This is a genomic window from Bacillus sp. J33 (assembly GCF_000518885.1).
Taxonomy (GTDB): domain Bacteria; phylum Bacillota; class Bacilli; order Bacillales; family Cytobacillaceae; genus Cytobacillus.
Genome location: NZ_JAEL01000024.1, coordinates 1 through 57,034, shown reverse-complemented (window position 1 = coordinate 57,034; position 57,034 = coordinate 1). Strand labels below are relative to the sequence as shown.

The 57,034-nt window shown below is 42.0% G+C and carries 58 protein-coding genes, 1 other RNA gene and 1 pseudogene; 11 read left to right on the top strand and 49 right to left on the bottom strand.

The genetic code is table 11. The features are described 5' to 3' along the window. From L634_RS0109990 to L634_RS0109825, 33 genes and pseudogenes are all read right to left on the bottom strand, one after another. A pseudogene (locus L634_RS0109990) lies at positions 1–210 on the bottom strand (IS5/IS1182 family transposase); the annotation flags it as partial. A gap of 144 nt (positions 211–354) precedes the next feature. After that, positions 355–954 carry an adenylyl-sulfate kinase gene (gene cysC, locus L634_RS0109985; protein ID WP_026582327.1) on the bottom strand — a complete coding sequence of 200 codons (600 nt, stop codon included), beginning with the start codon at positions 952–954 and terminating at the stop codon, positions 355–357. A gap of 12 nt (positions 955–966) precedes the next feature. Next, a complete protein-coding gene (gene sat, locus L634_RS0109980; protein ID WP_026582326.1) occupies positions 967–2,112 on the bottom strand; it encodes a sulfate adenylyltransferase in 1,146 nt (381 codons plus the stop codon). A 26-nt stretch (positions 2,113–2,138) separates the two neighbouring features. Next, complete coding sequence (locus L634_RS0109975) at positions 2,139–3,203, bottom strand: inorganic phosphate transporter (RefSeq protein ID WP_026582325.1); 1,065 nt, start codon at positions 3,201–3,203, stop codon at positions 2,139–2,141. A 15-nt stretch (positions 3,204–3,218) separates the two neighbouring features. Further along, positions 3,219–3,935, bottom strand: coding sequence for a phosphoadenylyl-sulfate reductase (locus L634_RS0109970; protein ID WP_026582324.1), 717 nt, complete (start codon positions 3,933–3,935; stop codon positions 3,219–3,221). A gap of 107 nt (positions 3,936–4,042) precedes the next feature. Beyond that, positions 4,043–4,222 carry a YezD family protein gene (locus L634_RS30940; protein WP_034262426.1) on the bottom strand — a complete coding sequence of 60 codons (180 nt, stop codon included), beginning with the start codon at positions 4,220–4,222 and terminating at the stop codon, positions 4,043–4,045. 337 nt (positions 4,223–4,559) lie between these two features. Then, a complete protein-coding gene (locus L634_RS0109955; RefSeq protein ID WP_026582323.1) occupies positions 4,560–5,624 on the bottom strand; it encodes a M14 family zinc carboxypeptidase in 1,065 nt (354 codons plus the stop codon). Between the two features lie 570 nt (positions 5,625–6,194). Next, complete coding sequence (locus L634_RS0109950; RefSeq protein WP_026582322.1) at positions 6,195–7,181, bottom strand: Gfo/Idh/MocA family protein; 987 nt, start codon at positions 7,179–7,181, stop codon at positions 6,195–6,197. Between the two features lie 268 nt (positions 7,182–7,449). Further along, the gene (locus L634_RS34635; RefSeq protein ID WP_269521521.1) at positions 7,450–7,581 is read right to left on the bottom strand and encodes a hypothetical protein; all 132 of its coding nucleotides are present in this window, start codon (positions 7,579–7,581) and stop codon (positions 7,450–7,452) included. Positions 7,582–7,655: 74 nt separating this feature from the next. Beyond that, positions 7,656–8,297, bottom strand: a complete 642-nt coding sequence (locus L634_RS0109945; protein ID WP_026582321.1) for a HoxN/HupN/NixA family nickel/cobalt transporter — start codon at positions 8,295–8,297, stop codon at positions 7,656–7,658. Between the two features lie 158 nt (positions 8,298–8,455). Then, positions 8,456–9,730: a nickel-dependent lactate racemase gene (gene larA / locus L634_RS0109935; protein WP_198029746.1), complete on the bottom strand. Its 1,275-nt coding sequence runs from the start codon at positions 9,728–9,730 to the stop codon at positions 8,456–8,458. 24 nt (positions 9,731–9,754) lie between these two features. Continuing rightward, positions 9,755–10,585: an ABC transporter ATP-binding protein gene (locus tag L634_RS0109930; RefSeq protein ID WP_026582319.1), complete on the bottom strand. Its 831-nt coding sequence runs from the start codon at positions 10,583–10,585 to the stop codon at positions 9,755–9,757. Positions 10,586–10,794: 209 nt separating this feature from the next. Continuing rightward, positions 10,795–10,968, bottom strand: a complete 174-nt coding sequence (locus tag L634_RS33360) for a hypothetical protein (RefSeq protein WP_157452384.1) — start codon at positions 10,966–10,968, stop codon at positions 10,795–10,797. A gap of 185 nt (positions 10,969–11,153) precedes the next feature. Continuing rightward, positions 11,154–11,345: an IDEAL domain-containing protein gene (locus L634_RS0109920; protein ID WP_026582318.1), complete on the bottom strand. Its 192-nt coding sequence runs from the start codon at positions 11,343–11,345 to the stop codon at positions 11,154–11,156. A 207-nt stretch (positions 11,346–11,552) separates the two neighbouring features. Next, positions 11,553–12,509, bottom strand: a complete 957-nt coding sequence (gene mdh / locus L634_RS0109915; protein WP_026582317.1) for a malate dehydrogenase — start codon at positions 12,507–12,509, stop codon at positions 11,553–11,555. Positions 12,510–12,550: 41 nt separating this feature from the next. Further along, positions 12,551–12,937, bottom strand: coding sequence for a BMC domain-containing protein (locus tag L634_RS0109910; RefSeq protein ID WP_026582316.1), 387 nt, complete (start codon positions 12,935–12,937; stop codon positions 12,551–12,553). Position 12,938: 1 nt separating this feature from the next. Further along, positions 12,939–13,220, bottom strand: a complete 282-nt coding sequence (locus tag L634_RS0109905; RefSeq protein ID WP_026582315.1) for a EutN/CcmL family microcompartment protein — start codon at positions 13,218–13,220, stop codon at positions 12,939–12,941. After that, complete coding sequence (locus L634_RS0109900) at positions 13,202–13,876, bottom strand: hypothetical protein (RefSeq protein ID WP_026582314.1); 675 nt, start codon at positions 13,874–13,876, stop codon at positions 13,202–13,204. The genes L634_RS0109905 and L634_RS0109900 overlap by 19 nt, the downstream gene beginning before the upstream one ends. Continuing rightward, the gene (gene pduL, locus L634_RS0109895) at positions 13,873–14,526 is read right to left on the bottom strand and encodes a phosphate propanoyltransferase (RefSeq protein WP_026582313.1); all 654 of its coding nucleotides are present in this window, start codon (positions 14,524–14,526) and stop codon (positions 13,873–13,875) included. Before pduL ends, L634_RS0109900 begins: the two co-directional genes overlap by 4 nt. A 30-nt stretch (positions 14,527–14,556) precedes the next feature. Beyond that, a complete protein-coding gene (locus L634_RS0109890; protein ID WP_026582312.1) occupies positions 14,557–14,850 on the bottom strand; it encodes a BMC domain-containing protein in 294 nt (97 codons plus the stop codon). A 16-nt stretch (positions 14,851–14,866) separates the two neighbouring features. Beyond that, positions 14,867–16,396: an acetaldehyde dehydrogenase (acetylating) gene (locus tag L634_RS30935; RefSeq protein ID WP_051428302.1), complete on the bottom strand. Its 1,530-nt coding sequence runs from the start codon at positions 16,394–16,396 to the stop codon at positions 14,867–14,869. A gap of 282 nt (positions 16,397–16,678) precedes the next feature. Continuing rightward, on the bottom strand, positions 16,679–17,332 hold the full coding sequence (eutL, locus tag L634_RS0109880) for an ethanolamine utilization microcompartment protein EutL (RefSeq protein ID WP_026582311.1): 654 nt from the start codon (positions 17,330–17,332) through the stop codon (positions 16,679–16,681). A 12-nt stretch (positions 17,333–17,344) separates the two neighbouring features. Then, positions 17,345–18,370 carry an ethanolamine ammonia-lyase subunit EutC gene (eutC, locus tag L634_RS0109875; RefSeq protein ID WP_026582310.1) on the bottom strand — a complete coding sequence of 342 codons (1,026 nt, stop codon included), beginning with the start codon at positions 18,368–18,370 and terminating at the stop codon, positions 17,345–17,347. Between the two features lie 12 nt (positions 18,371–18,382). Then, on the bottom strand, positions 18,383–19,747 hold the full coding sequence (locus tag L634_RS0109870; protein ID WP_026582309.1) for an ethanolamine ammonia-lyase subunit EutB: 1,365 nt from the start codon (positions 19,745–19,747) through the stop codon (positions 18,383–18,385). 17 nt (positions 19,748–19,764) lie between these two features. Then, positions 19,765–21,213 carry an ethanolamine ammonia-lyase reactivating factor EutA gene (locus L634_RS0109865; protein ID WP_034262420.1) on the bottom strand — a complete coding sequence of 483 codons (1,449 nt, stop codon included), beginning with the start codon at positions 21,211–21,213 and terminating at the stop codon, positions 19,765–19,767. A 163-nt stretch (positions 21,214–21,376) separates the two neighbouring features. Beyond that, positions 21,377–21,877: a EutP/PduV family microcompartment system protein gene (locus L634_RS0109860; protein ID WP_026582307.1), complete on the bottom strand. Its 501-nt coding sequence runs from the start codon at positions 21,875–21,877 to the stop codon at positions 21,377–21,379. Between the two features lie 13 nt (positions 21,878–21,890). Continuing rightward, on the bottom strand, positions 21,891–22,232 hold the full coding sequence (eutS, locus tag L634_RS0109855) for an ethanolamine utilization microcompartment protein EutS (protein WP_026582306.1): 342 nt from the start codon (positions 22,230–22,232) through the stop codon (positions 21,891–21,893). Between the two features lie 27 nt (positions 22,233–22,259). Next, positions 22,260–23,519, bottom strand: a complete 1,260-nt coding sequence (gene eutH, locus L634_RS0109850) for an ethanolamine utilization protein EutH (protein ID WP_026582305.1) — start codon at positions 23,517–23,519, stop codon at positions 22,260–22,262. 169 nt (positions 23,520–23,688) lie between these two features. Beyond that, entirely contained in the window at positions 23,689–24,261 is a 573-nt protein-coding gene (locus tag L634_RS0109845) for an ANTAR domain-containing response regulator (protein WP_026582304.1), read from the bottom strand. A gap of 2 nt (positions 24,262–24,263) precedes the next feature. Beyond that, positions 24,264–25,688: a sensor histidine kinase gene (locus tag L634_RS0109840; RefSeq protein WP_026582303.1), complete on the bottom strand. Its 1,425-nt coding sequence runs from the start codon at positions 25,686–25,688 to the stop codon at positions 24,264–24,266. Between the two features lie 186 nt (positions 25,689–25,874). Beyond that, positions 25,875–26,744, bottom strand: coding sequence for an ethanolamine ammonia-lyase subunit EutC (gene eutC, locus L634_RS0109835; protein ID WP_026582302.1), 870 nt, complete (start codon positions 26,742–26,744; stop codon positions 25,875–25,877). Between the two features lie 16 nt (positions 26,745–26,760). Continuing rightward, the gene (locus tag L634_RS0109830) at positions 26,761–28,119 is read right to left on the bottom strand and encodes an ethanolamine ammonia-lyase subunit EutB (protein WP_026582301.1); all 1,359 of its coding nucleotides are present in this window, start codon (positions 28,117–28,119) and stop codon (positions 26,761–26,763) included. Between the two features lie 246 nt (positions 28,120–28,365). Then, the gene (locus L634_RS0109825) at positions 28,366–29,409 is read right to left on the bottom strand and encodes a DmpA family aminopeptidase (RefSeq protein ID WP_026582300.1); all 1,044 of its coding nucleotides are present in this window, start codon (positions 29,407–29,409) and stop codon (positions 28,366–28,368) included. A gap of 148 nt (positions 29,410–29,557) precedes the next feature. Between L634_RS0109825 and L634_RS0109820 the strand changes: the two genes are divergently transcribed. Next, on the top strand, positions 29,558–30,742 hold the full coding sequence (locus tag L634_RS0109820; RefSeq protein ID WP_026582299.1) for an MFS transporter: 1,185 nt from the start codon (positions 29,558–29,560) through the stop codon (positions 30,740–30,742). A gap of 442 nt (positions 30,743–31,184) precedes the next feature. Here L634_RS0109820 and L634_RS0109815 read toward each other — a convergent pair whose 3' ends face one another. From L634_RS0109815 to ssrS, 11 genes are all read right to left on the bottom strand, one after another. Next, positions 31,185–31,970, bottom strand: coding sequence for an SDR family oxidoreductase (locus L634_RS0109815; RefSeq protein WP_026582298.1), 786 nt, complete (start codon positions 31,968–31,970; stop codon positions 31,185–31,187). A gap of 12 nt (positions 31,971–31,982) precedes the next feature. Then, positions 31,983–32,756, bottom strand: coding sequence for a class I SAM-dependent methyltransferase (locus L634_RS0109810; RefSeq protein ID WP_026582297.1), 774 nt, complete (start codon positions 32,754–32,756; stop codon positions 31,983–31,985). Positions 32,757–32,876: 120 nt separating this feature from the next. Further along, a complete protein-coding gene (locus tag L634_RS0109805) occupies positions 32,877–33,854 on the bottom strand; it encodes a quinone oxidoreductase family protein (protein WP_026582296.1) in 978 nt (325 codons plus the stop codon). A 196-nt stretch (positions 33,855–34,050) separates the two neighbouring features. Next, positions 34,051–34,452, bottom strand: coding sequence for an acyl-CoA thioesterase (locus tag L634_RS0109795; protein ID WP_026582295.1), 402 nt, complete (start codon positions 34,450–34,452; stop codon positions 34,051–34,053). Between the two features lie 168 nt (positions 34,453–34,620). After that, positions 34,621–35,184, bottom strand: coding sequence for a TetR/AcrR family transcriptional regulator (locus tag L634_RS0109790; RefSeq protein ID WP_026582294.1), 564 nt, complete (start codon positions 35,182–35,184; stop codon positions 34,621–34,623). A 51-nt stretch (positions 35,185–35,235) separates the two neighbouring features. After that, positions 35,236–36,849, bottom strand: coding sequence for a long-chain-fatty-acid--CoA ligase (locus L634_RS0109785; RefSeq protein ID WP_026582293.1), 1,614 nt, complete (start codon positions 36,847–36,849; stop codon positions 35,236–35,238). A gap of 478 nt (positions 36,850–37,327) precedes the next feature. Next, on the bottom strand, positions 37,328–37,810 hold the full coding sequence (locus tag L634_RS0109780; protein WP_026582292.1) for an SRPBCC family protein: 483 nt from the start codon (positions 37,808–37,810) through the stop codon (positions 37,328–37,330). 54 nt (positions 37,811–37,864) lie between these two features. Then, a complete protein-coding gene (locus L634_RS0109775; RefSeq protein WP_026582291.1) occupies positions 37,865–39,124 on the bottom strand; it encodes an MFS transporter in 1,260 nt (419 codons plus the stop codon). A 117-nt stretch (positions 39,125–39,241) separates the two neighbouring features. Next, a complete protein-coding gene (locus L634_RS0109770) occupies positions 39,242–40,219 on the bottom strand; it encodes a ring-cleaving dioxygenase (RefSeq protein WP_026582290.1) in 978 nt (325 codons plus the stop codon). Positions 40,220–40,341: 122 nt separating this feature from the next. Beyond that, complete coding sequence (locus L634_RS33820) at positions 40,342–40,482, bottom strand: hypothetical protein (protein ID WP_198029744.1); 141 nt, start codon at positions 40,480–40,482, stop codon at positions 40,342–40,344. 361 nt (positions 40,483–40,843) lie between these two features. Further along, positions 40,844–41,040, bottom strand: a non-coding RNA gene (ssrS, locus tag L634_RS32620) — 6S RNA. Positions 41,041–41,797: 757 nt separating this feature from the next. Here ssrS and fdhF point away from each other — a divergent pair. The 4 genes from fdhF to L634_RS34630 are packed head-to-tail and all read left to right on the top strand — an operon-like array spanning position 41,798 to position 45,669. After that, positions 41,798–44,788, top strand: a complete 2,991-nt coding sequence (gene fdhF, locus L634_RS0109760) for a formate dehydrogenase subunit alpha (protein ID WP_026582289.1) — start codon at positions 41,798–41,800, stop codon at positions 44,786–44,788. Then, the gene (locus L634_RS0109755; protein WP_026582288.1) at positions 44,763–45,269 is read left to right on the top strand and encodes a DUF1641 domain-containing protein; all 507 of its coding nucleotides are present in this window, start codon (positions 44,763–44,765) and stop codon (positions 45,267–45,269) included. The genes fdhF and L634_RS0109755 overlap by 26 nt, the downstream gene beginning before the upstream one ends. An 8-nt stretch (positions 45,270–45,277) precedes the next feature. Beyond that, positions 45,278–45,496 carry a heavy-metal-associated domain-containing protein gene (locus L634_RS0109750; RefSeq protein ID WP_026582287.1) on the top strand — a complete coding sequence of 73 codons (219 nt, stop codon included), beginning with the start codon at positions 45,278–45,280 and terminating at the stop codon, positions 45,494–45,496. A 41-nt stretch (positions 45,497–45,537) separates the two neighbouring features. Next, positions 45,538–45,669: a hypothetical protein gene (locus L634_RS34630; protein ID WP_269521519.1), complete on the top strand. Its 132-nt coding sequence runs from the start codon at positions 45,538–45,540 to the stop codon at positions 45,667–45,669. Between the two features lie 128 nt (positions 45,670–45,797). Here the strand turns inward: L634_RS34630 and L634_RS0109740 are convergent, their stop codons facing one another. The 4 genes from L634_RS0109740 to L634_RS0109725 all read right to left on the bottom strand — a co-directional run bounded on the left by L634_RS0109740 (position 45,798) and on the right by L634_RS0109725 (position 48,971). Continuing rightward, positions 45,798–47,063: an L-lactate MFS transporter gene (locus tag L634_RS0109740; protein WP_026582286.1), complete on the bottom strand. Its 1,266-nt coding sequence runs from the start codon at positions 47,061–47,063 to the stop codon at positions 45,798–45,800. A gap of 127 nt (positions 47,064–47,190) precedes the next feature. Further along, a complete protein-coding gene (locus tag L634_RS0109735) occupies positions 47,191–47,796 on the bottom strand; it encodes a TetR/AcrR family transcriptional regulator (RefSeq protein WP_026582285.1) in 606 nt (201 codons plus the stop codon). A gap of 13 nt (positions 47,797–47,809) precedes the next feature. Further along, positions 47,810–48,235 carry a DUF5392 family protein gene (locus L634_RS0109730; RefSeq protein ID WP_026582284.1) on the bottom strand — a complete coding sequence of 142 codons (426 nt, stop codon included), beginning with the start codon at positions 48,233–48,235 and terminating at the stop codon, positions 47,810–47,812. A gap of 19 nt (positions 48,236–48,254) precedes the next feature. Then, positions 48,255–48,971: a GTP pyrophosphokinase gene (locus tag L634_RS0109725; RefSeq protein ID WP_026582283.1), complete on the bottom strand. Its 717-nt coding sequence runs from the start codon at positions 48,969–48,971 to the stop codon at positions 48,255–48,257. A gap of 387 nt (positions 48,972–49,358) precedes the next feature. On the opposite strand from L634_RS0109725, the gene L634_RS0109720 reads away from it, so the two are divergent. The 6 genes from L634_RS0109720 to L634_RS0109695 all read left to right on the top strand — a co-directional run bounded on the left by L634_RS0109720 (position 49,359) and on the right by L634_RS0109695 (position 55,916). Then, positions 49,359–49,790, top strand: a complete 432-nt coding sequence (locus tag L634_RS0109720; RefSeq protein WP_026582282.1) for a MarR family winged helix-turn-helix transcriptional regulator — start codon at positions 49,359–49,361, stop codon at positions 49,788–49,790. Position 49,791: 1 nt separating this feature from the next. Beyond that, positions 49,792–51,003 carry an MFS transporter gene (locus L634_RS0109715; protein WP_026582281.1) on the top strand — a complete coding sequence of 404 codons (1,212 nt, stop codon included), beginning with the start codon at positions 49,792–49,794 and terminating at the stop codon, positions 51,001–51,003. A gap of 292 nt (positions 51,004–51,295) precedes the next feature. Further along, a complete protein-coding gene (locus L634_RS0109710; RefSeq protein WP_026582280.1) occupies positions 51,296–51,991 on the top strand; it encodes a response regulator transcription factor in 696 nt (231 codons plus the stop codon). Further along, complete coding sequence (locus L634_RS0109705; RefSeq protein ID WP_026582279.1) at positions 51,984–52,988, top strand: sensor histidine kinase; 1,005 nt, start codon at positions 51,984–51,986, stop codon at positions 52,986–52,988. The genes L634_RS0109710 and L634_RS0109705 overlap by 8 nt, the downstream gene beginning before the upstream one ends. Positions 52,989–53,224: 236 nt before the next feature. Further along, the gene (locus tag L634_RS0109700) at positions 53,225–53,986 is read left to right on the top strand and encodes an ABC transporter ATP-binding protein (RefSeq protein ID WP_026582278.1); all 762 of its coding nucleotides are present in this window, start codon (positions 53,225–53,227) and stop codon (positions 53,984–53,986) included. After that, a complete protein-coding gene (locus L634_RS0109695) occupies positions 53,976–55,916 on the top strand; it encodes an ABC transporter permease (protein WP_026582277.1) in 1,941 nt (646 codons plus the stop codon). The genes L634_RS0109700 and L634_RS0109695 overlap by 11 nt, the downstream gene beginning before the upstream one ends. 46 nt (positions 55,917–55,962) lie before the next feature. Here the strand turns inward: L634_RS0109695 and L634_RS0109690 are convergent, their stop codons facing one another. Next, positions 55,963–56,637, bottom strand: a complete 675-nt coding sequence (locus L634_RS0109690) for a carbonate dehydratase (protein WP_026582276.1) — start codon at positions 56,635–56,637, stop codon at positions 55,963–55,965. Between the last annotated feature and the right edge of the window lie 397 nt (positions 56,638–57,034).

Here is a 57,034-nt window from a genome sequence, read left to right as displayed (position 1 = left end):
GTACAAATAGCCAATAAACATCATTTTGAATAGAAGTAGAGGATCCGTTGGTCGACCGTTGTCCTCACTATAATATGGGCGAACCTTATCTAAAATGGTTGAAAAATCTATGTACTGATCTATTTTTCGCAGAAGGTGGTCCGAAGGAACAAGTTCATCAATAGACACAAATTCAATTTCATTTTGCGAAGATTCTTTGGGTTTAAACATGTAAATTCACCACAATCTATAGGATTTAATGGGTTAATTATAACATATTAACGCGGTGAATAATTAAAGTTAACTATTAAAATAAAGGCTGTCGATAGTTTCTCGACAGCCTGAGCCTCTTTGAAGAAGAGACTCCTTGATTTTTTATATAATATTCTTCTCACGCAAGTAGTCCAAAATTTGCTGTACTGCTTCCTCAACTGAATATTGGTCAGATCGGACTGTAATTTCAGGTTTTTCAGGAGATTCGTAAGGTGAATCAATTCCAGTAAAATCCTTTATTTCTCCTCGGCGCGCTTTCACATATAACTGCTTTGGATCACGCCTTTCGCATTCTTCCAGCGGGCAGTCAATGAATACCTCAACAAACTCCCCTTCTTCAAAAAGTGCACGTACGCTGTCCCGATCGGATCGGAATGGAGAGATGAAAGCTGTTGTGACAATTTTGCCGCTATCCACAAACAGCTTAGCAACTTCCCCTATACGGCGGATATTTTCATTCCGGTCCGCTTCTGAAAAGCCAAGGTCTTTATTTAAACCATGGCGGACATTATCGCCATCCAGGACATATTCATTAATGCCCTGGCGAAAGAGCTCGTGGGAAACAGCATTTGCAATGGTGGATTTTCCTGAACCGGACAGGCCCGTAAACCATAGTACAACACTGCCATGCCCGTTCTGTGCCCGTCTTTCTTCTTTTGTTATTGTTGCATCATGCCAAGTTATGTTTGTTGCCTTTGTCATTTTACTGCCCCCTCAAACAGTTTCTTTTTCTCTCATGCCTTCAATTAATACTTCAACAACCTCTTTTCGGCTAAAAGTAGATGGCGGAAGCTCCCCGTTTCGGAGCATTTCCCTTACTTTTGTGCCTGAAAGAATCACGCGGTCCTCTTTGCTGTGAGGGCAAGTTTTATCAGACGCCATGCCTTCGCACTTGATGCAATAGAAGCTATGTTCAAAGAATAATGGCTTAATGCCAAGCTCTTCTTCTGTAAAATGACTGAAAATATGCTGTGCATCATAAGTACCATAATAATTGCCCACACCTGCATGGTCTCTTCCGACAATAAAGTGTGTGCAGCCGAAGTTTTTGCGTGCTATCGCATGAAATATTGCTTCACGCGGTCCCGCGTATCTCATTGCGGCTGGATAAACAGCGAGCTGTGTACGGTCTTTTGGATAGTAATTTTCCAAGAGGACCCGGTAGCTCTTAAGACGGACATCAGCAGGGATATCATCAGATTTTGTTTCACCGACAAGCGGGTTAAGGAAAAGTCCATCTACGGTTTCAAGAGCAGCTTTTTGGATGTATTCGTGTGCACGGTGGACAGGGTTTCTTGTTTGGAAGCCGACAACTGTTTTCCACCCTTTTTCTTCAAACAGTGCTCTTGTCTGTTTTGGCTCAAACCATACATCTTCCGCTACGCCTTTTCCTGGTTTTTTGATTAGCGTTACATCCCCAGCAACATAAACCGGCCCGCGTTCAAAAAGTCTCTTTACGCCAGGGTGTGCCAGCTCTTCCGTCTTGTAGACTTCACGTGCTTCTTTGCTTAAATCTGGTTCATACCATTCGGATACAGTGATTACACCGTATACAATACCTTCGTTTACAAGCTTAAATTTCTCTCCAGATGTTAACTCATCTGCTTTTTCCTGCGAAACAGGAAGTGTAACTGGAATAGACCAAACTGTTCCGTCTGCCAATCTCATATTTTCAACAACAGATTCATAGTCTGCTTTGCCCAGGAAACCTGTAAGAGGGCTGAATAACCCTACGCCAATCAGCTCAAGATCACTTAGCGCAATGGCATCAATTAAAATTTCTTTTTCAATTCCAGTTAAATCGTAATTTGGGTCAAATGCTTCAATTAGTTTTCCTCCATGAGGTTTCGGTAAAGCCATTTTTCATCAACCTTTCTTTTCGTAATTTACTTTTTTTCAGTCAGGGGCCTTGCACTTGATGATGTCTGGTTCATTAAGAATTTCACCCCGAAAACGGATACCAGCACACCGAGCATCGCAATGACCGGATACACATTTTGTTCAATGACCAGCTGGATGAAGGTATAGGATAGGACCATTGATAAAACTGGCGAAACCACCCATACGACTAAAAGCTGGACGACGATGTCCTTTTTAAGGACTGAGCGGCCTTGTTTCGCAAACCCGATGCCGATAATAGATGAGGTGGTGATTTGTGTAAGCGGGACCGGAATGCCAAAGATGGATGCCGCCATAACTATTCCGGCACCTGTTCCGGAAATGACACAGCCCTCTTCGAGCCGGATGCTGGTAATCTTTTTACCATTCGTTTCGAGAACCTTCTTTCCGAGAATAATGGCTCCCAGTGCAACAAATAAACCACCCCAGAATATTCCGCTGCCTGTGGCCATAATTCCTGCACCGACCAATGGTCCGACTGCATTTGCTACATTATTCATGCCGGCAGAAAATGCTTCAAACATCCCCATAAAAATGACAAGTGAAGATAAAAGGGGGATTGCCTTTTTCTTCTTAATCAGGTTCTGAATGAAGGTTTTCTTCAGTAATGCCGCTGCCAAAATGGCAATGATAAAAGCGACAACAGGAGTTAAGAGCCAAAACATGACAATCCAGGCCAGCTTTCCCGCAAAGACTGATTGATAGACAATCCCCGCACCGACGACAGAACCAACTGTCACTTCACTTGTTGACAGCGGAATGCCGAACACATTAGCCAAAAACAGTGAAAGGGCTGCAGACGCAATCACAATCAGGGCTATTGCCACTGTAAATGTTTCCTGCGGGACGATGCCGCTTCCCATCGTCTTAACGACTTCCCCTCCACCCAGCCACGCCCCGAAGAAAACGGCCAATCCACATAGGATGAGAGCAATCAAGCGATTTTTAATGACACCTGACCCATAAGCAATACCCATGGAAGCTGCTGCTCCGCTTGCTCCGATATTCATGGCGAAAAATAATCCAGCTGTGACCGCTATGACCGAAAGCATGGTATCACCCTTTTCTTAGCTTGTATGAAGGCCGCATTCTGTTTTCCCTGTACCTGACCATCGTCCTGCACGGGAATCACCATTTACATCAACAGCCTGCGTACATGGAAAGCAGCCGATGCTGGGGTATCCATGGTCATGAAGCGTGTTATAAGGAAGGTCTTTCTCCCTGATATAGGCCCAAACTTCATCCCATGTCCAGTGAATCAGCGGACAGATTTTGATATTTCTGAACTTTTCATCCCGATTGATGAATTCAGTATTTGCCCTAGTTGGCGATTGTTCCCGGCGCAGCCCTGAAATCCAAGCCTGTTTTGGCGTCAGAGCTTCTCTCAATGGGATAACCTTGCGGATCTGACAGCATTGGTTCGGCTCCCTCTTCCAAAGAGCTGAACCATATTCAGCAGCCTGCTGGTCAAGAGTTAGTGCCGGTTCTTTTCGTTCTATTTTCAGCTTGGGAAATCGAGCTTCAATTTTGTCAATGACTTCGTAGGTTTCAGGGAAATGAAGTCCAGTGTCCAAAAAGACAATATGGGCATCGGGCTTGATTTCCTGAATTAAGTCGATTAAAACAATGGCTTCTGCTCCAAAGCTGGATGCATAGACAATTTTGTCTTCGGAATAATTTTTATAGGCCCATTCCAAAACGTCTCGGGCACCTTTTAATTTATCATCGAATGGGAATGCATCGGAAATCTGTTTCCAATTCTCAAATGTTACCGCAGTATTCATCTTGCAGTACTCCTTTCACCTATTAAAAATCCTGCCGTCTCTTTAACCAAAAAAGGCCGCCTTTTCACCTGAAAGCACTGCAGGTCAAAAGGCCGCCTCTAGTTTGTCTAGTCAGCGCGCTTATTCGGTTGAAGACGAACCTTTTCGTTCTTCTCAAGTTGTATCACTTTGCCATCCTGGACGACCAATGTGATCGATCCGTATTTAATGCTTTCTAGCATCTGTTTCAAGTGAGCAGATAGCTCTTCCCAGTCAGCCTGTTTCAGTGAGGCTCGCCTCCTTTTCATGGTCTAGGAAAATACTTAATTTTTATTGCTAATTTTATGATGTTGAGATTAATCCTACCATACCTATAGGAATTGTCAACAAGTTATTGGAAGAAAATTTAAAAAATCTGATAAATGGGCTTTTCCTCACTAAAAAGGGGGAAAAATTTAAGGAAATATGGCTGGTTTTCTTAGGGAATTATGAAAGCCATTTAAGAAGAAGTTAATTTGGAAGGTGTTTAGTTTAGATGATTGTCAATCTATCATGTCTGGAAAAGTTATTTGCAGATTTTCCGTTTTATTTGCAAATTGCATTAAATATAAAAAATCCCCGATCGAAATCGGGGATTCAATGTTCTTATTCGTCAGCCTCTTCACCTGTTCTATTTTTTTGTTCAGGCAATGTATCCCAGAAGCTTGTGTCAGCCGTTTCAATAGAACCATCCGCAATGGCTCTAACTGCGGCATCAAGAGTAGTGATTGTTTGCTTGATTAAGTAGCCGTTGCTCTTTTGTCCCAAAGCATATGGCTCATAGTAGTGGTCAGACATACCGCGCATCTCGAATAAAAGAGTGGAAATGTCATAGCGGACTGCAGCACCGTTACGGCCGATGTTTTCACCAGTACCGCCGACATATTTTCCAATATGGCCCCAGCCTGTATGATGCAAAGCATTAAAAACGACAGAACCTAGCTTCTTGGATCCTTCCAAAACCTCTGGATCAACATTCGGATTTGTTGGGTAAAGAATCGACCCAGAAACAAGCTTACCTTCTGTTTCACTTAACGTTCCCTGGTGATGAAGGTCGATCATGTAATCGATATTATATTTCGCAAACACGTTTTCATGAAGTGCACGTGCTTCAGGCTCCATTTCGCTTGTCTCTTTATCGTGTTCACGATTCAAATCAACATAGTTTGCATTATAACGTGTTAAATGGCGGTCACCATCTGCAAGATAATCATCAAGCGAGAAGTTCACATCTCCCATTGCTCCGTCTGCATTAAGCATTGGAATGACAAGAATATTGACGTTATCAAGCACTCCGCTTGTTTTGCCAGTGCCCAAATGCTTGATAAACTCCAAAGCACCCTCTGTTGTCAGCTGCTCGTTTCCGTGCTGCTGAGTCAGAAAAAGAATGGTAGGGTTCTCAGGGTTTGATATGTATTTTGCCATGTAAATATCACGGCCTTTTACCGTTTGGCCGATCACTTCAAGCTCCATCGCTTCCTGCTTGGCATCTTGAGTTTTTAAATAGTCTACTAAACTATCATATGTATGCAGAATTGAAGTCTGGATTGAGCCATTTCCTGTGCTTGGCCCATTTCCAACTGCACCAGCAGGCATTCCTACAGCGGTAACGGCACCTAAAGCCATTAAACCAGACAAAGAAACAGATAAAACCTTTTTCTTTAATGTCATAAATTTATTCTCCTCCATATCTATTCTTTTTCGTACACTATTAATTTTAGAAAACAAATTTGCTAGTGTTAATAGAGTAAGGTGCCTATTATTTTGACAAATTTCGTAAGGCGAAATAAGTAAAATCGGAGGAGTTTAAATATTCAAAATTTGGTCATTCTTGTGTAAAATTAATCCAATATCCCTAATTTGGTTAATTTTTTTACAAATAATCCCATTTGACAGAGGGTAAAAAGAACTAAAAAGACCGAACAAATGAATGTTCGGTCTTTTCTTTAGGCTGTTTTCGTAAAGTTGGTTGCTTTTAACTGCAAACTTAATTTAACCTACCGAGTTGATTGTAGCGGAGGGTACTTGATCCTTGAAAATGCTACCGCATTTCCTTCGTGCGGTGCCAGGTCAGGGAAGTTTATTCAATGTCCTGCGGGAAGTGAGGTAAGTGGGAGACCCCGCAGGCGAAGCCGAGGAGGCTCTCATTCCTCCCCGCGGGAAAGCTTGAGTGCCCGTAGCGGAAATCAAAGGGCAGAATTTATAAGTAAAAACAACAATTTATGAGAAAAGAGCCTTTCTTTATTTTTGGTCTGCTGGATAGATTACCCCAATCTGTTTGCGGGCCTCCTCTATAATTTCCATCGTAATCATGGAGTTGGAAAATGAGTTTATGTCTGATTCCGTTTTGCCTGCCTTAATCAGTTCAATAAATTCTTTTGCCTCATAATACATGCTGTCGCTTAATTGCTTTTGAGTGAGATCTTCCTGTTCGCCGCTTCGGTAATGCAATTCAACCTTTTCAGGCGTATGTATTTTATCAATAACAATGTTTCCGTCTTCTCCCTGTATTTCAGCAGGCAGACTTGAATTGGCTATTTTACTGTATATAACCACCGCGTCCATATCAGGATATGTTAGCACAATGCTGCCTTCCCCATCTACACCGGACTCCAGTCTGTACCCAGTTGCCTTTATCTCTGCAGGCTTTCCAAATAGAGTGACAAGCGGATAGACACAGTAGATTCCAATATCCATTAGGGAACCATTTGAAAGCTCAGGTTTAAACGCGTTTAACACTGTGCCCTGCCGATAAGCGTCATAGCGGGAAGAGTATTGGCAATAGCTTGCAAAGTACCTGCGCACCTGGCCAATTTTATGCAGATTCTCCTTAACCGCTTTAAAGTTTGGCAGGAAAGTCGACTTCAGAGCCTCCATCAGCAGGACATGGTTTTCCTTTGCTGCATCAATCATTTTTCGAAGTTCCTTTGTATTAGAGGCAATCGGCTTCTCACATAAAACATGAACCTTGTTATTCATAAAAATGATTGCCTGCTCTGCATGGAGGGAATTCGGACTTGCGATATAGACAGCGTCAATTTCTCCGCTTTTTGCCATGGTCTCTAAATCCGTAAAAATTTTATCAGCTCCATATTTGCCCGCAAATTCTTTTGCCCTTTCTTCTGTACGCGAATACACAGCCGTTAGCCGGAAGTCCTCAAGCTGGGCTGCCGCTTTTAAAAATGCTTCTGTAATCCAATTTGTGCCTACTACGCCGAAACGAACCAATTTTATTTCCTCCAATTTTTTTTGAGATTATGTATTTTATCATTTTTAAGCAAATTAAATCAAAAAGCAAGAAATAAAAATGGAAGACTGATACTTTCCAGACTTCCATTAAAAAGTTTTTATTTCGTTTGTCCAATATTTGCCGATTAAACGCTGGATGCGATGGGAATATGTTATCTCTGCTGTGAATCCAATACTTTCAGACGTAATGGATGATATCCTTCCAAATTTTTAAAAATAACAGTAATAGAGCTTCGATTGGGGTAGTTTACATTATATAGTATAATGAATGGACGACAAGAGAAGGAACTGGATTTGCATTGCCCACGCGTCCTCTGGTGCCCTGGCCAAAAGTAACGCGCTGTGTACCGTCTGTAAATGCAATCAAATCTCTACCCATATCTGATAATATTCCCCAGGTGTTTTTTTGTTATATTTCCTGCATCTTTCCTGTTTGTTCCCCAAATCTATGTTCTATAGCCAGTATGTAAACAAGCCTTCTGTAAATCCCAGGTTATACATATAATAGACACCAAAACAAAAGCTTATTAAACCTGTTATTTTGATGATTTTCTCGTTGATTCCATTTCTTTTCTTTGACATTATAACCGGAATGCTCAATAACACAGAAAAAAATAACATGCCGAAAACCGTTCCTAAACCGAAAGCAAGGATATATATTGCACCTTGCCAGATATTCTTTGAAATTGACATGGTAAGGATCACCAATCCAGCACTGCCCGCCAGTCCATGGACAAAGCCGATGAAAACTGACTTTTTATTGCTGCTTCCTGCGTTTTGTCCCCTCTCCTTTTCACCATGTCTTCTTAATATAGTAGCTAAACCTAAATAAACCAGCATAATCCCAACAAAAAATTCAAGGGTTAAGGCAACTGATTCTGAAAGATTTTGTTTCATTACGATAAGAAAAATTCCAAATAAAAATAAAGTTGCCGTGTGGCCAATTCCCCAGTATATCCCCGCAAGAGTCGATTTCCATATGTTTTTAGACCTTACCGCAATGGTAGAAACCGCAACAATGTGATCAGGCTCAAAGGCATGTTTGATACCAAGTAAAAAACCTGCAAAAAGTACGAATAAAAAGCTATCCATCATTTAATGTCCTCGATTCATATTTTTCATAAATTTTTTGTTATCCAAATGTGGGAATTTCAAAAGAAAGAACTTCTGGCTTTTGTAGTCAATATCCCCTATTTTAAACATGGAAATTAAGATCAATTTGTCTCCTGGCCATCGGAAGTGATCATTTACATTCAGATTTTATCTATATCTCTTATATATGGGATGATTAATGGCCCTAGGGGCATAACAGCAATTCTTAAATCACTCCCGTGTTTTCGCTGCAGTTCTTCCACTGTCTTTTCTATGGAGCTGGCGGGTATGAACATGGCATTTTTAACTTCTTCATTTGTTAGACTTGAGTAAACATATACGTCAGCCCATACCTGAATGATTGCCTGTTTTTGTACTTGCCATTGATCAAAAATAGAAAAAGCGGGATCTTCAATCATATCTAAAATTTCTTGAGGTGTTGCTTTCATTTTTAGTATTTCTGCATAATTACCATGATTCGGCAGACCGTCACTGCATTCAGATGCGCAGATAATGGCTCCGCCTTTTTTTACAATTTTTTGAGCAGCACTCATCCCTTTTACTGCCTGATATAAATTCTGGTCCAATGGATAACCGCTGTTGCTGGTAATAACAATGTCGAATGGCTCATCACAAGCAACCATCGAATGTTCCCTGACATATTCGCAGCCAGCCCTGTGCGCCAAAATGACATCGCCTGCAAAATAGTTTGTAATCACCTTCTCACCGTTTAGTGTTACATTTAGCATAAAATCCGGCTTTGCCATACGAGCGGCCTCTGTTGCTTCGCCCTGTACCGGGTTGCCTTCAATTTTTCCCCATGTACTGTCTTTATCTCCAATCATTCTGGCATTGTGAAAATGCATAATCGTTTCAATTCCAGCTATCCCGGGCATAATTCCCTTTGGTCCGCCGCTGAATCCTGCAAAAAAATGAGGTTCAATAAAACCTGTAACGATTTTAATGTCACTTTCACAATACTCTTTATTAAGGAAAACCTCACCGCCATATGATGTTTTTCCCAAGTAGGACTGTGTTGATTGGTCAAATGCATTATTATTAATGACCCGGACATGATTCACAATATCTTCTCCAAGCATTTGAATTAGCTCTTCCCTCGTATTATCACGGTGGCTGCCTGTCCCATTAATAATTACAAATTGTTCTGCCGGAACATGATTTAATTCCTCCATGATCCAAGGCACTAGTTTGTGGTTGGGAGTGGGCCTTGTCATATCGCTGATTACTATAGAAACTGTATCCGTTTCTTTCACCATTTCTTTCAAAGGCTTTGTTCCAATTGGATTCCTCATTGCTTCAAATGCTTTTTTCTTTTCGTTCTCCAGCCCATGTATATGGACAGGTTCAATAACTGCTGCATGATCGGGAAGATTGACAAGAAGTCCTTCTTTCCCATATGACAATTTTATTTCCAAGATATTTGTCCCTCCGTTTTTTGTTTACTTGCCTGCGCTAATTGATAATTGTGACAATCTGACACGTATCCAGGGGCGGCCATCTTCCCAAACCAAAGATAGGGGGACACGGAATGTTTCTTCCAGTCTTTGTTCTGTAAGAATTGCTTTTTTCTCTCCTTGGGCAACTACTTTGCCGGAATTCAGGAGCATTACATGAGATATGGATGGGACAATCTCCTCAATATGATGGGTCACATATAAGATGGTAGGACCTCCTGGCTGGGCCATCAGCTTTTCAATTGAGGACAGCAATTCTTCCTTCGAAAAAATGTCGAGCCCATTACAAGGTTCGTCCAATATCAGGAGCCGCGGTGAAGACATTAGTGCTCTCGCAATCATCGCCTTTCTTTTCTCACCCTGAGAAAGGGATGTAAGTGTTTGGTTTTCCACATGGCTGATGCCCAATTGCTTCATTAATGCTTTTGCTTGATCCAAATCATTTTGGGTAATATCTTCGTACAGACCAATAGATGCAAATTTACCGCTTAAAACAATCTCCAGTGTCGTATCAGCAGGCCGAAATTGAAATTTATCATCAAGTGAAGTGCTTACCCATCCTATTGACCTTCTAAGTTCAGGTATATTGGTTTTACCGAATAAATTGCCTAATACAGTAACTTGACCTTCATTAGGCCACTGATATCCAGTAATCAAATTAAGAATGGTCGTTTTTCCCGATCCATTTAATCCCAGAAGTGCCCAATGCTCTCCTTTTTGCACCTCCCAGGAAACTTTATCCAGAATTTTCTTTCCATTCCTTTTCCAGCTGATATTATTCAGGGAGATGACACAGCTGCTTTCTGTATGACACATCGTGACCCTCCTTCTTATCCATCTTCGTTGTGTACTATATTTTTTAAACTTTTAACCTAAGAGAGCTAAAACACTATTAGTTGATTTCCATAATGCATTAAGGAAATCCTGTGTCTCAGCTCATTATTTTTTAGATTTTATGTAATTTTCTGACTTGAATTATTGATAAGACTTAAGAACCTATGACATTACAGCGAAAACTTTTTCGGTTATTCTGATAGATTCTCTTCCTTTGCTGATACGTCTTCAGGCTCCTCATATCTGGAATTAATGGCTTCGCAGTGATGTTGCAATAACCCTATTTTTTCTCCAACCACAACTAATAAAGATGACTGCTCGATGACTCCTGAAATCCGTTTTATTAAATTCCATCTTATCAGCACAGATTTTACTTTTTGATTGGTATTAACCTAGCGCAATTGCTGTTACTTGTACTACACCTCTAAAACATAAGGACAAAATCTTTTGTTGAGGTAAAATCACAGGATAATTCTCCTGACCGCAAACATCAAAAGGCAGCCCCTCTTCAGAACAGGCTGCCTTTCTTACACTTTAATTTGTCGGGAAACTACGAAATCTTTTTAAGTTCATTTGTCAGACGGATAAATTCATCCTTGTTTCGGTTCGTAAGAGCTTCATCAATTTTCTCGCGAAGCTTCTCTTTGCGATATTCCTTAAGAGCTTGATTTAGGACTTGTTCTGCTAACTGTGACACATTTTCCTCAGACTGTTGCGGCGAGTTTAGTAGACGTTTTTCCATTTGAAATCAACCCCTTGACCTTTTTTCTATTTTAACACAAATATTCAGATAATTCAAATTGATATTTACTTGAATTTTGTTAGCAGCTGCTAAGCTTGTTAATTACAATGTACCCGGGGAGCTTACTGTTTAAACAAAATGGGCTTATTTTACAAAAAAGCTGACTCATGAAGAAAAAATTTTTTCCTCACAAGTCAGCTTTTTCGATTAGTTATTCATTTTGGCTGTTTCCAATATGCCCATTACATTTTTGACTGATTTGACTGATTGATCAAGTGCTGCTTTTTCCTCGGCTGTCAATGGAATTTCAATGACACTTTCAATCCCGTTCCCGCCAAGGATTGTGGGAACACCAAGATAAATATGGCTATACCCGTACTCTCCCTCCAGGTAGGCAATCGAAGGCAAAATTCGTTTTTTATCTTTAATAATAGCTTCTGCCATTTCCACCATTGATGCAGCTGGTGCATAATAAGCGCTTCCCTGGCCAAGCAGATTAACGATCTCTCCTCCGCCCTTTCTTGTTCTTTCCACAATCGCTTCAATTCGGTCGGCGGGAAGAATTTTTTCAAGCGGAATTCCGCCTGCATAAGAGTAACGTACCAGCGGCACCATGTCATCACCATGGCCGCCAAGGACAAATCCTGAGATGTCTTCAATGGAAACGCCCAATTCCTGAGCAACAAAGGTATTAAAACGGGCCGTGTCCAGTACACCAGATTGGCCAATAACTCTGTTTTTCGGAAAGTCTGTGGTTTTGTAGCAAACATAGGTCATTGCATCAACAGGGTTACTTAAAACAATGATATAGCTATCAGGTGCATATTTTTTTATATTCTCCGAAACTTCTATTATAATCTTTTCATTCACAGCAACCAGATCATCGCGGCTCATTCCCGGTTTTCTCGGCATTCCTGCTGTTATTAAAACCAAGTCGGCATCCCGGATGTCTTCGTAGTTTGAGGTACCTGTAATATTAGCATTAAAGCGCTGGACAGGACTTGCTTCAAGCATATCAAGAGCTTTTCCTTTTGTCGGGTTTGTTTGTGAGGGAATATCCACAAGGATAACGTCTCCCAATTCTTTTTGTGCCAGCATCAGTGCGGCTGTAGCACCCGTAAAGCCTGATCCGATTACGGCTATCTTTCTTCTTTTAAAGCTCATCATTGCTCCTCCGTTTCACAAATCATAATGGAGTAGTAAAATTATTTATTCTCTGTATTTTCCTGCTCTGCAGCTGGCTCCTGCGGCTTATTTTTACTTGTTTTTTTTGCTGCAGGTACGGCTGGAGCAGCTGCCTGTTTTGTTTCCTTTGCTCTGCGGTCATCTAATAGAGCCTTCTTAATATCTTCATCAGGGTGGGGAATGACATGTGCAGAAACAAGTTCCCCTACTCTGGCAGCTGCTTCCTTTCCAGCATCAACAGCTGCCTGGACAGCACTTACATCTCCCTGGACCAACACTGTTACCAGTGCTGCATCCACTTTTTCCTGCTTCACCAGCGTAACATCTGCTGCTTTAAGCATGGCATCAGCTGCTTCAATGGACCCAATCAGCCCTCTTGTTTCAATCATGCCTAGTGCTCTTGCCAAACTATTTCACCTCTCTGTTTTCGACATCAATAGAATCGATAATTCCAATTATCAATGCATCAATCGGTAATCTTGCATCTCCGGACATATTTGCTGCCGCACTTCCGCGCGTTACGAGAACTTGGTCTCCGACTCCTGCTCCAATACGGTCAACCGCAATAAAGGGTGCTTCTGGAGATGCTCCGTTCGGTGATTCAGGCTGGACAATTAAAAATTTCAGGCCTGTTAAATCATCCTCTTTTCTGGTTGCCCACACATTGCCGATTACTGTTCCCATTTGCATGATTTTTCAGCCCCTTTTGTCTCCAATACCGTGATGCTTTTCCCCAGCTCCCGTGCGGCATCACGAGCCAAAGGGGTAATGATCGTCTGTTTACCGACGATGATTTCATTCATTGCGCTATCTTGGACATCTCTTTGTGTAATCAACTTTTTTGTTTCAGTCGCATTAGAATTCTTACACTCCAGCTTTGCAAAGGTTTCCAAACGATCAATCTGAACCCCGAATTTCAGCAATTTCTCTTGATATTCAAGTAATTGAGAACGATATTCCTGATTGGTTTTCTTTTCTCCAATAAGGATTTTGTAAAGATTGTTTTTGGGAATTAATGTTACGGGCACATATTCCAGGATACACGAAGCGAGCAGCTCACTTTCGGGTGTATCGCAAATGCCGAGCGCTCCCTTTACAAATAAGTCCTGGGAAGCATCAAGAAAAATCACTTTCATTGCCTTATGCAATTCTGCATCCTCGGTAAAGCTGTAAGATATAAGGTTCCATTCAGCCTCTAACAGACTTAAAAGCTCTGGTTCCATCTTTTCTAAATCTCCAACAACCAGAAGATTATGTTTAGTTTTTGGATTTGAAGCCGGATGGGCCGCCATAAGATTTTTCACAACTTCTTCTACAATTTTTTCGATCATATTTCGGTTAATCATAGGTTTCCCTCTTGCTTAACCAGTCTGCCAGCTGTTTTTTCGGTAATAAAACCGGCATTGGCTTCATCGGTATCCACATGCATTTCAAGTTTATAGCGGGGGGAGATTCTAATTAACACATTTCCCAGTGTTACTGGACGCTCGCCCTCTACCTCTACCTTGACATATTCTCCATTTTTAACCCCAAAGATTTCGCCATCTTCGGGCGACATATGAATATGCGCCTGCGCGATAATTAGACCTTCTTTTTTATAAAGGCTGCCCATAGGCCCAATAAGGGTAATAGGGGCAGAACCCTCTATATTTCCAGACTCGCGTAAAGGCGGTTTCACGCCCAGCTTGACTGAATCGGTTTGGCTGACCTCTACCTGGGTCATATTGCGTGCAGGACCAAGAATGCGCACTTTTTCAATGCTTCCTCTTGGTCCTGCAATGATTATGGTTTCGTTAGCAGCAAATTGGCCAGGCTGGGATAAATCAGCTTTTTTGGTAAGTTCATAGCCTGGCCCAAATAGGACTTCCAAATCTCCTTGACTTAAATGACAATGCCGGGCAGAGACAGCCATTGGGATTGCATGCTTTTTGTTCGAGGAATCCTTTAAACGGGAAACCACTTCCTCTACAATCGTTTGAATGGCTTGCTCATTCATGATTCATGCTCCTAACCTAGTAATCTGTTATTATAGTTCAACATCAATTTTTGGAAGAATGCTTTCCAATTCGTTGTGCGGGCGCGGAATAACGTGTACAGATTTAAGCTCTCCAACACGCTGTGCAGCAGCAGCACCAGCGTCAGTTGCTGCTTTAACAGCTCCCACGTCACCGCGGACAAGAACTGTTACAATTCCTCCACCTACATGCACCTTTCCAACTAAATGAACATTTGCAGCCTTTACCATTGCGTCTGCAGCCTCCACGGAAGCAACCAATCCTTTTGTTTCAATCATTCCTAATGCAGTTAATTCTCTAGCCATTTTTATTTCCTCCTAATTAGTTAGTTTGATATTTTTTGATCACTTGATTGACCAATTCGGCAATCATTTTTGTGTCAACTTCGCCCTTTGGCGATACTTGCTGCAGAACCTGATTCACAATATGATCAACATCCTTGTTTTCGGCATTTTCTTTTCCTGCTGCAAAAGAAGATGCCGACGGCCTCGGTATGGATACTTCTTTGATTCCATAAGCCATTCTTTTAATGTTGATTAAGTGGCGGACGGTCACATTGTCCGAAGTGATATTGCCGCCAAAAGAGCCGCATCCCAGAGTCAGTGAAGGCAGCAAGGCTGTTGTCGCTCCAACAGCCCCAATCGAAGAAAGAGTGTTAACCATCATTCTCGAAACAGGCATTTCCAGGGCAAATTCCTTGGCAACTGAGTCATCATTCGTATGAAGAGACAAGCTATGGCCTCTTCCTCCCAAGTTAAGGAGCTTTAGGCAAATCTCTTTTGCCTCCTGATAGCTTTCCGCTGTATAAAGGGCAAAGATTGGCGATAATTTTTCAATGGAAAAGGGTACATCTTTTCCAACCTTTGTTTCTTCAGCAATTAAAACCCTTGTCTCTTCCGGGGCTCGAATACCAGCCATGTATGCTATCTTACGTGCACTTTGGCCTACAATTTCAGGATTCAATTTCCCCGGTGAGGGAGAAATTACTTTTTCTAATCGGTCCTTTTCTTCATTATTTAAAATATAGGCTCCATTATTCCGCAGTTCCCTCATTGTCATTTCCTTGATATTGCGATCGACAATAATAGATTGCTCTGTAGCACAAATCGTTCCATTGTCAAACGATTTACTGTCGATAATCATACTCACTGCCTTGGACACCTTCGCGGTTTTTTCAATATAGCAAGGGACATTTCCAGGCCCTACTCCATAAGCAGGCTTGCCGGAGCTGTAGGCAGCACGTACCAGCCCGCCTCCTCCTGTTGCTAGAATGAGATTGATATCCCTATGCTTCATTAATTCATTTGTTGCCCCCATTGATGGTTTCGAAATCCAGCCAATCAATCCATCAGGTGCACCTGCTTGAACAGCAGCTTCACTGCAAATTCTCAGGGCTTCAATCGTACATTTCACCGCACGCGGGTGTGGGCTCACAACAATGGCATTTCTCGTTTTTAATGCAATCAGTGCTTTGAAAATGGCCGTTGAAGTAGGATTTGTCGTTGGTATAATGCCTGCAATTACGCCGTATGGATAAGCGATTTCTGTTATTTTATTTACATGGTCTTCACGGATAATGCCTACAGTCTTTTCATCTTTAATGGATTCATAAACAGCCATGGAGCCGACTTCATTTTTTACTTTTTTGTGTTCTGCTATACCCATGCCTGTTTCCTCAACCGCCATTTGAGCAAGCTCAAGTGACTTGGCATATGCGGCAGCTGCAGCCTTTTGCACAATTTTATCAACTTGTTCCTGTGTAAAGTCCATATATTTCAACTGTGCTTCCTTAGCCCGCTTGACCGCATCGCGCATTTCCTGCATGGATTGGAGATCATGATCAAATTGCACGAGTCCACGCTCCTTTCAGATTATTTCTTTTTACAAAAGCTCTGATCATCTTTGAATTTCGCTGCAGGCATTCACTCTTCCCGGGCGGTCCCTCGCTTATCAAGTATCAAGTCTGCCATGGCATCCTTTTGATCCGCACTCCTGCAGGACTTTGAAAAAGCTCCCCCGAGTAACACCGCGCGAAGGAAATGCGAATGCATTTTCGAGATCTCGCCCCTTCCGTCCGAATATGCAAAGGGACCCAATATCAACAAAGTCTCTCAAAGTGCTTTTCCTCTAAATTTAATACTTAATGGGATTCTGCGTAATTTCCAATATGGCATCCCTGAATGCATCAGCTGCTGCCTGGCATGCTGACTGGGATCCTGTCAGCAGCCCTCCGCCAAAGTTGGTTTCCGATGGCGGTCCGAAAAACTTAACCAGTTCCACATCCGCTGCCTTTAAAGCTGCATCAAGCCCATAAACTGCTTCAAGCGGCGGTGCAATGAGATAGGCGATAGGTTCACCTATTTGAATGCCTGCCTCTTTTGAAAGGTAGGAGCCTGTCCGGGACACTACGTGTGCGTAAATGGCATGTGTTTTTTCTTGATCAAGCGCTTCAAAGTAGGCGTCTGATTCAGCTGTTTGAATCACAGCTTCCATTCCGCTTTTTACTTCATCAGGCGAAGGTCCGGCAATAATCCCAATCATTTCACCTGATAACGGGCCAGAAGCGTGTGCAGCTCCAGCATAAAAGGATCTTGCATAAACAACTTCTACATCCGCTCTTTTAGTAGCCTCATCAAGGGCGGTATAGCCAACGTCATCGACCGAGGAGGTGAATATGGCCAGACTTCGATGATAATGCTTTAGCTGAAACTGCTTTGCAAGGTCCTGGTCCACATTTGGAATGACCCGAACCGCCAGTATTTCAGCGTGAATACGTTCTAATCCCATACCTTATCCCTCCTAGCCTTCTTTTTTAACCAGCGAGACGCCACTCGCTTCATACTTTAGGATTTTTTGAATGACCGTTCCAAGATAGGCGCCTGCTTCTGCAGGAGGGATGCCGCCTTTATGGATGTTGGAAATCACCATCCGGTCTGCTTCAATGGTCCCTTTCCTAGGTTCATAGCATAGATAGGCACTTAAAGATTCTGCACTGACCAGTCCAGGGCGTTCGCCAATTAATAAAACCACTACCTTTGGCTTCAGCAGTTCACCCACTTCATCCATAACGGCCACTCTGCCTTTTTCGATATAAAAAGGAGTGCCCGTGTCAAGGCCCAGACTTTTAAGGGATTGCTGCAATGATAAGTAAACGTCCTCTGCATTTTCTTCAATAGCGCTTGAGCTTAGGCCATCAGATAAAATAACCTGAACGGTCGGTTCCTCGGAGCATTTATTACGTATCAGTTCTTTTGCTTCTTCCGATAGCTTTCTTCCATAATCGGGACGGCGGATATAGACCTCCTTGTCATTTACCATTGTGGTAACTTTAAAGAGACCGAGACGGTTCAGAAGTTCCTCGTTTACATCCCCATAAACAGCATCAACCGCAGCTGCATGATCAAAGCGGAATTTTAGCCAGGTGTCTGTCTTGGGCCGCAATCCGGCTCTGCCAACCCCAATTCGGGCAGGCGTTTTACTAATAAGATCCTGCAATTCAACAGGATTAGCTGGTTCAGCAATGCCGAATGATTTCTTGAATTCAGAAGTGAATTCAGTTCTTTCCTTGCCTCGTCGCGGCTCACTGGAATCTTTAATATCCTGGTATTTTGTAAGGGTTATCAGACCGCCTTCCTGCTGCTCTTCCTTTTCGATAACAGCAGGTGATGGCCTATATGTATGGTCCGTACTGGTGTTTGAGGTATGATCCCAAAATTTCACTGGTGATGATGTGTTATTCTGCCGGTTTTCTGCTGAAGTATCGCTTTGGGATTGCAGTTTCTCTACGACCAGGCGTGTTACTTTTTCAATCAGTTCAGGATTCATTTTTATCAACTCCTATCGTGAAAAAATGGTTGGATCCCCTGCGATTTTGCTTAGCTTTCCATTTTCGAAGATCCCCATTTTCTCAAGCCAATCACTGAATATTGGAGATGGCTGCTTATTCATGATCTGTCTTAGGGTTGCGACGTCATGATAGCTCATAGACTGATAATTTAGCATGCAATCATCACCCATTGGGGTGGCGATAATAAAATTCACGCCTGCTGCTGTCAGCAATACACCCAAATCTTCAATATCGTTTTGGTCTGCTTTAATATGATTGGTGTAGCAAATATCTACGCCCATCGGAATCCCATGCATTTTTCCCATAAAGTGATCTTCAAGCCCGGCCCTGATGACTTGTTTATTGTTGTACAAATATTCAGGCCCGATAAACCCGACCACAGTATTCACAATGTAAGGATCATAATAGCGGGCAAAACCATAATTTCGCGATTCCAGCGTCATTTGGTCGATGCCGTAATGGGCTTCAGCCGATAGCTCTGAACCCTGACCTGTTTCAAAGTATAAGCGCTGCGGGCCTGTTCCTGTGCCAAGGCTTCTTGCCATGTCGTTTGCTTCTTCAAGAAGTGAAGCTGTGATTCCGAAAGACCGGTTGGCAGCCTCAGTTCCGGCTATACTCTGGAAAATCATATCGGCAGGTGCACCCTGCTCAATCGCCTTCATTTGAGCTGTTACATGTGCCAGCACACAGTTTTGCGTAGGGATTTCCCAATCTTTAATAAAGGAATGTGTAGCATGGAGCAATCTTTTCACACTTTCGACTGAGTCATCCACAGGATTAATGCCAATTACTGCATCACCAATACCGTAAGAAAGGCCTTCCTTCAGGGATGCGATCATTCCTTCGACATTATCTGTCGGATGATTAGGCTGAAGCCGGGAAGCCAATGTTCCTTCATAGCCAATCGTAATATTGCATTTTGTTAAAACTTCAATTTTGCCGGCAGCGTGAACAAGGTCCAAATTGGACATGACTTTTGCAGCCGCGGCAATCATTTCACTGTTCAGGCCCCTGCTAATTCTCTTTAAGTCCTCACCTGTAGTGGATTCGTTTAGGATGTATTCACGAAGTTCAGCAACAGACCAATTTTTAATGCTTTGATAGACTGGTTCATTAAGCTGGCTTTCAATAATTCTTGAAACTTCATCTTCCTCCGGAGAAAGCATCGGATTTTCGCGGATATCAGAAAGCGTTAAATGACTTAAAACCAGTTTGGCGGCAATTCGTTCCTGGACTGTTTCAGCGGCTATCCCTGCAAGACGATCCCCCGATTTCTCTTCATTTGCTTTTGCAAATAAATCTTTTAAATTATCAAATTGATAAACATTGCCTAAATAGCTGGTTTGCAGCTTCATAAATAATCCCTCCTTTCTTACTGATGGAATGTCAATGTTTTGACGACAACTGGCACTACATTGGTCTGCAGCAAATGGCCAATATCAATATAATCGCCATGTTCAACCTTGATCTGGTCAATACATACAATGCTCTTCCCAGGATCCTGGACTTTTATTGTCTGGCCAAGAACCTTTGCATGGTCGCTTTCCAAAACGACCACTAGCGGCTGATTGGGCACCGGCTTCGTTTGTATGGATTTCAGCAAAGCAGCCGATAATTCCTGAATATCGCGGAACCCCATATAGGGAAGGTCTGTAAAGTACAAGGCAAAATTTTGCCCTTCCTTCTGAGGATCATAAATTTCAATCGCTTGTTTTACAGCTTGCGGCAGCTGCCTAAGACCATTTAATAACTCTTTTCCAAAGCGAACCTGATAGACCGGAAGATTCCGAATAGGCAATTCATGGCTTTCAGCATGGATGGTTGCCCCGCTGATTTCAGTAGTTTGTGTTCCGGCACCGAGGACGGTTGCACGGACAGTTTCATCTGGTTCCACCCAGCTCCAGGCGGCCAGCTCTCTGTTTTTTTTAAGTGACTGGGCCAGCAACTGGCCAATATCGTCATACATAGCAGGAGATGTTCCAGGCTCTTCGTAATGGTACAGGCATTCACTGATTCCGCCAGAAAACATGATTGCATCAATACTTTCATTCCAATTCGGCTCATGTCCGAGCAGGAGGGGAAAATCTGTTTGCCCAAGCTCTCCCCTAAGCATTCTTGCAATGACTCCCGCCATATAGTCAGTCAGTTTATGAATGATTGGCTGGCTTCTGCTGTCTCCTGCTCTTAGACTAGCACCCCATTGTTTAAATATTTTTTTAACAGGGGATGAAATGCTCTTAATCGTGCTTCCCTCAAACTCTACCAGCCTGCCGCCGATATGTAGCGCACAGGTCCCGCAAAGCTTACCGGAACGAAAGACAGCGACATTGGCGGTGCCTCCGCCAATGTCAATATTCGCAATGGTTTTCCCAGTCATTTTGGAATGCCCGTATGCGCCCGATCCCTTGGCTGCTATGATTCCTTCCAAATCTGGACCTGCTGTTGCAACTAGAAAATCGCCTGCGTGATCTGATAAATAATGAACCATCTCTTCCGCGTTCTGCTTGGTAGCCGTTTCTCCGGTAATAATGACAGCCCCTGTTTTAATATCATTTGGCTCAATCCCTGCTGACTTGTATTCCTTCCTGACAAGCCTCTCGACTGACTGAATATCAATTTCGGCTGCCGAGATTAGCGGAGTCCGATAAATAGGACTGCGGTAAAGCACTTCCTTATCTATAATTTCAATTCGCGGCATATGTGTTCCGCCAGCCATATTCATGAGTGAAAATCTGCTGATCACGATTTTTGTCGTACTCGTTCCGATGTCGATCCCTGCGCTAAGAATATTTTCTTTCTGTGCATCGTAACGTTTCAACATGATCCCCACCTTACCAAAATGAATAATTTGTTATGCTGGCAAAATAAAAAAGGCACCCCATATGAGCCATCAATAGATTGATAGATCATACAAGGCGCCTTTGCCTGTTAAATTCTTTTGTATAATTAGAATATATTCTATTATCTTATTTTTGTAAAGGGTTTCAAACGAAAAAAACGGCATCGCCCCGCAATGAATCTGTATATTTCTTCATTTCCTGTAAAGAATTGCATTTCACGAGGCTGCGGATATCTTCCAAACCTTTCCCTGTCACAGAAGAAGAAACAACAATCGGCCCTTTAGGCATTGCGTTTTTCAGCTGTTTGATTGCCAGATCAACATCTGCTTCCTTTAAGTCGCTTTTGGTGATCACACCTATTGGCAGCTTATTGAAACCGGTGCTGAAGCCTGGAGGGAAAATCGTCTTTTGTTTAGTGGCATCTTGCAAATACAATATATGCGTCACTTCGAGTGCTGTCGCCATAATATTTTTGTAGAAAAACGGATTTTCTGTGTATTCTCCTGGCGTATCCACAATCCAATCATAATAGTTTAGTGCCTGTGTCTTCACCGCTTCCACTTCCCGTCCGAGGAGAGCATTTGTTAAGGTAGACTTTCCGGCTCCAATCGAACCGATCAGCATAGCTCTGTTCATTTTTTTCATCGTATACAGCTCCTTATGATTTTGTAATTTCCGAAGGAGTGTACCTCAGTGTCTCGGATAAGAACCGGTTGATTTCTTCCATTGCCATTTGCACCGCAGATACGGTGCCTACGATAACAAGGCTGCCTGTGAAGCGATCGAGAAAGCCGATTTGGACATCGGCTGCCTTCGTAGCAAGGTCACCTGCAATAATGACGGTTTCGCTTGGTGTCAATGTTAAAATCCCAAGGGCACCTGCCTGCTGTATTCCCAGTTTATCAAACATATCCGGATCGGGATTAGCTATTAAATGACTAAGTGTTACTTGTTTTCCAGGTACAAACTCTTGAATAAATCGTTTTTTTTCTTCATTCATTGCTTCGGCCCTCCCAGGTGACTATTGCTAAATTGCTTTTTTTACTTTCTCATTCTTCGCCAAATATTCATCCTTGCCAATAATGCCTGCTTCACGGTCTTTTTTCTCTAATTCCAAAGCTTTTGGCACTGATAGCCAATAAGCTAACCCGATACCAATAATGCCAGCAGAGATTTTACCGGCAATAATCGGCAGAATTAAGGTTGGCTGAAAGTTTGCTGTAAATGACAGATGGTCACCAAGCAGGAATGCTGCACAAACGGCAAAGGAGATATTAATGACCTTATCTTTCGGCGGCATCGTTCTTACAAGTTTGAACATAGCAAGAATATTTGCGATCGTAGCAACAATACCCGCGCTGCCTTCTTTGCTTAATCCTACTTTGCGTCCAAGTGCTTCCAGCGGGCCGCCTGCATATTTTTGAAGAAGGTAAACCATTGGAAACGCACCTGCAAGCATGATGCCGATATACCCGGCTGTTTCAAGTGCACGGAACTGATCCTCTGAATCAGCCATAATTGGATCAAAGCCCCAGCCCCCAAATACTGTAGTGAATAAGCCTGTAAAAATCTCCACGATTGAAAACACCAGAACGAGTTTAATTCCTGCATCTAAAATCCGCCCAAACCACATGAATGCATTGATCATTAAATCAGGCATAAAATAGAGGCCTAATGCAATCACAATAACGAAAATCAGCAAGGGGCTTAAATTTAATAATATATGTCCCAAACCTAGTGCAAATTGATATTTTGCCTCACCAGATGTGGAAATGAAATCACGGAAATTAGAGCTGGAAACAGATATTATCACACTGGAAATAAACGCACCTATTGGAATTGTCAATACTCCTGACATAACCCCCAGTGCCATGTATTTATGATCACGTTTATCAAGCATTGCCAATCCCATTGGGATAGAAAATACAATGGTTGCCCCAGCCATAAAACCAACAATCATCGCCATGATCCAGCCCTCTTGTGTTTGTTTCAAAACTTCAGCTAATTGATAGCCCCCCATATCAGTTGCCAAAATGGCTGTTGCTGCTATAGCTGGATCAGCTCCAATGGCTGCAAAAAAAGGACCGCACACCTTGTCAATAAACCATGAAAGATAAGGTATTGATGCCATAATTCCTGCGGCTGGCACAAAAATATGGCCTACAGCATGAAGCCCTTCCATAAATTGCTTTCCCAGACCTTCATCACTGTTTTTTATTGCCGCGAAAGCTCCTGCAACCGCACAGGCCATGATGATGTAAATAACGATATTACCTATCATCTCCATAAGAAATCCCTCCTGGGTTTTTTTATATGTTAACGGATCCTGTGTAAAAATTTATTAAGCAAATAGACTGGTTGTTTTTGGGTTTTCCAAAAAAGACAAAAAGGTGCCGTACGGTTATAGGTGTAACCGCATGGCACCTTTGCCTGGTCTATTCACTTGTTCAAAATCTTTAAGCGTTATATTTTAATATAATCCGCTTTGCCACATTCTCCAGAGTAACCTGTTTGTTCATGCTAATTTTTCGCATTTTTTTAAAGGCATCATCTTCTGGCAGGTTAAACTTTTGCATTAAAATGCCTTTCGCCTTCTCCACCATTTTTCTTTCATTTAACCTCTGGTTCATAGATTCTACTTGTTCGCGAATAGCATTTGCATTCTCGGCTTGTCTAAGTGCAATTTCCACAGCAGGTATCAAACTGGCTTCATTGACAGGTTTAACCAAATAGCCAAGGATATTGGCTTGCTTCGCCTTGTCAATATATTCCCGCTGGCTGTATGCTGTCAGCAGCAGTATAGGTGTATTCGTTTTGTTTGAAATGATTTCACTTGCTTTAAGCCCGTTCAGCTTAGGCATTTTTATATCCATCAGGATTAAGTCCGGCTTTAATGAAAAAGCAAGTTCAACTGCTTTTTCACCATCCCCCGCCTGGGCAATGACTTCATAGCCTGCATCCTCCAGCATCAAGCTTAAGTCCATACGGACAATTGATTCATCCTCTACTACCATGATTTTCTTTTTCAAGACTAATCCCCCTTCCTTTCCAATGGAAATTGCACGGCTGCAATTGTCCCTGTTTCAGCTCGTTCAATTAAAAAATGACCGGATAAATCATGCTCAATCATCATTTTCACAATATCTAAGCCTAAAGAAGGTTTTGCTTTTGGTGAATACCCTGCACCATTATCAATCACCTGAACTTTTATTGCATTGTTTTTATGCTGGTAACAAACATCTATTCGCCCTTCCTGTTTCGTCTTAAATGCATGCTTTACACAATTCTGTATGAGTTCATTGATTACCAGTGAAAGGGAAACTGCTTTGTCTGAATCGATCAAAAGCATCGGTCCTTGGTAATTGATATGTATATTTTTCTGGTCATGTTTTGCTTCTTGAACCAGCGTGTTGCCGATTTTCTCTATTAAGCTATAAATATCCACTTCATCAGCACTCGAACTTGAAAGGATAATTTCATATACCGAAGCAATACTGGTGATTCGATTCAAGCTTTCTACGAAGTGTACCTTGCTTTCTTCAGGCACTCCTCTTCGCATCTGCAGCCTCAAAAGACTAGCAACTGTTTGCAGATTATTTTTAACACGATGATGAATTTCCCGAATGGCTACCGATTTAACAACAATCTCTCTTTCTTTTTCCCTGAGCTCGGTAAGGTCTTTAAGAATGACAAATGTCCCATTCGACTTTCCGGCCACATCAAGTTTTATTTTCTTAACGCTGAATATTTTATTCATCATTTTAATTTCTTTTACCAGGAGTTCTTCAGGCTCGTTAAGAATGTCTTTTATAAAAGGAAAGCAATCAGTTATTGGAATGCCTACCCTAGACTCTTCTATCCCTATTTCATGAATAAGATTAGTAGCCGATGGATTGTTATAAACAATTTTGTTTTCATCGTCGATAAAAAATAGTGATTCCTCTATTACTTCCGGAATAATCGGCCTATCCTTCGCCATCCCTATGAGAATTTCACTCATTGTTTCTGTAGCCTCTGATAACGCTTCCAATTTAAGCTGATGCTGGAGCTTTTCACTGATATCCTTCTCCATAATCAATGCGCCTATTACGCTTCCCTGTGACCCTTTAATCGGCACAACACTTTGCTCCACAGTTTTGCCTTCCTGGGTCAAAGCCCGATTGAGAAACATATTTTTCCCGGTTTTTAACGTATAAAAAACGGCGGGCTCGAAAGCTTCATAAGCAAACTTTCCTGCAACTGGTTTCTGGTAAACAGATTTAGCGGTTGCAGGAGCCGCTTCTGCAACAACAATCGCATGTTTCCGCTCTTTAGTGGGGCAATCAACAAAAACGTTTGCCTGGTTTAGGTCAGCAATTAAAGGAAGATTAGCAGAGACCTCTTTAATTTTTTCAACATCTTTATTTGAAAGATTGGTATGAAGAGTGCATAACTCTTCTACAGAGGTGTTTGCCATATGCTGTGATCTCCCAATAAATTTTTAAAAGTGTCAGAATATATAAAAATTTTATAGTTAATGAAGAAGATTGTCAACACAGATTTAAAGGGTTTAAAAGGAAATTGGTGCGGTTCTGGCATAGAGCTGGAGAAACAAGAAATAGACAGCATGGCGTTCAACCATATCTTGCTGCCTTCTTCCAATCTATTTATGCTGTGCCAATTTTACACCGCTTGCCTTACGCTTTAAGATTTCCTCTATTAAATCTGCCAGATGGGCCCCCGCTTCAACCGGCGGTACACCTCCATCATGGATATTGCTGATAACCGTACGATCTGCTTCAACCGTTTCCAGATCAGGACGATAAATCAGGTACGCGCTTATACTCTTAGAGGTTGCCAATCCAGGCCTTTCCCCTATCAATGATATGATCACATCACAATTAACAATGGAAGCAAGGTCATCCTGAATCCAAACACGGCTGCGTTTAATGAAAACAGGGTCACCTAAGGTAATATTTTTGGATTTTAAGCCCTGGACCAAGGCTGGAAGCAAATCTCTCATATTGGCTTCCACTCCAGTTGAACTAAGGCCATCGGATACAATAATCTGCACTTGTTTATTTTTAGGAAGATGTTTATCAGCCCATTGTCTTGATGATTCATGAAGTTTTCTGCCACTGTCCAGGTCCATTAAGTATTCATCCATAGACTTTGATTTTGATTCAAGGATGGGGAGGTTTAATTCTCTTAAAAACTCTTGGGATACATCCTTGAAAACCGCATCCTGGGCTGCTGCATGATCAATTCTGAAATCAAGGTAATCCCTTGTTTTCATACGGGTGCCAGTCCGGCCGATCCCAATCCGTGCAGGTGTAATCGATTGAACCCTTTTGATTTCCTCACGATCGGCGGGGTCTTCTACGCCTACCCGTTTTTCCTTTTGATAAATGATTTCCCTCACTATGCTTTCATAGTCTTCTGTATTTTCATAAAAGGATTGCTTATTGTTTTGCAGTGGCTCCCCTTTTTGCAGCTCTTCTATTACCTGTTTGACAATTGTTTGAATATCCATAACAGTTCCCCCTTCCTTACTTAAAAATAGATAAATCTCCTGCCCGTTCTGTTAGCTTACCGTTCTCCATAATGCCCATTTTCTCCAGCCACTTTTCAAATTCCCGGAGCGGACGAAGTCCAAGCATTTCTCTTAAACTTGCATCATCATGATAGCTGGTGTCCTGATAGCTCAGCATCACATCATCCCCGCCCGGTACACCCATATAGAAATTTGCTCCGGCAAGGGCGGTGAGCATCCCGGCGATTTCCTGATCATTTTGATCAGCTTGCATATGGTTTGTATAAGTAGGAGCAATTCCCATAGGAAGTCCATGTATTTTTCCCATAAACAAATCCTCCAGATCTGCGCGAATCACTTGTTTCCCGTCATAAATTGTTTCAGGCCCTATAAAACCAGAAACATTGTTAACCATAAATGGCTTCCAGTGCCGGGCATATCCGTATGTACGTGCCTCAAGCGTCTGCATATCAATGCCAAGGTGTGCATCGAGAGATACTTCAGATCCCTGGCCTGTTTCAAAATAAAGTTGATTTGGACCTGTAGAAGATCCATACTTAGACATGAGTTCCAGTGCTTCATCTAAAATTTCCCTAGATACACCAAATTCATTATTCCCTGCTTGTGTGCCGGAAAGACTTTGGAACATAAGCGCTATAGGCGCACCTTTTTTCAGGGCCTGCATTTGGGTGGTAATATGTGCAAGAACACAATTTTGGGTAGGAATTTCCCATTTTTGAATGAAATCATGTGTCATATGTAAAATTTTCGAAACGGACTCAACTGAATCATTGTTCGGATTTACCCCAATCACGGCATCACCCGATCCGTATGACAGCCCTTCCTTTATAGACGCAAGAATTCCTTCCGGATTATCAATCGGATGATTGGGCTGGCATCTGAATGCCAAACGGCCATGTTCGCCGATTGTTGTATTGCAATGGGCGGTTGGCCTGATTTTTTGCGAAGCCAGCACTAAGTCTATACTTGACATAAGCTTGGCTGCAGCAGATATCATTTCACTAGTCAACCCTTTGCTGATTCGAATTAAGTCAGAGGCATCCGTCTTATGGGATAAAATATAATCCCTCAATTCACCTATAGACCAGCTTGAAATTTCTTTATAAATAAAAAGATTTAGATCATCATAAATGATTCGGGTTACCTCATCCTTTTCATAAGGTATAACGGGGTTTTCATAAATGTCTTTTAATGTCAGTTCACTTAAAACAACCTTTGCTGCCATTCGTTCCAAAGATGACTGTGCAGCAATGCCAGCCATTTTATCTCCTGATTTCTCTTCACTTGACTTTGCTAAAACTTCAGCAATTGAACGAAATTGATAGGTTTCATTCTTCAATGTACATGTAAACATAATAGCCCCCTTCCAGAATGAGAAGCGACATCCAATCATAACCTTAAATACAAAGGAGTAAGCGGTAACAGGAAAGGCCGCTCCAAACAAAAAGGCACCAAAATAGCATAAGCCATAAAACGGCTTAACTATTAAGGCGCCTTCACCTAGTTTTTTCACTTGTACATTATTATAGCAAGGAGATAACAGAAAGGATAGATATTTTTGAATTTTCAATAATTTATTTTTTTGGGAGCGTCCCTTCCATTAGGAAAACATTCCTTCCACCACCCTGCCTTTCCGCCCCTTCGTTGTAACAGCCTGGGACAATGAATTTAGGATTGCCTCTTCGGCTGCCTCGGCTGCAGCTTGAAATAACTGATTCATCATGGGATGGTCGTCCCTTATAAAATGTGCTGATTCGATCAATTCAGGGCTTTGGTGAGGTATTTTATTGGCAGTTGAAAAGGCAATGACAATGTCGCCGCTTCCATTGCTGTAATGGCTTCCTGTCCGGGCGAGGCCGATGCCGCATCTTTTTGCCAGTCTTTTTAGCTGTCTATCACTGACTGGTGCATTCGTAGCCAGGACAATCATAATCGATCCATCAGGCGTGTCTTTCGGTTCCTGGGCGATTTCGGGAAATAAGCCATATTTTTTGAATGGGAAATCGTCTTTATTGCCAAAATTGGTGACGACCAGGCAGCCGATCATGTATTCTGCAGGATTTTTTTCTTCATTTATGATCCTTGAAGCAGTTCCGACGCCGCCTTTATATCCAAAACATACCATGCCTTTGCCTGCGCCTATAGCTCCTTCTGCCGTTTGTTCAGACTTGGCATTTTCTATAGCTTCAATAGCATGTTCGGGCTTAACTGGCAATTCACGAATTGAGTTAAGATACCCATCATTGCATTCGCCAACGACAATATTGATGGTCCCCGTTGTATCGCCTATTTCTGGTGTGTTCTTAAGCATATATTGCAAAGTGCCATGTGTGACAGCAGGAACACCGAACGTGTTGGTCAGCATAATCGGAGACTCAATCAGGCCTAATTCCTCTACCTGTACGAGCCCCGTTGTTTTGCCAAACCCATTGATGACGCAGCTTGCTGCAGTCACTTTTTCTTGGAATAGATTTCCTTCGTGCGGCAAAATAGCTGTTACACCCGTGCAGGCATACTGGTCTTTTTCGTCGAGCGGAAAATCCAGTGTAACATGACCAACAAGTACTCCTGTAACATCTGTAATGCAATTCTTTATGCCTGGCTGCAGCCTGCCAATTTTGACGCCTCTTTCTCTAATCTTCATAACAGTCCTCCAAATATAATGATGATTTTATTTTATAAGAATAAATGCATTCAATAGAATTTCCATATGTTTTCCTTTATAATAGATAAATATTTAGGTTTCCTAATTATTTTACGATCATTTACATAGTTTTTGGGAGGATTTTTTCATGGATCATTCTTTAGCAAAGGGAGCAGGCAAACAAAGTGCGAGCTCTGAAAAGATATGGACACGGGATTTTGTGCTGATTTTGATGTCCAATTTTTTTATCTTTCTTGGATTTCAAATGACGCTTCCAACCATCCCCCTTTTTGTTGAAAAATTGGGCGGCAATGACCAGCTGATTGGGATAGTGGTTGGGATCTTTACTTTTTCTGCGCTTTTATTGCGCCCCTATGCGGGCCACACCCTGGAGACAAAGGGAAGGCGTTTTGTCTACTTAACAGGATTGGGCATTTTTGTGATATCAGTTGGTTCTTTTGGATTCGTGAGTAGTTTAATTTTCTTATTTATATTAAGGGTTGTCCAAGGATTTGGCTGGGGCTTTTCCACAACTGCTTCAGGCACGATCGCCACTGATTTGATTCCTGCTAAACGGCGCGGTGAAGGAATGGGCTACTTTGGGCTTTCCGGCAATATCGCTCTTGCTTTCGGACCGACATTAGGATTAGCATTAACCGGGATTATCTCTTTCAGGCTTTTATTTTTAATTTGTGCACTATTAGGTTTAACAGCACTCCTGCTTTCATCGAGAATTCAATATAAGGAAGTCGAGAAGCAGAGTGTTCCGGTGAAAAGATGGGATATTTACGAAAAAAGCGCGTTAAAACCTTCCCTTCTCTTATTTTTTATCACCGTCACATTTGGCGGGATCGCTTCATTCCTGCCGATTTACTCCGCGCAAAAAGGAATTGGCGGAATACACTGGTACTTCCTGCTCTTTGCCATCGCTTTAATGATATCCCGGACGTTCGCTGGCAGATTGTATGACCAAAGGGGGCACCAGGCGGTTTTCATCCCGGGTGCTGTACTAGTATTAATAGCCATGATCCTGCTTGCCTGGCTTCCGAGCAGCATAATCATGTATACAGCTGCCATCCTGTACGGGCTTGGGTTTGGGTCTGTCCAGCCTGCACTTCAAGCCTGGTCTGTAAAAGAAGCCCCTCCCAATCGCAGGGGAATGGCCAATGCCACCTTTTTCTCCTTTTTTGATCTGGGTGTTGGCATCGGAGCGATAGCGTTCGGGCAAATTGCCCATCTGTATGGCTACAGCAGCATTTACATGACAGCCGCCGGATCTGTAGTAATTTCAATCTTTCTGTATTTATGGATTCTAATGACCAAGCGAGGTTAAATAGAAAGACGATTTTCCAATATCATTTGGAAAATCGTCTTTTTTTATCCGTATTAACGGGCTGTAAGACCCCCACTTCAAGACTTTGATGGAACCATAAAGGATAAGTGGGGGATCAACTGCCCATAAAAGCCCGATTGACCGAAAAGCGGAAGCACCTTGACCAGGGGGCGACAAGCATAAGACGAGCTCCGGAGGAAGGCGTTCTTTGCCTTCTGCAGGGCGGCTTATGACTCGAGCCCTTAGGCGCTGTAGCTAGACAGGTGAGATACAGCGAAACTTGCCTCCTGGGGTTTTCAGGAGGTAAAGTTGAACCAATCGGGTTTGTACTGCCGATTGATCGAAGCGTTAGCTAAAGATTTAGCGACAGTAGAACGCGACTAACCATCAGTGGGGGATGAAAGAAAACCCCCGCTGATGAAAGTTTCACTTTATGTAAAATCTATAAAGCCTTTACCATGCCGCCATCTACCAAAATGGAGCTTCCGGTTACATAGCTGCTCGCAGCAGAAGCCAGGAAGGTCACTACATTCGCAAACTCTTCCGGGGTTCCATATCTGCGAAGCGGTATCATGCTTTTAGCTTTTTCAGCAACTTCTTCCTTGGAGATGTTCTGCAGGTCCGCATGATGCTGATCCAAATAATCCACTCTGTCTGTCGCAATACGCCCCGGGGCTACCGTATTGATTAATATATTATATGGCGCAAGCTCCTGTGACAGGGTCTTTGTCATGCCGACAATTCCTAATCGGAATGTATTTGATAACAGAAGCCCCGGTATTGGCTGCTTAATGCTGGAGGAAGCAATATTAATAATTCTTCCGCCATTTTTCTTCAGTTCAGGAAGCGCCTCCCGGATAAGCCTTACATAACTTAATAGATTTAATTGAAAAGCTTTTTCCCAGTCTTCATCTGTAAAGGATTCGAACGTTCCGCCTGGAGGGCCACCGGCATTATTGACCAGAATATCAATTCCGCCGAGCGTTTCACTCGTATGCTTCATTAATTGTTTGATATCTTCAGGTCTTGTAATGTCCGCCCGATAGTAATTAACTTCTACACCATATTGCTTACGAAATTCCTCTTGAACAGCCTGCAGCTTCAATTCATCCCGGCTTGTAATCATTACATGGGCACCTTCTTTAGCAAGCTGAGCTGCAACCGCTTTTCCAAGCCCTTGGCTCGATGCCGCTACAAGGGCTTTTTTTCCTTGAAGTTTAAGATCCATTTTGCTTTCCTCCTATTGTTTTATGCAAAGTGCCATCCATTCATCCACTTTTAAAGATTGAACACTGCCATCTTTCAATTTGACTTCAAAATAATCCCGGACAGGCTGGTCTGCTTGTAAAATGAAATTTTTAACTGATTTTATTTGTTCCTCATTTTCCGTTGTGCGCCTTACCCAGGTTGGAAATTCATAAGCTTTCTTTCTGCTTTTTGCGTTCGTTTCCTGTAACCCTGAACGGGCAAATAAAGATCTCCATTCTTTTATGGATAGACATTTGTTATGGCTGTCATCACGGAGTTTTTCAAATGTATTCATGAATTCAGCCAGTTCCTCTCCTTCGGGTGCAATATTATCAATGAGCAGAAAATGGCCGCCCGATTTTAAAACTCTCCCCGCTTCCTGGATGAATTTTTCAGGGTGCGGAAAATGATGAGGGGCAATCCGGCACGCGACAGCATGAAAGGACCCATCAAGAAACGGCAAAGCTTCAGCATCGGCAACCACATACCAAATGTTTTTAAAGCTTTCTAAGTGGCGTGCGGTATTGGCTAGCATATCTTTAGTCAAATCGGCAGCAAAAACATGTGAGACATAAGGGGATAGGCTTTTCGCCACATGTCCGCCGCCAGTAGCTATATCCAAAACCACCCAATCCTCCTGTGGATTAAGCCATTGCACCAGCTGATTCAGTTCAGCAGCATCTGCGTGAATCTTGCTCTGTACATATTTTTCAGCATTTTTTCCAAATGTATCTCTAACCTTTTTCTTTATGTCTTCCTGTCCCATTAGAATCACCTTCAATCAAACATTAATTAATATGACATTCTATAATTTCTATAGGAAAGGGCGGTTCTCCTGTTGGTTTTACATGAAAAAAAGAGCCTGCCATAATGACAGGCTTCCAAATTATTTTGAAGGTTCGAGAATCAGTTTCCCCTTCGTTTTTCGCGACTGCAAAAGTGTATGGACTTTTGCAGCATCTTCCAATGGATGGACTTCGCCAATTGTTAGCTTTAATTTTCCTTCGGCTACATAGGTCATTAATTCTTTCATGCTAGGCTGCAGCAGTTCAGGTTTTCTCATTATCTGCGGCAGGAAGAAGCCAATTACCGACTGGTTGCGGGCCATTAAGGATGATGGATATAACCGGCTCTGCTCCCCGCTTGCGACACCATAAATTACTAGGCGGCCAAAAGCTGCAAGGCAATTTAACGTTTTATTAAAAATCTCCCCTCCAGCCATTTCCAGCGCAACATCTACACCCTTTCCACCTGTAGCCTCCACGACTTCATTTTCCCAGCCTTCTTTTGTATAGTTCACAAGTACATCAGCTCCCATTTCTTTAGCAAGCTGAAGCTTCTCATCTGAGCTGGCAGTAGCGATCACCTTCCCGGCACCGAATAATTTCGCTAGCTGTACAGCAAGGGTTCCTACGCCGCCTGCTGCTGCATGAACAAGAACACTTTCTCCCTTTTCAAGCCGGCCCATTGTTTTTAAAATATGGTAAGCACTTAAACCTTGAAGCGGAAGCGCTGCGGCTAGTTTAAAGTCCAGCCCTTCCGGCAGAGGAATGAGTCCCCTTTCATCTGCTGCCACATACTCAGAGTAGCCGCCCGATTCTATCAGCGTAACAACTCTTGTTCCAACCGGAATGCTTGCTTCTTTGCCTGTCGCAACGACAACACCTGCCACCTCGGCACCTGGGATGAAGGGCAGAGGTGTTGGTACCACATATTGTCCTTCCCTTCTGGCTGTATCCGCATAGTTCACACCAACGGCATGTACTTCGATTAACACTTTACGCCCTGTTGGCTGCGGTTTTTCTAAATCTATTACGTTCAGAACTTCCGGTCCTCCATATTCCTTAAATTGAATGGCTTTCATTTTGGACACTCCTTATTTAGAAATATATTCTGAATGCTGCAGCAAAGCCCGCCTCGTTCATATTGAAGCTCCCTGATCCTTCTGTTTCTGGAATTCTTTTTCCAAAAGCTCTTTTCTCATAGTATGATGTTTTAGTTTTATAAATTTTCCCCGCATATTTCAGCATGGGACACTTGCTTTCCGCAGGGAGATATGCCTATGATTCTATTAAATTCTGTGCAAGCCCTTCTCTAAGCAAATCAGGAATGTCAGCACTTTCCTGTTTCTGAAAATCGAAATAGACTATAATGGCGTTGCCCCTGGCAATCAAGTTGTTTGTCTGTGAACAGACGATTTCATGATCGAGCTGAAAGCTTTTCCTGCCAATGCGAGAAACCCAGGTTTTTACGGTAAGAATTTGGTTAAAGTATCCCTGGCTCAAAAAATCGCACTTGGTCGAAGCCAAAATGAAATGCCATTTTTTCACGTCCATGCTGTAGCCAAGCGTTTCAAAATATTTAACGCGGGCTTCCTCCAGGTAAATAAAATAACTGGTATTGTTTACATGGCCGAGTGCATCTGTTTCGCAAAAGCGGACGGTTATAGTCATTTCATTCATGCTGGCACCCCATTCATTTATTTTTCTTCTTTCTTATACTGAACAGTTGGTATGCTGACAAATCCAATGGCGGATAAAATTTTGTTTACTTGGATAAAATCAGGAATTAGCGGATATATTTAAATTTTCGCGGATATCGTCTCCATGCGTGCAAACTATTTTTGGTTTTTACCTTTCAATCCCTTTTAAAATCATTTCCGTGAAAATCTCAGCCACTTCCCTGTCAGAAATGCTTCCATCCGGGTTGAACCATTGATAGCTCCAGTTGGCAATACCAAGAATGCCAAACGTGACAATGGATGTTTTTAAATCAGGCCTAAACTCGCCGTTCTGTTTGCCTGTTTCTAAAAGTTTTTCAACATTAAGCCTGAATTGCTCCCTTTTAGGGAGGATTTCAGAAAGTCTTTCTTCACTGAGATTTCGCATCTCCCTGAAAAACACTTTGGCACTGGCTCCCTCTGTTTTAATATTGCTGATCAGCATATGGAAAATTTCAAACAATTTGTCTTTGCATGGTTTCGATTCATCCTTTAGGATCTCCTCCTGGTTCGACAGCATCTCATCAATGTACCGAAGATGGATATCCATCAGGAGCTCTTCTTTGCTTGAAAAATAGTAGTAAAATGTGCCCTTCGTCACACCGATACTGTCGACAATGTCCTGTATCGATGTCTCGCTAAAGCCTTTTTGATCAAATAGCTGGATGCTCTTTTCTGTTATTTTTTCTTTCAATGTTAGTCCCCGCTTCTGTAAGAAAATATCGACAGAATTATATCATATTTCCTAGTTTTTCCGGAGTTCTTCCCTCAATGCCCTCCGAAGGATTTTACCAACATTGGTCTTTGGGAGCTCATCACGGAATTCTACTATGGAAGGCACCTTATAGGCCGCCATGTTTTGCTTGCAATAAGAAATAATTTCTTCCTCAGAAGCTGTTTTGCCTGCTTTTAAAACGAGGACTGCCTTAACCGTTTCTCCACGGTAAGCATCTGGCGCGCCAATCACAACTGCCTCCTGAACAGCGGGATGCTCATAAAGCACTTCTTCAATATCACGGGGATAAATATTATAACCGCTCGCGATGATAAGATCTTTTTTGCGATCGACTATATACAGAAAGCCATCTTCATCCATGCGTGCAATATCACCAGTAAATAGCCATCCATTTCTTAAAGTGCTGGCTGTTTCTTCAGGCATATTCCAATAGCCTTTCATAATCTGCGGCCCTCTAATAATCACCTCGCCAAGCTCGCCCACTGGAACTTCTTCTGTTCCAGTCGCCAAATCGACCACCTTATATTCTGTTGAAGGGTAGCCAATGCCAACACTACCAGGCTTTCTTTCTGAAAAAGGAGGGTTGCAATGGGTAACAGGCGAAGCCTCGGATAAACCGTAGCCTTCAAGAATCTGAGCACCTGTTTTCCGCTCGAAATCATGCAGCAGCTCAACAGGCATTGGTGCGCTGCCGCTATTGCAGGTTTCAATGCTGCTAATGCCATATTCCTCTGCACGCGGGTGATTAGTAATTGCTACATACATGGTCGGAACCCCCGGGAACACCGTTGGCTGTTCATTTTTAATCGTATTCAGCACTTCTTCCAACTCAAAGCGCGGCAAAAGGATCGATACGTTCGCAGTAAAAATAGCAAAGTTCATGCAGGCAGTCATCCCGAAAACATGGAATAAAGGAATGACTGTTAAATATTTTTCCCGGCCAATTTTCGTTCTTTCTTTAAAAAATTCATACGTTTGGATACAATTGGCCAGCACATTACGGTGAGTTAGCATGGCGCCTTTGGATCGGCCTGTTGTTCCGCCTGTGTATTGGAGGACTGCTATATCATGTTCAGGCTCGATATTTACAGGTGTGTACTGCCCTTTTCCTTCAAGCAAAAATGCATCAAATTTCTTGTCTGGCACAAATGTGGCTTCAGATGGCTGAAGGCTGACAACTACAATATTTTTCAGCTTCGTATTGTTTTGAACGCTTTTCACACGCGGATATAGGGCATCTAAGACGACAAGGGTTTCAGCACCAGAATCATTCATGATATGTTCCACTTCACGCTCAACCAGCATTGGATTCACCTGGGTTACGATGGCACCAGCAGCAAGGGTGCCATAATAGGAAATTACATATTGAGGGCAGTTAGGCAGCATGATGGCAACACGGTCACCCTTCTGAATCCCATTTTTCTGCAAAGATGCGGCAAATCCATAAACTGCTTTCTGCAGCTCTCCGTATGTAATTTTCCTTCCATAAAAAGATAAGGCATTATTTTGCGGATACATGGCTGTAATTTCCTGCAGCATCTCAGGCATTGATTTACTTGGAATGTTCACTTCAGCTGCTATAGATTCAGGATAGTGGGCAAGCCAGGCTTTTTTCTCACTCATAAAAATCCCTCCATTATTTGCAATCAACTTGTCACTCAATCTTTTTCTAACATTACATGTGTGCCGCCATCTACAATCAGGACATTGCCCGATTGTGTACACGCTTACATTATTCCTTAAGCGCACGTTTAGCTGCCCCAATAAGCCGCATGCATTGGTGAATTCGTCCTAATCAGATCCCTTTCCTTTTCCCGAAATGTTATCTTCAGAGGAATTTTTACAATGTCATATGTAAATTCACCTTTCGTGAAAAATCCAATTGTTTGTCCCTCCCTTATTGACTAACCGGTTGGTATGTTATAGTTTCAGTATAAACAATCTGCAAAAATATTCAACAGTTTATTCTGAAAATTCTTATTTTAATGGGTTGAATCATACAAATTTGGATACATCAAAAATTTATTTGCCAATTTAAGCATTTAGTGATTTGATAGATAAAAGTTCACACTTACATGAAATGAAAATAAAAAAGCCCTATTCAGGGCTTCATTACTGCATCAACTGCAATTTTATATTCCTCGTACCACTTTTCCCATTCTTCTTTACGGCTGACTGTGTTTTTACCATCAAGCAGCCTGGAAATTACATCAAGGCAAACATGCCAGCCTGCAAGATCCCTTGGCGTGTGATCGGTAATTTCGGTAATTTTTTCAATCAATCTTAATTGTGTAGAGCTATTTTCCTCTTCAAGTTCAAAACGGACAATATCGTCACCCCATGTGTATTCAAGGATCGCCAGCTGTTCAAGACCCAGTATTTCCATCTCCTCAAAGCTGCCATCACCCATATCAAACTTGATCTTACCGCCTTTTTTAAGCTCTTCAACATGCAGTTCAGGGAACCATTTTTTCAAACAGCTATTGTCAGTCAGCATTGCCCAAACGTCTTCTCTTGGATGATCCAACTTTCTTGCAAAATGAGCTATATAGCCATTTTCAGCCTTTTCCAATGAAGCGATCATTGCCATGTCTCCTTTACTATCAATTTTACCAAATTATTTTAGAGCTTTTTATATTTACCCTTTAACTGCCATTTCCCTTGTTTGCTTCACTTTATGTTCCTGTTCTTTTATCAAGGCTGCTCCAAAAAGCCCGATCAATGAAAAAATTACGGGGATTATAAAACCATATTGGTATCCGGAAGGGAAACTGTCAAGAACTTTTCCGAACATAAAGGGCAGCAATACCGCGCTTAAAAATCCGCCTGTGTTGGCAAAGCCTGACACAACTCCCACATCCTTAATATCAAAAGATTTACGGACAACCGCAAATGTAAGCGTGCTGGCTCCGTTTCCATAGCCCATGATTAGAAAAAGTACAATCAGCAGCGGATACGGCGGCTTGCCTTGAAATAAAAGAAAAGTGGCCCATCCCATAAATACGATGATATGGGCGAAAAGATACGGACGCTTAATAGCGCCAAGCCGTCCCGAGATTGAGCTCATTAGCGGCGCACCGATTATCGCGCCAAACAATCCGATCATCACCAGCTGACTTGATTCCGAACGGGTCAGCCCATACATATCCATCCCATATGGAACTGCCCATGATCCAATGAAGCCAACATAAGTGCCGACAACACCAAAGTGGCAGAAAAATGTAGCCCATCCCTGACGGTCAGAAAAAACTCTCTTTAGGATTTCAGCTGTTTTTTCTCTCGGCTGCTTTTTTTCAGCAGAATTCCTTGTTTCCATTCCCATTCTTCTTGGCTTCCAAATTAAAATGAAATAAAGCAAAACAGCAAGAATCGTAAGAATAACTCCAACTGCAAAAAATGGGATACGCCAGCCCCATAATGAAATCCAAATGGAAAATGGCACGGTTGCCAGCAAAAAACCAAAGCTCCCAGACATACCAGCAAATCCAAGCAATCTAACAAATTCATTCACCTTGAACCAGCGGCCTAAAATGATCACCACATTAATCCAAATGGTGGCATCCCCGATTCCGACAAGCATTCTGGCTGCAAACAGGATATATTCATTGCCTGCAAAACTATATAATAGAGTGCCTGCTCCGTTTAATAGGGTGCCTGCAATCAGAAAAATATTCGGTCCAAAGCGATCAGACAAGATTCCAATTGGAACTTGCAGACTGGCATAGGCAAAAAATTGAATACTTGTCAGCAGCCCAATAGCTGCGGCTGTCACGCCAAACTCCTTCATTAATTGGTCTGTAATTAAGCCAGGTGCCGTCCTTTGGCTTACAATTAAGAAATATGCAAATAAAACTGCGCCAAATACAAGCCACCTGTATTTGCTTTTATGTTTCTCCACTGTCCTTTGCTCCTGTTGTCAAGATATTATCACCATTATACGCTAAAAAAAGGCAACTGTCCTCCACTGCGTTAAATCAATAAAACGACGCGGAGTCCAAATTGCCTATTTTTAACATTATTCTTTTATAAACTCTTTAGTGCTTCTGATTGTATCAATGGGACGGACATAGCTTTCAATTTGTTCCCTTTTTGATTCAAGGAATGGCGGGAGCGATAATTTTTCACCTAGTGTTTCGTAAGGTTCATCCCCCATGAATCCTGGACCGTCTGTAGCAAATTCAAATAATATTTGCGGAGCTACCCTGGAATATAATGAGCCGAAAAAGAACCTGTCCACAAATCCTGAAGTCTGGAAACCAAAACTTCTCATATGCTGATCCCATTCTTCAAGAACTGATTTATCTTCCACCCGGAATGCGGCATGATGGACTGTTCCATATCCCTGGCGCGCCTGCGGCAATACGGTATTATGCTCAACAATTACCTGTGCACCATTTCCGCCTTCACCAGCTTCGAACAAATGGAAATCTCCTTCTTGTGCGATCTCTTCGAATAAAAGCACTTTTTCCATCATTTCTTTAAAATAGTCAAACTGAGCAATCCGGACGAATAGCGGCCCCAATCCGGTAATCGCAAATTCAAGCGGGATTGGCCCTTTTTGCCATGGTGTACCGGATGCTACACCCTTGTTATTTTCATCAGAGATGAGTTGGTACTGCTGATCATCAAAATCAACGAATGATAGTGTTTTTTTTCCAAACTGCTCCTTTATACCTGAATGTTTGACTTCCAGGCGGTCAAAGCGCTTAACCCAGTAATCAAGCGCCTTATCAGTCGGCACCCGGAATGATGTTTTGTAAATTTCGTTTGTTCCATGAGAACCTTTTGGAATTCCAGGGAAATCAAAAAAAGTCATATCTGTGCCCGGACTTCCTGTATCATCCGCAAAAAACAAATGATAGGTTTGGATATCGTCCTGGTTTACCGTTTTTTTAACTAATCGCATCCCCAGTATATAGGTAAAAAACTCATAATTTTTCTCAGCACTGCTTGTAATGGCCGTAACGTGGTGAATCCCTTTAAGATGGTTCAACGCAAAATCCTCCCTTTGCTATCCGTTTTTTTATCTTAAAATAAAATATCTTTAATTCGAGATAAATTCACTTTAACACGGCTAATGAGTAGTGTCAATAAATACAGCCAGTAGCAAACTGGCTAAAAAAATGACTTAATGACATTTTCCTCATGATTGCATTCCTTGCAGATATACTCTATTTCAAGTGCATCTTCCCTGGCAATATGGGCAGTATCTTTCCGGCAAATTTCACAAAATCTTTTTTCAGTAATCTCTTTCATGTTTTCATCACTCCTGTATATGTCGTTTATCCCGCATTAACGGGCAGTAAGACCCCCACTTCAAGACTTTGAGGGGACAAAAAAGGATATGGGGGCAACTGCCCGTAGAAGCCCGATTGGTGAGATAAAGTGAAACTTGCCGATGCGTAAGCTGAGGATTAGTTGAGCCAATCGGGTTCGCAGTGTCGATTGATCGAAGCGTTAGCGGAGATCTTAGCGACAGCAGAATCCGACTAACCATCAGTCGGGGATGAAAGCCCCCCCTCTGTTGGAAGTTTCACTTTATCTTGGTTTAACCAGAAACCGGAATTCTAAACACAAAAAAACCAGCCCCTGTTTGGGAACTGGTTAGTTGCATTATGTAGCAGCCGCCTTTGCCGTAATGAATGATAAGAAAGTTTTAAACCACCACTCCTCAAAGTGGGTGTTCGCAGAAACCTTCCTGCATGTCCTCCCAGTCAAATAGACAGAGGCCTGTCATTCCCGTTTCAATGTAAAACTCCCTATTACAGCTTAAAGGTTAAAACTTTATTATGATTACGAACAACGCAGCTTGTAGTCTTATATTATATGATTTGATCAGTTTTTTCAACGGTAAAGCTTAATTGCTGAAATTAATTTGCGGAAAGGCGGCATTGATTTTGTTTGAAGTCGATGTTTTCTTTGCATTTACTGCTTTTATTGGATTAAATTGGTTAGCGGCGATATTGGGACCGCACAGGCTTTTTGGTCGCTATAGAAACATATTTACGACGAAATCGATACCTTTACAATCAATTTGGGATTAATTTGAATGAATAGCGACAATTTTTCATTCCTAGGCATCTTTTTAGGCGCTAATTCAGCTTATTAAAGACGAGTTTATTAAATCCAACAAAATATGGGTGTTAATCCCTTCCATTAACGACGATATTATTTGAAATATTAAATTTATGGGTGTTTATCGGATTGATTGAGGAAGATAACCTCGCTTCTTTTTTCGATTTATGAACAGTTTCCTTTCAGAATTATATTCTGTTGGTTAATCGCGTAATCTATGTTCTTATATTTTTGTTTAGGCCCACTTGATTGGTCTATGAAGAGTTTTTTTCTGCTCCCATTTCACCCTTTTTTTTCGCATGCCCAGCCAAGGGTGCCATGCTCTCCATCACGCTCCTCCCCCCTTATCACCCGCGATAATATCTGTTAGTAAAGAGTTCTAATATAAACCATTATTAAACATCCACCGCCATCCAATACCGGGAAATCTGTTATACATTTTCCACTTTTGGCAAATACTTTTTCGTAAAAGTACTTTTTGAATAGGTGGTGCAGAATGGGCGAGGAAAGGTTTACTTTTTTTGTAGATGAGAAGGAGATTGAGGCTCGGCCGGGGCAGTCGATTTTTGAGGCGGCGCGGGATTTCAATCATTTTTTGCCGGGGATTTGTTCCACCCAGCCTGATTTGGGGGTTGGGGTCATACAGACTTGTGATACTTGTTATGTGGAGATCGATGGTGAGCTGAAACGTTCATGTGCGACACCTGCTGAACCTGGCATGAAGGTAAACTCCGCTTCTGTTTTAGCAAAGGAAGCTCAATTAGAGGGAATGTCCCGGATTTTGAAAAATCATGAGCTTTATTGCACGGTTTGCGATAACAATAACGGAAACTGTGTGGTTCATAATACAGCGGAGCATTTCAAAATTGAGCACCAGAAGTATGAATTTAAGCCAAAGCCCTATCCGCAGGACAATTCGAATCCTTTTTACCGCTATGAGCCAGATCAGTGCATTCTGTGCGGGCTTTGTGTCGAGGCTTGCCAGGATCTTCAAGTCAGCGAGGTGCTGAGCATCGCCTGGGATCGGGAGCATCCGCGTGTTATTTGGGATAACGATGTGCCGGTTAATGAGTCATCCTGTGTTTCATGCGGTCACTGTGTGACGGTTTGCCCTTGTAATGCACTGATGGAAAAATCGATGCTGGGCAAAGCAGGTTATCTCACCAATATTCCGAAGCCGCTGCTTGAGCCGATGATCGATTTAACAAAAGAAGTAGAACCTGGCTATAAAGAAATTTTTGCAATTTCCAATGTAGAAGCTGCAATGCGCGAGGCTCGCATAGAGCGGACTAAAACAGTCTGTACCTACTGCGGTGTTGGCTGCAGCTTTGAGGTTTGGACAAAGGACCGGGAAATTTTAAAAATACAGCCGCAGCCTGATGCTCCTGTAAACGGCATCTCCACTTGTGTAAAAGGAAAATTTGGCTGGAGTTTTATAAATAGCAAGGAACGGCTGACGAAGCCTTTAATCCGTAAGGGCGAGAAATTTTATGAAGCAACATGGGATGAGGCCCTTTCCCTTATTGCAGAGAAGTTTTTAAAGATTAAGGAAGAAGAAGGATCGGATGCCCTTGGTTTCATTGCTTCCTCCAAATGCTCCAATGAGGAAAACTATCTCTTCCAAAAGCTGGCCCGGGCTGTATTTAAAACGAACAATATTGATAACTGTTCAAGATACTGCCAGACGCCAGCATCCATGGGACTTATCCGGACAGTTGGAGTAGGCGGAGATTCCGGTACGATAAAGGATATTGCAAGTTCGGATTTAATTATTGCAGTCGGCGCCAATCCAGCAGAGTCCCATCCTGTACTCGCAACGCGGATTAAGCGGGCAAACAAACTGGCGGACCAAAAACTGATTGTCGCAGATCTTCGTAAAAATGATTTGGCAGACCGGGCTGATTTGCATATCCATCCGAGACCGGGAACAGACCTTGTGTGGCTTTCCGCTGTAACCAAATATATCGTCGATCAAGGCTGGCATGACCGCGAGTTCCTGAATAACCGTGTGAATCATGTCGAAGAATATATCAAATCTCTTGATAAATTTACGATGGAATATGCCGAAGAAGTTACGGGGATATCAAAGGATAAGCTGATTACAATCGCTGAGATGATCCATGAAGCTAAAGGCACCTGCATTTTATGGGCAATGGGCGTTACACAGCATTTGGGCGGAACAGATACCAGCACAGCAATTGCCAACCTGCTGCTAATCACGGGCAACTTCGGCAAACCGGGTGCAGGTGCATATCCGCTCCGCGGCCATAACAATGTTCAAGGCGCCAGTGATTTTGGCACCATGCCAACATGGCTTCCTGGCTACCAGCCGATTGAAAATGATGAAATCCGCAGCCGTTTTGAAAAAGCATGGGGAACCGATCTGCCGAAAAAGCCGGGACTGAATAACCATCAGATTGTGGAAGCCATCCAGGCAGGCAAAGTAAAAGGCATGTACTTGTTCGGCGAAGAAATGGGCCTCGTTGATTCTAATATCAACTATGTTCATGAAGCGTTTGAAAAACTGGAATTCTTTGTCGTGCAGGATATTTTCTTCTCAAAGACGGCTCAATTCGCGGATGTCGTTCTGCCGGCCGCCCCGAGCCTTGAAAAAGACGGCACCTTTACAAATACAGAGCGCCGCATCCAAAGATTTTACAAGGTATTGGAGCCGCTTGGCGACAGCAAACCGGATTGGCACATATTCCAGGAGCTTGCCAATAAGCTCGGAGCCAACTGGAATTATCAGCACCCAAGCGAAATTATGGATGAAGTGGCCAAACTTGCGCCGGTATTTGCCGGAGTCAGCTACAACCGCCTTGAAAACTGGGAAAGCCTTGTTTGGCCTGTTGCAGCAGATGGTACCGATACACCATTGCTTTATGAGGACAAATTCAACTTCCCGGATGGAAAGGCACGGCTTATTACGGTAGATTGGACTCCTCCATTTGAAGCTGGCGAAGAATTCGATCTTCATCTCAATAATGGCCGGATCCTGGAGCATTTCCATGAAGGCAATATGACATATCAGTCTGAAGGGATCTCGTATAAAGTACCTGAGCTATGGCTTGAGGTTTCACCAGAATTGGCCGAAGAACGAAATATTCAAACCGGGAGCCTTGTCCGCCTCACGTCTCCTTATGGCCATATACAGGTCAAAGTCTGGGTGACAGATCAGGTTAAGGGAAAAGAGCTATATTTGCCGATGCATACAACTGAAGGCATTGGTGCGGTCAACAAGCTGACAAGCAGCTATCATGACAAAATTACACATACACCGAACTACAAGGAAATGCAGGTGAAAATGGAAGTTGTGATGCAGGATGGCGATTCTCCGCTTCCCCATCATAACTTCCGGTTCGGCAGCCCGCAGCCTCATATTGGCGTAGAAACCGAGAAGAAATGGAGCCGGGACGATTTTATCTCTATTCCGGAAATGCTAAAAAAGGAGGGTCTATACGATGGCGAAAGCGATCAAGCAAATTGAGCTGGTACAGCCCTCCGCTCAGGAGGAACAGGCAAAGGATATAGCTGCACTTCTAGAGCAGCTTGCCGAAAACCGTGAAGCCATTTCAAGTGCAATTGATATTATCGGCCAGCTGCAAAAGTCGGGAATTCTCGATATCATACAGGGATTCTTGCATTCGAAGGAAAAAGTGGCCGCCATTGCGATCGAGCAGATCAACCAGCCGAATATGCATAATATTATCCGCAACGGCTTTAATACTATCGATTTTCTGGGCTCCCTCGATCCCCAGCAAATGAGCATGATGATGAACGCCGTCACGAAAGGGCTTGATGAGTCTGCAGAAGTGATGAAGAAAAATGAGAAACGCAGCATGTGGGGGCTTATGAAAGCGATGCAGGACCCTGACACCAATTTAGCGATTCATTCAATGCTTGGTTTTCTTAAGGGGATGGGCAAGGAAATGGGCAAAGATCATACGCATTATAAAACAGGAGAGTGAATTCTGTCTTGATTACCCGGACAATTTCGATTGAAAACATGGATAAAAACGATGAAGAAAAATTAAACCAGGCTCTCTATGATGTCTGGGGTGTCCGAAAAGTGAAGCTGAATTCCATGAACGGGGAAGCTGTCATTTCTTTCGATGAAGACGCTGCATCCTTTATGGATTTCGAACAGGCCATTAAGGACTGTGGATATAACATTGCTGCTCCTGATGGCCACTAAACTCGGAGAAAGTTTCATCAAGATTCAGAGGAGGGCTCCATTTGGCTAGAGTATGTGAAATCTGCGGGCGTAGGGACGAGACTGAGGAAGAAGAATATAGCTTTGACATCCTGGATATATGTCCTGATTGTACAAATGACCGTATTCACCCTTCTGCGCTTGAGAATTTATAGGATGTTCCTTGTGCCGTTTTATTTGTTGAAAAATGCATAACCTCTGCCCCTTTCCCCTGCTTTCGGGAAAGGGGCAACCTATTTTCACAAAAAATAGCTCTTGCCAGGTCATAGGCAAGAGCTTTCCATTATTCAGTAACAAGCTGGCTGCTCGCCCGCTTTTGTTTCTTCGTTTCCCTGATTTTTTTGATATCTCGCTTCATTAGGAGCGATACAATAAAGCCGATTCCAAGCATGACTGCGAACACGTAGAATGTAACGGTATAGCTTTGTGTTGCTTCGTAAATATTGGATACAAGCATCGGTCCTGCTACACCGGCGATTGACCAGGATGTGAGCAGATAGCCATGTATGGCACCAAGCTGTTTGGTCCCAAACAGGTCCCCGATAAAGGCCGGCAATGAGGCAAATCCTCCACCATAGCAAGAAACAATGATGTAAAGGAAGATGGAAAAGATAAATGAGTTGGTAATGAACGGAAGAATAACGAATGCGGCCACCTGGATCAGGAAAAAGGTCATGTATGTATTGCCTCTTCCCAAGTAGTCGGATGCGGATGCCCATCCAATTCTTCCACCGCCGTTAAAGAGGCCCATAATGCCGACGATGCTTGCAGCAGTTATGGCACTGGCACCAGTAATCTCTTGTGCCATTGGCGCAGCAACCGACAAGATCATGATTCCTGCAGAAATGTTGATGAACATCATGATCCATAGGAGCCAGAATCGCTTGGTTTTAATGGCTTCATTCGCAGTAAGCTGAGAAAGGTCGGCTTTTACAGGCCGTTCTTCATTCTTTTCTGCCATTCCTTCCGGTTTCCATCCTTCAGGCGGCTTTGCAATATAAAGCGTACCGGCAATCATTAGAATAAAATAGCTTATTCCCAGGATGTAAAAAGTGGCTGGAATGCCTGTGGCAATCATCAATCTGCTTGCGATTGGACTTGTAATAAGCGCACCGGCACCAAATCCCATAACTGCCATTCCTGTTGCTAGTCCTCTTCTATCCGGGAACCACTTTACCAATGTGGATACAGGGGCAATATAGCCAAAGCCAAGTCCTAAACCTCCAATGAGTCCAAAGAAGATCAAGAATAAAATGTAATTTTCTAATTGAATGGCGAAACCTGATCCAATGGTCCCTAAACCAAAAAATACGGCTGCAATCATGGCAGATTTTCGTGGGCCATTTTTTTCGACAAACCTTCCAAAAAAGGCAGCGGCAGCACCAAGAATGAAAATCGCAATCGTAAATGCCAGGGATACATCGGTTTTTTCCCATCCCAATGCTTCCTTTAATGGATTTTGATAAACACTGTAGGCATATACAGATCCAATGGATAGATGAATGGCGACAGCTGATAGTGCAATCAGCCATCTGTTCTTGTTTGCCATATGAAACTCCCTTCCCATCTATATTAGTTTCAATTATTCCCCATTTGGAGAATGAGCCACTTGCTACTTTTTACCTTCCCAAAAAAGCCTGTCTCTAATCCTTTTAGAGACAGGCTTTTTGTAAAATTTAAGAGATAAAACCTTTCTTTAATAAATGAATCTGTGTCTTATAATTGTCCAATGCGGCTTCAAAGGTTAATTCCCCTGAGAATTTTTTCACAATATTATGAAAGGTGACCGACGAAATAATTTGCATCATATGAAAAAGTTCGTGTTCATTCTTAATGTTCAGCATTTCATGATTGATCAGCGTGCTGATCTTTTTAAAGTTTTCGTTCATATCCGTTTCCCCGAAGCTTGTTGTAAAAACATTTTCAATCCGGTGCGTCATATTAAGGAACAGGTTTCTTAAAAATTGCAGATTTTCTTTTTCTTCAGTAATGATGACCTGATAGAAATCAATCATGGCTTCAAAAATATCGCCCTCATACCTTTGCAATGAATTTACAAAATAGTCTTTGTATGCAGCAACATGATTAGCCAATAAAAAGAAAAAGGCATCCTCCTTGTCTTCAAAGTATTGATAAAAACTGCCTCTCGGAATTTTGGCATCCTTAATAATATTGGAAATCGAAGCCTGGTAAAGCGGCACCCGGGCAAATTCTTTTTTAGCTGCACAGATTAACGTTTCCCGTTTATCATCCGGCAAGTTGAAAAATGTAATTTTTGGCAAAGATGGTTCCTCCTTACTGCCAATCTCTCTTCTCCTCTTTTAAAAACTGAATAAAATATGGGATTGCTTTACGGGGATTTTCATTAATAAGCACCTTGTACCTTGATTTAAGGTGATCTGAGGCCCATTGGCTTTTTTTAATCCGTTCTTTTATATACGCTGTGCTTATTTTTTGGATTTCCTGCTGCTGGTGTTTCCCTTCTTTGGAAAGAGCGAAACCAAGCGCACCGATAATGGCATAAATGAAAATAGCCAGCGGGGATGTCTCCTGGTCAGGCACAGTAAAGAATAAAGTCATCAGGTTAATTAATGAAAGAATAATTAAAGGCGTCGACCAAAAAATATATCTGGCAGCCTTTTTGGTAATAGGCGATATTTTTTCTTCAAGCTGCTCCAGCTCTCTTTTTACAAAATTCGGCATGTCCGTCCAAATTTGCATATAAATAATCTCCTTTATGTTATGTTCCTTTATTGGTCAATAGGTCCTGTAAGCTCTCAAAGCGGAAAGGTAGTTCTTCTTCTCCGCCACGCTGCTTTAGCTGAATCATTTCTTTATGGATATTCTCCATTTTCCGATCGAGGCGTCCAGCCGTTTCGGCAGCCTCTTTCAGTTCATTCACTATTCTTTGCGGGATTTCTTTGTTGTACTTATAGTAAATTTTGTGCTCCAGGCTTGCCCAGAAATCCATCGCTATTGTGCGGATTTGAATTTCCACAGGGACAAACTCTTCCCTATCTGACATGAAAATGGGAATTTGAACAATAAGATGAAGGCTCTGATAGCCATTCGGCTTTGGCTCTTTAATATAGTCCTTGCAATCCAATACAGTAATATCCTTTTGGCTTTCAAGCATATTTTTAATTTTGTAAATATCGGATACAAAGGAACAAGTGATGCGAACACCTGCGATATCCCTGATATTCCCTTTAATGGATTCTAAAGAAAACGAAAGGCCCTTTCGTTCGAGCTTTTTCAATATGCTCTCAGGAGACTTCAAACGGGATTTTACATGTTCAATTGGATTATAGTCATGAACGTATTGGAACTCCTCTTTCAAGATGTTTATTTTCGTATTGATTTCTTCCAGTGCAAATTTATAGGACATCATAAATCTCATTAAGTCGGTCCTTAGTTCTTTTATAAGCAAGTATTGTTCAGGTGATTTTGTAACCATAATGAATGGCTCCTTCATATTTTAGCCGTAGTTTTTGGTGGATGAGTAATGGCTGGCCTTTTACAGGGAGCTGCATTTACTCCCTTCTGTTGCAGATTTTTAATCAGCGTTATATGTTTTGATTGATTCAAAGCTTTTCACCTCGATATGACACTGTGTCATTCCTGCATCTTGAATTTTATATGACAACGTGTCACATGTCAATGTGATGTGACATGTTGTCACAAATTTGCCTAATTCTTTTTGACCATTAAGAAAACCGCTATAACAATTGCTTTTTAGCCGGAACCTATTTACACAGCAAAACGGAATACATTATAATAAGATATATAAAATTAGTTACCCTAAATAACTATTACCCAAAGTAACTACTTAGGAGGTTATACCATCAAGACTTTTCAAAAATTCTTCCATCACCTAGTTTTATTGTACCGCCCTTTTGAGAACAGACTGAATGCAGAGTTAAGCAAGCACAATTTATACCGCGCCCAATGGTCCATCCTTTATTACTTATTTAATCAAGGTTCCGCGACCCTTGTGGAGCTTTCAAACTACCTTGGAGTGGAAAAACCGACTATAACACGGACTATCTATAAATTAGAAGAAATGGGCTATTTGGAATCTGTTCCAACAAAGGACAAACGAGAAAAAAGAATGCAGCTTACGGGGAACGGAAAGAAAATCTATTTGGAAGTCCGTAAGACGATTGATGAATTTGAACAGGAAATTTTAAAGGGAGTTTCTGAGGAGGAACAACTGGAGGGAATTCGGCTAATGTGCGAAATCCGAAACAATTTAATACAGCAGGGAGAGTTATAAATTGAATCATCCTGGACATAAACTCTGGACAAAGGACTTTATCATTGTATCATCGGTCAATTTTTTTTTAACCCTAATTTTCTATTTATTGATGGTCACGATTGCCGTCTTTGCTGTCAATAATTACGGAGCAACAACAAGCCAGGCCGGGCTTGTAACGGGTATTTTCATCATCGGAACGTTGATCGGCAGACTTAATATCGGGCGTGCCATTGATACAATTGGGCGCAAAAAAACCCTGTATTTAGGACTTATCTTTTTTACACTGACGACACTATTATATTTTGTCAATATCGGCATTACTTTTCTTTTGATCAATCGCTTCATTCACGGTATTGCACTGGGTATGGCAAGCACAGCAACCGGAACAATCGTTGCACAAATCATTCCATCAGCGCGCAAAGGTGAAGGCATCGGCTATTACAGCATGAGTGCCACGCTGGCAACAGCCATTGGTCCGTTCATAGGGCTATATATGATGCAGCAGGTTACCTTTGAATCGATCTTCCTTTTCTGTCTGGCTTTAGGAATTTTTGCTTTCATCACTGCCTTCTTTTTATATGTACCACAAGTTGCAGCTTCATCAAAAACTTCATCAGAGATAAAATCCTTCAACATTTCCAACTTTGTTGAACCAAAGGCAGTACCTATTGCGTTTATTACATTGGCTATCGCTTTCGGATATTCAGGCGTCCTGTCTTTTATCAACTTTTACGCGATGGAAATTGATTTAGTCCGTGCTGCAAGTTTCTTCTTTCTTGTATACTCTGCAGCGGTTTTGATTTCCCGCCCCTTTACAGGACGCTTGATGGATCTAAAAGGCGCCAATTATGTCATGTACCCTGCATTCGTTATGTTTGCAGCCGGCATGTTTGTGTTAAGTATAGCCAGCAGCAGCTTCACCTTGTTATTGGCAGGTGCCTTGATTGGGCTAGGTTTCGGAAATATGCAATCATGCACACAGGCTGTAGCAGTCAAACTGACGCCAGTCCACAGGATGGGATTGGCAACTTCCACTTTCTTTATTTTTCTAGATGCAGGGCTGGGGTTCGGGCCTTATGTATTGGGATTCATTATTCCAGTCACGGGATACAGCACACTTTATAGCATACTGTCCGTGTTCGTCTTATTAACAGCAGGGCTTTATTTTGTTCTGCATGGGAAAAAGGAAAGCGCACAGAAAGCAAGATTAGATGCATCAGCTGCAGGGTGATTGGCGGCGTATTTAGCGAGCCGGGTTTTGTGCCCGGTTCTTTTTGTTTATGCTTTGGAAAGGGCCTTTTTTGCATAGTCCCAAGGCTCTTGATTCAAACTTATCCTAATTTCACCTCGCAATTAGGATTTTGCATTACTGCCTTTCCACAAACGAAAAACTGCCCTCATTTAAAATTAAGCGTTTTTCCACGACGGCATCCCACTTTAACATAAACCAGTTATATTCTGGCACACCTGCATGTTTTCCTATACAATAATGGAAGGATTATGTAAAAGTGTGGTGAGTTTTTTTGTTTAAGCTGCTATTAATCGAGGATGATGCCTCGCTCTTTAATGAAATCAAAGACCGCCTTTCTCAGTGGTCATATGATGTATATGGAATTAAGGATTTTAGCAATGTCATGAAGGATTTTACAGAAGTGGAGCCTGATTTAGTCATTATCGATATACAGCTTCCCAAGTTTGATGGATTTCACTGGTGCCGGATGATTCGCTCCCATTCTAATGTGCCGATTATTTTCCTCTCTTCACGCGACCACCCTACCGATATGGTGATGTCGATGCAGCTTGGTGCTGACGATTTTATTCAAAAGCCTTTTCACTTTGATGTCCTTATTGCAAAAATACAGGCCATTCTAAGGCGTGTCTATAATTATAGCGCGGCCCAGAGTAAGCTGAAGACATGGTGCGGCGCCACCGTTGATTACGAAAAAAATACTGTTGTAACTGATGCAGGTTCCATAGCATTAACTAAAAATGAAATTTACATCCTTAAGCTTTTGATTGAGCGAAAAAATCAGATTGTCACCCGTGACGAAATCATTAATAGACTTTGGGATGATAAACGGTTCATCAGTGACAACACCCTGACGGTCAATGTAAACCGGCTTCGCAAAAAGCTTGATGAAATTGGGCTGGGAACCAGAATTGAAACAAAGGTCGGACAGGGATATATGGCAACCGAAGAGGATTCACCATATGTTTAAAAGATATATGAAAGAACGAATGAGCTGGATTCTGCTTTTTATATTTTTGCAGATTCTTGCAGCCTTAATTATTTACATAGATTCTGCAATTTCGTTAAAACCCTTCCTTTATTACAGCTTTTTATCTTTGATCATTTTTTTGGGATTTTTTATGATTCGTTTTCAAAAAGAAACGAAATTTTATAAAGCGATGGAGGAACGGAAAGATAATTTGGATCTAACGAGTATTCCTGAACCTGAAAGTCCCTTTGAAGAGATTGTAGAATCATGCATGGTGAGGCAGACTGAAAGCTTTAAGAAAGAATATACTCAAAATCGTATACTGCTTGAACAGGAAAAAGATGATTTGCTTTCATGGATCCATGAGGTTAAAACGCCTTTGACTGCGATGCATCTTATGATTGACCGTCTCGAGGACCATCAGATTAGAGCCTCCCTTACCTATGAATGGCTGCGCATCCACCTTCTGCTCGATCAGCAGCTTCATCAAAAACGAATACCTTTTATGGAGAACGATTTATATATTGAAAAAACGAATGTTGAAGAGATCATTTTCAGCGAAATCAGATCCCTCCAAACCTGGTGCATTCAAAAAGGAATCGGCTTTGGGGTTGAATTGGCAGAAACCAAGGTGCTTACGGACGCCAAGTGGCTCAGTTTTATTATCCGGCAGATCCTAACCAATGCAGTAAAATACAGCGAGGAATCAGACATCCTGATCTCCAGTTATATACGTGATAATCGGACGATTCTGCAAATCCAGGATTTTGGCAGGGGCATCAATCAAAAAGATTTGCCGCGTATTTTCGAAAAAGGCTTTACCTCTACTGTGAACCATCGGGACAAAGCAGCTACTGGCATGGGCTTATACCTGGCCAAAAAAGCTTCAGAACATCTTAAAATACAAATTCTTGCAGAATCCGAACCAGGAAATGGCACCACGGTTTTGCTCATTTTTCCTAAACGAAATGAATTTGTCAGCATAACAGGCATGTGACAAAAGTGTCACATGCTTTTGCTGTTTGTTCGTTCAATCGAAGGAAATACTCATTCATGTCATTCTATAATTGAGATATCGGAGCAAGCGTCAGCGTCTTAAAAAAGGAACTCCTTATCCTCCGAAGGCTCGCTTTGGACGGGCGAAGTTTCAATGCTGAAGCGTTTCTTGTCCTGATTTCTGGAGTAATTTGGTTATGCCCCCGAGAAGCTAGACAATAGAAAGGATGATTGCAAATGATCGTTTTGGAAGCAAATAAAATTCATAAAAGCTACGGAAATAAATTTAATAAACAGGAGGTCCTGAAAGGAATAGATTTGCAGATTGGGACTGGAGAATTTGTAAGCATTATGGGTGCCTCCGGTTCAGGGAAAACAACCCTTCTTAATGTGCTTTCTTCCATTGACCGTGTCAGTGCGGGTGAAATTAAAATTGAAGGAAAAGAACTAACCGGTTTGAAGGATAAGCAGCTCGCACAGTTCCGAAAACAGCATTTGGGCTTTATTTTTCAGGATTACAACCTTCTGGATACGCTGACTGTGAAAGAAAATATCCTCCTGCCACTTTCAATTACCAAAACACCAAAAAAAGAAGCGGTTGAGAAGTTCACAGCTGTTGCCAATGAGCTTGGCATCTTTGAAATAAAGGATAAATATCCAAACGAAATTTCCGGCGGACAAAAACAGCGGACTTCAGCGGCCCGCGCATTCATTCATGAGCCGAGCATAATATTTGCTGATGAACCAACTGGGGCGCTTGATTCAAAAGCTGCATCCGATCTCTTAAATAAATTAAGTGATTTAAATCAACAAAGAAAAGCAACGATTATTATGGTCACTCATGATCCTGTCGCAGCAAGCTTTTGCAGCAGGGTAATCTTTATTAAAGATGGACAGATCTATTCTCAGCTAAATAAAGGCGATCAATCCAGACAAGCCTTTTTCAAAGATATTATGAAAACACAAAGTGTATTGGGCGGTGTGCAGCATGAGCATTAATACACTAATCTTCCGCAATTTGAAAAAGAATCTCAAAAATTACTATCTCTATGTGTTCGCACTTATTTTTAGTGCTGCTCTCTATTTCGCATTTGTTACGCTGCAATACGATCCGGCGGTCACGGAAGTAAAGGGATCCATTAAAGGTGCCGCTGCCGTCAGAACTGCCTCCATTCTGCTGGTAGCGATTGTATCTATCTTTCTTCTATATGCGAACAATATTTTCATCAAAAGACGGAGCAAAGAAATTGGGCTCTTTCAGCTAATCGGGATGACAAAGAATGAAATCTTTAAACTGCTAAGCCTTGAGAACTTACTATTATATTTCGGTTCATTGATTTTCGGAATCTTTATTGGGTTTTCTATATCCAAATTGATCTTGATGATTTTATTTAAATTAACCAATGTAGAAGGCATCGCAAAATTGCATTTTTCTGTAGAGGCGCTTGTTCAGACACTGATTGTCTTTACAGTCATATACTTTTTTATCATGCTGATGAATTTTGTATTTATTAAAAGACAAACTATCCTTTCTTTATTTAGAGTGGTATCGGTTGCGGAAGGAAAAGTGAAAAAGCTTTCGCTTTTGGAAATGCTTATGGGGGTCCTGGGGATCATTTTGATCATCACTGGGTACTATGTATCTTCCTTGCTTTTCGGCGGAGATTTTACAAGCATGACAGAATTATTTATGGCAATGACATTCATTCTAGCTTCAGTTATTATTGGAACCTATCTATTCTATAAAGGGTCTGTCAGCTTTATTGCCAGCTTGATTCGCAAAAAGAAAGGCGGTTACTTAAATGTAAATGAAGTTTTATCTCTGTCTTCCATCATGTTCAGGATGAAATCCAACGCGCTTTTATTAACCATTATAACTACTCTATCTGCTTTAGCCATTGGGTTATTATCACTCAGCTATATTTCCTATTACTCTGCAGAAAAATCGGCACTGGATAGCATCCCTGCCCACTTTACAATGACGGCTGAAGAAGATGCTGAAATTTTTAAAAAGGCACTTGAAGCAGAAAGTCTGTACTATAAGGAAAACAGAATTGAAGTCTTGCAGGTAGAGGCGAATATGGAGAACATAATGGATGTGAATATGGATGATATGAATATTCAATCTCCGACGATGATCCTGCCTGTAATAAGTGAAAAGTCCATACCTGGCATTAAACTTACCTCACAAGACACTGTGCTGACAGGCTATAATGATATACTTCAGAAATTTATGACGCTCAATGATTCAGGAGATATTGAGTTTAAAGGGAAAACAAAGACAATTGAACAAAATTATTTGGGATTGAATAAAGATTTTGTGCTCCCCTTTTATTTCACTAGCGGCGGTCTGCCAGTTGCAATAGTTGACGACAAAGTATATGAAACATTAAAGGAAGACCTGGACCCTGATGTTCAGCTTGAATACTCGCTTTCTATCGGTATTGATATATTAGACGATGAAAACAGTGAAAAAGCAAATGAAATTTACCAGAATCTCGAGTTCAGCGGAAGAGCCGATTCCCAGCTGGATATGATTAATCAGCAAAAATCAAATATGGGATTGATCATGTTTATTGTCGGGTTTCTTGGATTAACCTTCCTGGTTACTTCAGGCTGCATTCTTTATTTTAAGCAAATGGATCAAAGCGAAGACGAGAAACCAAACTATACGATTTTGCGGAAGCTTGGTTTTACACAGGGTGATCTCCTCCGCGGAATTCAATCGAAACAGGCGTTTAACTTTGGAATCCCGCTTGTGATCGGATTGATGCACAGCTACTTCGCCGTCCAGTCAGGCTGGTTCATGTTCGGAAGTGAGCTTTGGACCCCGATGATTTTGGTCATGGTGCTATACACAGTTCTTTACTCGATTTTTGGGATTTTATCTGTGATATATGCAAAAAAAGTGATAAAAGATGCACTTTAAAATGGAAAAGCCGCTCAGAATGTATGTTCTGAGCGGCTTTTGTAAATTATGAGCCGGTTCGATCATGATTGCAGGATAATCCACAGGAACAGCGGATATCTCCGAACATGAGTGAGTAAGCGGCCGGAAATTCCTGATTTACGCGCTGTACTTCTTTTGCAAAGTCGGCATCATTTTTGGGAACAGGTGAAAGTGAATCGGCTTTCTCCTGAGTGTCAATGGAAGCCCCCGGCGGAACAAAACTATTTGGCCTCAGCCTAACCCCATTTGTCACCACAGCACTTGTTGAAATAAAAGCCCCTTCCCCTATGACGGCTGAATAAACAATAGCTTGAAATCCAACAAAAACACCATCCTCAATCAAACATGGACCATGTATTAATGAACCATGCGTACAGCTAACATTTTTTCCGAGATAAATGGAATATTTCTTGTCTCCTTTATCAACATACCTATTTTTCAGTCCATGGAGGATCACGCCATCCTGGAGATTCGTCCCTTCCCCTATATAAAAAGGGCTCCCTTCGTCCGCGCGTATACTGACAAAAGGCGCAACAAAGACATTTTTGCGTATGGTCACATCACCAGCCACAAAACTGAACGGGCTTAAAAAAGCGCGTCTTGAAATTCTCGGCCACACTTGAATAGGATTAATAGTTGTTAACGGATTAGGGCTGACAAAATGGAGTTTTCCAGGCGGTACGTGAGTATGATAAGACACTCAATCACTCCTTTTACACAGCTGCCTTTAAAAAAGAATATGCGGATCTCAATGCTAAAAGTACCCGGCAGGTTCTTTTGAAAGAAGAATAAAGTAGGGAAACCATTCTCATGGCTTCCCCCTTATCAAACCGCACGTGCCCTACTAAGGCATACGGCTTACCCATATGTTACAATGATTATCAAGANGATGCGTTCCAGGCATTCTGCATCTTTTCTAGACGGCGAGGAGTATAATACTCCTTGCCTTTTCTTTTATGTCTTTCTTTTGTTCTTCGCTGTTTTTCTTTTGAATTCTTCTGTATATCTTCGATATACTGCTCGAGGGAGTAGCCCAAGGTTTTGTGTAAGTAAAGCCAGTAAGTTGAGATGAGTCCTATTTTGGCAAAGAACGAATT

Excerpts from the sequence above, each read along its gene's own strand:
- cysC (WP_026582327.1), bottom strand. The coding sequence starts at position 954 with ATGACAAAGGCAACAAACATAACTTGGCATGATGCAACAATAACAAAA.
- sat (WP_026582326.1), bottom strand. The coding sequence starts at position 2,112 with ATGGCTTTACCGAAACCTCATGGAGGAAAACTAATTGAAGCATTTGAC.
- L634_RS0109975 (WP_026582325.1), bottom strand. The coding sequence starts at position 3,203 with ATGCTTTCGGTCATAGCGGTCACAGCTGGATTATTTTTCGCCATGAAT.
- L634_RS0109970 (WP_026582324.1), bottom strand. The coding sequence starts at position 3,935 with ATGAATACTGCGGTAACATTTGAGAATTGGAAACAGATTTCCGATGCA.
- L634_RS30940 (WP_034262426.1), bottom strand. The coding sequence starts at position 4,222 with ATGAAAAGGAGGCGAGCCTCACTGAAACAGGCTGACTGGGAAGAGCTA.
- L634_RS0109955 (WP_026582323.1), bottom strand. The coding sequence starts at position 5,624 with ATGACATTAAAGAAAAAGGTTTTATCTGTTTCTTTGTCTGGTTTAATG.
- L634_RS34635 (WP_269521521.1), bottom strand. The coding sequence starts at position 7,581 with ATGGGTAGAGATTTGATTGCATTTACAGACGGTACACAGCGCGTTACT.
- L634_RS0109945 (WP_026582321.1), bottom strand. The coding sequence starts at position 8,297 with ATGATGGATAGCTTTTTATTCGTACTTTTTGCAGGTTTTTTACTTGGT.
- L634_RS0109930 (WP_026582319.1), bottom strand. The coding sequence starts at position 10,585 with ATGTGTCATACAGAAAGCAGCTGTGTCATCTCCCTGAATAATATCAGC.
- L634_RS0109920 (WP_026582318.1), bottom strand. The coding sequence starts at position 11,345 with ATGGAAAAACGTCTACTAAACTCGCCGCAACAGTCTGAGGAAAATGTG.
- mdh (WP_026582317.1), bottom strand. The coding sequence starts at position 12,509 with ATGAGCTTTAAAAGAAGAAAGATAGCCGTAATCGGATCAGGCTTTACG.
- L634_RS0109905 (WP_026582315.1), bottom strand. The coding sequence starts at position 13,220 with ATGCAAATGGGAACAGTAATCGGCAATGTGTGGGCAACCAGAAAAGAG.
- L634_RS0109900 (WP_026582314.1), bottom strand. The coding sequence starts at position 13,876 with ATGATTAACCGAAATATGATCGAAAAAATTGTAGAAGAAGTTGTGAAA.
- pduL (WP_026582313.1), bottom strand. The coding sequence starts at position 14,526 with ATGAATGAGCAAGCCATTCAAACGATTGTAGAGGAAGTGGTTTCCCGT.
- L634_RS0109890 (WP_026582312.1), bottom strand. The coding sequence starts at position 14,850 with ATGGCTAGAGAATTAACTGCATTAGGAATGATTGAAACAAAAGGATTG.
- eutL (WP_026582311.1), bottom strand. The coding sequence starts at position 17,332 with ATGGGATTAGAACGTATTCACGCTGAAATACTGGCGGTTCGGGTCATT.
- eutC (WP_026582310.1), bottom strand. The coding sequence starts at position 18,370 with ATGAATCCTGAACTGATTGAAAAAGTAACACGCCTGGTCGTAGAGAAA.
- L634_RS0109870 (WP_026582309.1), bottom strand. The coding sequence starts at position 19,747 with ATGAAGCTGCAAACCAGCTATTTAGGCAATGTTTATCAATTTGATAAT.
- L634_RS0109865 (WP_034262420.1), bottom strand. The coding sequence starts at position 21,213 with ATGTTGAAACGTTACGATGCACAGAAAGAAAATATTCTTAGCGCAGGG.
- L634_RS0109860 (WP_026582307.1), bottom strand. The coding sequence starts at position 21,877 with ATGAAAAAAATGAACAGAGCTATGCTGATCGGTTCGATTGGAGCCGGA.
- eutS (WP_026582306.1), bottom strand. The coding sequence starts at position 22,232 with ATGAATGAAGAAAAAAAACGATTTATTCAAGAGTTTGTACCTGGAAAA.
- eutH (WP_026582305.1), bottom strand. The coding sequence starts at position 23,519 with ATGGAGATGATAGGTAATATCGTTATTTACATCATCATGGCCTGTGCG.
- L634_RS0109840 (WP_026582303.1), bottom strand. The coding sequence starts at position 25,688 with ATGGCAAACACCTCTGTAGAAGAGTTATGCACTCTTCATACCAATCTT.
- eutC (WP_026582302.1), bottom strand. The coding sequence starts at position 26,744 with ATGGATATTCAAACAATTGTCAAACAGGTAATAGAAGAGCTGCAAAAA.
- L634_RS0109830 (WP_026582301.1), bottom strand. The coding sequence starts at position 28,119 with ATGTTTACATGTACATTGAAGAATGAAACCTATCAATTTCGTTCAATT.
- L634_RS0109825 (WP_026582300.1), bottom strand. The coding sequence starts at position 29,409 with ATGAAGATTAGAGAAAGAGGCGTCAAAATTGGCAGGCTGCAGCCAGGC.
- L634_RS0109820 (WP_026582299.1), top strand. The coding sequence starts at position 29,558 with ATGGATCATTCTTTAGCAAAGGGAGCAGGCAAACAAAGTGCGAGCTCT.
- L634_RS0109815 (WP_026582298.1), bottom strand. The coding sequence starts at position 31,970 with ATGGATCTTAAACTTCAAGGAAAAAAAGCCCTTGTAGCGGCATCGAGC.
- L634_RS0109810 (WP_026582297.1), bottom strand. The coding sequence starts at position 32,756 with ATGGGACAGGAAGACATAAAGAAAAAGGTTAGAGATACATTTGGAAAA.
- L634_RS0109805 (WP_026582296.1), bottom strand. The coding sequence starts at position 33,854 with ATGAAAGCCATTCAATTTAAGGAATATGGAGGACCGGAAGTTCTGAAC.
- L634_RS0109795 (WP_026582295.1), bottom strand. The coding sequence starts at position 34,452 with ATGAATGAAATGACTATAACCGTCCGCTTTTGCGAAACAGATGCACTC.
- L634_RS0109785 (WP_026582293.1), bottom strand. The coding sequence starts at position 36,849 with ATGAGTGAGAAAAAAGCCTGGCTTGCCCACTATCCTGAATCTATAGCA.
- L634_RS0109780 (WP_026582292.1), bottom strand. The coding sequence starts at position 37,810 with ATGATCGCTTCATTGGAAAAGGCTGAAAATGGCTATATAGCTCATTTT.
- L634_RS33820 (WP_198029744.1), bottom strand. The coding sequence starts at position 40,482 with ATGAAAGAGATTACTGAAAAAAGATTTTGTGAAATTTGCCGGAAAGAT.
- fdhF (WP_026582289.1), top strand. The coding sequence starts at position 41,798 with ATGGGCGAGGAAAGGTTTACTTTTTTTGTAGATGAGAAGGAGATTGAG.
- L634_RS0109755 (WP_026582288.1), top strand. The coding sequence starts at position 44,763 with ATGGCGAAAGCGATCAAGCAAATTGAGCTGGTACAGCCCTCCGCTCAG.
- L634_RS0109740 (WP_026582286.1), bottom strand. The coding sequence starts at position 47,063 with ATGGCAAACAAGAACAGATGGCTGATTGCACTATCAGCTGTCGCCATT.
- L634_RS0109730 (WP_026582284.1), bottom strand. The coding sequence starts at position 48,235 with ATGCAAATTTGGACGGACATGCCGAATTTTGTAAAAAGAGAGCTGGAG.
- L634_RS0109725 (WP_026582283.1), bottom strand. The coding sequence starts at position 48,971 with ATGGTTACAAAATCACCTGAACAATACTTGCTTATAAAAGAACTAAGG.
- L634_RS0109705 (WP_026582279.1), top strand. The coding sequence starts at position 51,984 with ATGTTTAAAAGATATATGAAAGAACGAATGAGCTGGATTCTGCTTTTT.
- L634_RS0109700 (WP_026582278.1), top strand. The coding sequence starts at position 53,225 with ATGATCGTTTTGGAAGCAAATAAAATTCATAAAAGCTACGGAAATAAA.
- L634_RS0109695 (WP_026582277.1), top strand. The coding sequence starts at position 53,976 with ATGAGCATTAATACACTAATCTTCCGCAATTTGAAAAAGAATCTCAAA.